This window comes from Candidatus Paceibacterota bacterium, assembly GCA_035452965.1.
In the GTDB taxonomy this organism is placed as follows: Bacteria; Verrucomicrobiota; Verrucomicrobiia; order Limisphaerales; family UBA8199; genus UBA8199.
The window spans coordinates 57,672-112,978 of the sequence record DAOTCE010000015.1 but is presented as its reverse complement, the minus strand read 5'-3'; the positions used below and the strand labels follow the sequence as shown (position 1 = coordinate 112,978).

Sequence of the window (55,307 nt, the reverse complement as noted above, 5' to 3'; positions counted from 1 at the left end):
GCAAGCACTTTTTCACCTATTTATGCATTTTTCTTCACGAGGCTAAGGATTGAGGTGGGTCTATGACCCCGCCAGCAAACCGCTGGCGGTTATCCGTGTCCTTCACGGCGCACGCGACGTCTCTGCCCAGTTGGATGAGTAACGCGGGTGCGGATGTTCCAGACGTCCGTCCGGCGGCTCTGCTCTCATTAACACCGGCGCTTCAGCCCGGTGTGGTGGCCCGCCCAGAGCCAGGAGCCGTTTCAACGGCTTGCCCGGCTGCGAGTATCCAAGCTATGGCACCCGCTTGACGCCGTAAAACCGGTGGGCTGAGTAAGGGGAACCCATGTCGAAGCAGGACCAGGTCCAATTGGTCATGGCTCGCCGTTCCAGCAGCATCCAGTTCCAGAAGTACGAGATGGGGCTAGGGCCCAGATCGTCGGTGTAGCGCAGTTCGTAGTACCACTACTGAAATCGCTTTTTGCGCGCCCGCCTGTACTAGGCGCTGCGCGGGTGAAACGAGATTTGGTTATGGCCAGCTCAGGCGATAGTAGCGTTGAGGCTCCTCGGCGGCAGCCGGGTCAGCGAATTGGTAAAACGGTACCGCAGGTCCCATGTAATCCCAATCCGACAGATTGGTGGAAACCAGCACGCTGAAGCTGCCAGCGGTGCTGTCGGTAAGGCTGAATACCACGTTAGTGGTTCCGAGCCCGGCGGTGTTGGTCATGAACACCCACGGGCTTGTCGGCCAGTAACCGGCTAAAACGGAATCCAGTTCGGCCTGATCTACCAGTCCATCTCCGTTGAGATCGCCGGGTTTGTAAAGCGCCGGGACCGCAACTGACTGATTCGCACAAACGCGCGTGCCTGCGGCATTCGAGGCAATCACCCGCCAGCAGCATGTGCGGCCTGGCTGGAAAGTAATGTTGGCGGAAACCTCAACGCCGACGCTGCCGGCCGGAACGACCTGCGCCGCGGTCACAGCTCCGTAACTCACTGTCAGTCCATATTCAAACGTAACGGTCGTGGCCAAATTCCCCGGATTCACCGCCGCCTTCAGGGCAACCAAGGGCAAGCCTGTGGGGGCATTGGTGCCGGAAACCCAACCGGTGGTTCCTGTGATGACGGGCGCGTTGGTTTCCAGAACTGTAAGCTTAAAGCCGATCGCTGAATTTTGTGAAACATCGGCCGCACCGACGTAAATGATGGCCACGCCGAATTGATCCACCCACGGTGTTGCCTCCAATGTGCGCTCCCCGCCGCTGCCGCCCAAAACTATTCCCTCATTCGGCAGCAAGCCCGTATTCGACGAGGAAGCGGTGACCGTGAGATCTCCCGAGGGCGTCACGTCATCCGCCACTCGGAAGGCAAGAGAAAGTGTGCTCCCCTGGGCAATTGTTTGATCGGCTATCCAGGAAATTCTGGGCGCCGTGGTTTGTTCCGTAAAATATACCGTGGCTCCGTTGGCAATCCACTGGTCAATCACGGCGCGGGACGCCGAACCGGGCGCCACATTCAAAAAATTCCACCGGACATCCGCGTAGGTCAGGGCCGAGAGCGTGGAAAGGACGGAGATGTTTGTGATCCAGTTTTCTTGCAGTTGGATTTCGCGCAAATTTGTTAGTCCAGCAAGTGGTTGGGGATCTTCGATCTCGTTGTTGTTGAGCGTCAGTCTAACGAGGGCAGGGCAATGGATGAGCACATCGACATTGCGTATGTGATTAAGATCGACTCCCAGCGTTTGCAGGCGGGACATCCCGGAAACGAAAGCTATGCTTGTTAATGAATTCTCGGGCAGGTACAGATCAATCAGGTTGGTAAGGCCGGACAACGCGGAAGCATCGGTTACGCCGTTGCGCCAGAGATCCAGATAAGCCAGGTTGGTTAACCCGGCAAACGGCGCCAGCTCATTCACTTTGTTGCCGCCAAGGCTCAGCGATTGCAGCATCTTCAGAGAGGCCAGCGGTTGCGCGTCGGTGATTCCGTTGCCATTTAAATTCAGGTAAGTCAGGTTGGTTAGGCCCGCAAGCGGCTGTGCGTTGGTGACTCCATTATATCCCAAATTCAGGTAGGTCAACTGGTTCAGATTTGAGAGGCTGGAGATGTCTGCCGCCCGGTTGTTCCACAGGTCGAGCGTGGTCAGGTTGGTAAGCCCAGCCAAAGGCGTTACGTCGGTAATCTTATCCTCGAATAAGTTCAATGAAGTCAGCCGCCAGCAGCCAGCCAGCCCGTCAACGTTGGTCAGCCCGTTGTATCCCAGGCTCAGGCTGGTCAACTGGTTCAAATTCGAGAGAGCCAGGACGCTTGTAACGCGGTTGTTCCACAGCTCGAGCGTGGTCAGGTTGGTAAGCCCAGCCAAAGGCGTTACGTCGGTAATCTTATCCTCGAATAAGTTCAATGAAGTCAGCCGCCAGCAGCCAGCCAGCCCGTCAACGTTGGTCAGCCCGTTGTATCCCAGGCTCAGGCTGGTCAACTGGTTCAAATTCGAGAGAGCCAGGACGCTTGTAACGCGGTTGTTCCACAGCTCGAGCGTGACCAGATTAGTAAGACCTGTCAGAGGCGTGACATCGGTCACCCTGTTCTCAAACAAACCAAGCAATGTTAACTTCCAGCAGTTGGAGAGAGGGTTGAGATTGGTAACGCTATTATATCCTATGTTCAACGATTGAAGATTCGTCGCATATTCCAACCCATCCAATTGTGATATTCCCGCGCTCCACGCATATAAGTTCGTCAGACCCGCCATGTTCTGTTGCGTAATTTCACCGGAAGGGATTCCAAGGGCCGACCGGACAGCCGCTTCAAGGTTGGCGTCGGGAAAAGTCACCGCCGGGGTGTTGAACGCAAAGATGCCGAGGCTGAAAAGGAGGACAAACGGAGCGAGCCAGGTCCGACGCTCTCTTGCGTCTGCCCTTTGTTCAAGGTTCTTGATTTGAATTGTATGATTATTGGCATTCATAGGTTGTTTTCCGTTGTAGTGGAGTGATGGGGCAAAATTACTGCTCTACTCTTACGCGGTAAAAGAAAGGCCCGGGACCGGGTGCCTTGGTGTCCTCAAAAATGGTTTCATCAGACAGTCCTGCCAGGTTGGTTTTGACAACGCTGAACGCAGGAGTGGCCCCAAGGTTTGCAGCTCGCTCAAGGGAGTAATTCCGGTCCGCCACGCTGGACCAGCGGACGGATTTTCCTGAAACGATGTTGCTCACCGACAACATCCTCAGAGCGGAGGCGGTGTTGGTCGGAATCGTGCCTGCAATCCACTCCTGCCATGTGGTAAGTAGATCCGAATCGGAGTCGGCCTGATCAATCAGGGCGTCTGGGACCAGACCATAATCCTGAAGCCATGCATAAGAAATTGTGGATATCGGCGTTTGGAACTCATACGCGCCGGCATCCACCGTGCCGCCGCGAATCCGCTCATTCCCATCGAGGTCGGGGCCGTCTGGAGCGTAAATGTTTTTGCCCGCGTTGATGCACGCTGAGTTGGGCGACAAGCGAAGGTTGTTCCAGTTATTGGTATCAACAAAGAGAGGCGCGTACGCGAAGTTGCCCTTTCCGCTGAACCCAAGCGGTGTGGTGCAGCAAAATTGGACAGAGGCGGCAATTTGCAAGTTTGCTCCTGTTGGAGCGGAGTTGTAGTAAACAATGCAATTCGTTAGCGAGCCTCCGTGAGCGCCACCACCACTTGAAGAGGCTGAGTTGCCTACCAGGGTGCAATTGACGAGGTTGCACTCCCTCGCCCCCCCGCCCAAGCCGTTTGGTTTCAAGGTCGTATTCCCAACTAGTAAGCAGTTTTCGAGATCGGAATGCCAAGCTCCCCCGCCTCCGGTGTCACCACGATTATTTGTTAGGACACAGTTGCTGAGAATGCAATCCTCAGCACCCCCTCCACCCCCATAACTGTACACGTAACTTCTGTTCCAATTGCTATCGAGTCTGCACCTGTTGAGCGTGGAATTATAGACCCCGCCACCATTGTCGGCGCCATTGCTGATCAGCACACAATCGTCGAGAACACAATAAGCCGCTCCACCGCCAAAGGTTGCGCCGTATCCTGAGTTTGCTGTGTTCTCTTCCAAGGTGCATTTACTAAGTCTGCTGCGGGCCGCTCCCCCTCCTAACGTGCGTCCCATATCCTGAACACTATTCTGGCTCAGGCTACAATTGTAGAGCGTCCCAGAAAACACGCCGCCTCCGTTAGTCGAAGCAAAGTTGTTTACTAAGACGCAGTTGCTGATTGTTGCGCTCACTGATTCACACCATGCTCCTCCGCCCGAAAGGGCTCTGACGGCGTGCGCGTCCGGCGGCCAGTTTGCAGCGCCGTTTGTGAGGGTAAATCCGATCAGCGTCGCGCCGTTGGTCAGATAAACGCACCGCACGCTCAGGGACGTGTCTCCGACAATTTGCGTCACTTCTGGGCCGTTCACGCTGCGCACCATGACGGCTTTGTTCACGGCCACCCGGTTGGTTGCGCTATATATCGGACGGATGCCGGTTTGATACACCCCGTTCGTAACTACGATTTCATCGCCGGCCACTGCTTCATCAATGGCATCCTGAATATTAGTGGCCGCATTGCTCCAGTCCGTGTAAGGCGCGGCGGGAGTGGAATTGTTCACGTTGACGTAGCGCGTCGCCGCAATCGCGCTCCAGTTGAAGAATGTGCCTTCGCTAACCAGCATGAGAGACAACAGGAAAATCCAAATTCGCCGTGGATTCAAAAGGCGGGCGAGACGAAACAAGGGTGAGCAAGATGCCGTCATATGTTGGAGCGGGGTAGGCGGAGTCAAGGGTTGTGCTTTCATGAGGTTGGTCAGGTTGATTAACTTAAATGGTTGGTTACTGGCTAAGGGGAAGGCGGGAAAAAACTGAAATCGCTTTTTGCGCGCCCGCCTGTACTAGGCGCTGCGCGGGTGAGGGAGAATTGGTTTTCGGACTCACCAAGCATGAGGCGAGCTTATCAAGAGCCGGCCTGGGCATCAAGACGGAATTAGGCTGCAGACCGGAGGCTGGAGGCTGGAGGTTGCGGGTTGGGTTTGGGCGCGGGAGGGTGGCGGGGGACGGGAATGGAGCCCAAAGGACCCGGTGCATGGGCGCACCCCCGCCCCGAGCCGGTTGGATAATGCGGCAGTTTCAGTCGGTCAGGACGTTTTCGTAATCAGGTGTCGGCTCCACGTCGTCACAGGGTTCGTAGGTGTAGGGGCCAGAAGAGCCTGCAGGCTGGAGGCTGGAGACTGGAGGATCGTGCCAGGCACCGAGGTGGCGGAGGATCTTCTCGACGACGCGCGGGTCGTCAATGACGGCGATAACGCGCATCGGGTTCTGGCAGACGGGGCAGCGGAGGGGGTCCACGTCGATAGGCAGGCTGGAGACGGGAGGCTGGAGGATGGAGTGCCTACAGCTTGCGCAGTGAGCGCAGCAGGCCGTTGAGGACCTTCGACGTCTCGACGGTCAAAGCCTGCAATTCCCGACGCGATTGCTCGGGAAGAAGCCCCAGTCGGAAGACCAGACTCACCTGGTATTCGATCTCTCGTGCCGAGCCGTAGGCTGTGTCAAGGAAATGAAGGTACTCGGCTTCGGACGAACGAGCCGCCCCTTCGACGATGTTTGAAGCGGTCGAGACGGCCGCACGCCGAAGCTGTGACGTCAGGCCGAATATTTCCTCCCGTGGAAAAGCACGGGTTGCCCTGTAGATGGCCAGAGCCAGTTGATCAGCCAATTGGAAGGCACGGAGTTTTGTACGATCTCGCATAGGCCGCGATACTACAGCCTCCCGTCTCCAGTCTCCAGCCTGCCAAAGGCGCGATAGACTTGCATGAATCCATCCGCCAGCATAGAGGAGACGTGTGCCATCTAACGGCACAGGTCCAGAAGGGGATTTTGCCGCGAGAAGGCGCAAAAGACGCAAAAAGGAACTGGAAAAGTATGAGAGAAATCATGGAACTCTGCGACCTGGTTCGTGAAGCCGCGTTTGCCATCCACCGCTACCACCGGCATGGGCATTTGGAGAAGGTGTATGAGAATGGACTGGCGCACCGGCTCAGGAAGCTGGGGTTGGATGTGAAGCAGCAGCATCCGCTTAAAGTCTATGACGAGGACGGGACGCTCATTGGCGATTACAATGCCGATCTGTTTGTGGACAACCGGCTGATCATCGAACTCAAGGCCGCCAAGGCGCTGGCGGATGAACATGTGGCCCAGCTTCTTGGGTATTTGCGCGCCTCGCGGATCGAGCACGGGCTGCTGATCAACTTCGGCGCCCCGAAGTTTGAGATTAAGAAATACGCGCTCAGCCAGCCTGGGCAAGGTGCTGGCACCGGCGGGTTTGCTTCAGCGTTGCTCTCCGCTTTTGCGTTTCTTGTGCCTTTTCGCGGCTGATTACCAGGGGTCACAGTGCACTCATCAAGCCGTCCTCAATACCACCGGCTGCAACGAATCGTGGAGTTGATCCGGGAGGGGACGCGGAGCGGGTCTCTGCCCAACTGCCGCCACTTCATCCGCGAGCTGGAAGTCTCCCGTCGCACCCTCATGCGCGACCTGGACTTCCTCCGCGACGACTGCCGCGCCCCCATCGCCTACGACGAATCACGCAAAGGCTTTGGGCTCACCGACGCAACGTTCCAACTGGCTCCCGTGGAACTGACCCGGCGGGAGGTGTTTAGTTTTTCGGTCGCGCGGAAGCTGCTGGAGGGATTTGAGGGGACGCCGCTGGAGTTGGATATGCGGTCGGTAATGGACAAGATCGCCGAGAGTTTGCAGGGTGACGGTGTCGGTGGAATTGGAGTCCCTGACGGACCAGTTCACCGTTCTCTCCGAGGACCGGGCGCGGGTGGACCCTGAGATCTGGCAGCGGGCTGGATTGGCCGGACAACGACCCCGATGCCCGAACAGGGCGACCAGGCCCCCGCCTGGGAAAAGACTGGTGGCCGTTCCCCCACGCGTGAGCTAACTTTCCCCCGTCAATCAGCGCGGCGGTGTCGCGCCCGATTGGCCGGCGAAAAACATCCCGGCGGGGTGCGAAGTAGCCCCCGGTCTTTCCGGGCCTTTCTCGGTGAGGAGGGGAGGACGGCGAACGCGCCCGTGCGCGTCGTTAAGACTTGTTGTGAACTCCCTCGGGCCGCTGGCCCGGGCAGAAAGGCCGATTGTGAAAGATCAGGAAACCGTCGCGCGGTTCATCCAGCTCCGGGCTCAGGGCTGGACCTATGACCGCATCTCCACTGAGCTCAACGTATCCAAGCCGACTCTCATCCAATGGAGCCGGCAACACCAGTTCTCCATCCAAAACCTGCGGGCGATCGAGACCGAGGCCCTGGCCGAAAAGTGCTTCGCCGGCCGCCAGCAACGTTGGGAGCAAATTGGCCGCGACCTGCGCCGCGTCGAAACCGAGTTGGCCAAACGCGACCTGGGCGACATCCCCACCGCCCGGCTGCTGGGCCTCGCCGCGCGGTTGCGCGCCGAAGCGGCCCGGGAGGTCGGCGATCTGCGCTTCTCCACCGCCGCGCGCCAAATCCCCAGCGACGAATACTTCGAGGAGGTCCTGGACTGGCAGGTGTGAAAAAATGAAATCCGGTTAAATCCGGTAAAGTTTTGGTAAACTTTTGGTAAGTGCCGGATTCTGCCCCCGCGGGACAATCGAAGATAGCCCGGCGTTTCAACGCTGGGGGCGCATCATCCACGCGATAACTCCCGACAGGGACGGCTGACTCAAACCCTCAACCCTCAACACGCAACTCTCAACCAGACAAACCCGCCCGGCTTCTCGCCGCGTGCTGCGACGCGCCCTGCGTTCGCGCCACTCGCCGTGCGACCCGCCCCGTGCTGCCCGACCGTGGCCCGTCCTTGAACTCGCTCTTTGCCCTGTGCAACCGCTCCCTCCATCAAATCGAACGGCTCCACAAACGGCTGAACCCGCCCTCGCGCTTCAAGACCCTGGGCACTCCCGAGCAGCGCCGCCGCCAGTTCGAGGAGGACCTCCAGCGTGCTTACGGAGACCACTCGCCCGCCGCACAGCAGAAAGGTGTAAGCCCCGCGGCCTGCGCTCCGTCCCCGCCGCCCGCCTCGCCCGTCGCGCCGGCAGCTCCCTCGCTCCCGGCCGCCGTGGCTCCGCCGACCCCGTCGCTCGGCCCCGATTCTCCATGCTCAACCCTCAACTCTAAACCGCTTCCCAAGCGCGACGTCCTGGCCGTCCCCCTCGCACGCTCACCCAACGGCCTGTTGACGCTCGACTGGAGCGCTGCGCGGCTGGTTTGAAACTGGAAACCCCGAGCAAGTTCTCACCAATGACACCCCCTGCGCCCCGTAACAAGCGCGGCTTACTCGTGGTCCTCCCCAGCCTGTCCGCCAGCCGAGCCAGCCTTGCGCTTGCCGCTTCTGGGGGGCGACATGGGAGCCGTGGTCCGCCATTTCAGCCGGTCTCCCAGGCCAGGCCGGGGCGCTTATCCCTCAAACTGGCTCTTGAGGGCCCAGAGGCCCAAGGCGGGGTTGCTGATGTAGAAGAATGCCTCGCCGTTGGGCAGGTGGTTGAACCCGTCTTTTAGCCGTTCGGGCCGGTAACGCTTGAGCGCGGCGTCGAGATCCCCGGGCTGGAAACCAACTGACCGAATCTCGTCCTGTCTCATCCCGGGCCCCGGGCAGTAGGTGATGCGGAAGCGACCTTCGCTGGAGCCGTGGATGAGATGGGCGGCGGCGCTGCGGTTGGCGCGCAGCTCGGCATGGGCCTTGACTGCTGCCAGAGTCTTCGGGGTGCCGCGGTACCCATACTTGCGGATGAGCCGGTCAATCTCGGGGTCTTCGCCGAACTCCTTCAAGCCAGGGGCGAGGACGATCAGCTCTCCGCCGTCGGCCATCGCCATGCGGGTGCGATAGACCGCCTTGTTGCCCAGCCACGTGCTTTTGAACTCCTGCGGGTCGAGATAGACCAGCACCTTCTTGAGCGGCTCGTCCAGCAGATCGAGGTTGACCTTCTGCGAGAGCCGCGCGCCAAGTGTGAACGTTTCCATGTCGTCACCCACATACAATCCGCGCATAATCATGCCGCCGCCCGCCTTTGCCTTCTCCATCACGGTGAGGACGTACGCAATGGGGAGGTCACGCAAGAAGGTCTCGACGCCGTGGTTGAACAGCCGGCGCACGGGCGTCTCAATCCGCCCCATCATGCGTTCCATTCCGTAGGCCGCGCCAAGGAAGTGGGACTTGTTGATGATGTCCGCACCCCCGGCGCCCACGACGATGTTCTTTGTGTAGTTGGCCATGCCCACCACTTCGTGGGGCACTATTTGGCCTACAGAGAGGATGAGATCGTAACCGGCAAACAGGAGCTTGTTCACCTCGATGCGCACGCTGTAATCAACCAGCCCGCCGGACCATTCCCGAATCAGCTTGCCCGGCACTTCGCCGACCTTCCGGACGTCATTACGCCAGTCGTGCACTCTAAAGCGGTTCAGCGGGATCCGCTTGCCAAACATCATTCGCAGTTGCCCTTCGGTCATCGGGGAGTGCGTGCCGAGCGCGGGCATAACGTCCACCTTCACCTTCGGCGAGAGTAGTTCGTAGAGCAGGTGGGTCAACTCCCCGGCATTGGAATTGAGACGGGTATGATCGGGGGGCAGGACGAGGACCTTGCGCAATCGTCGGCCCATTACTTTCAGTGCCTGGGCCAGCGCCTTCCGCTTCTCAGCCGTACTAATCGCGTCCCCTATGCCCCCACGTGCAAAATATGTCGCCATGGTTCTCTATTTGGAGTATCGCGCAGGGACGGTCCACATTCCAGCAGGTAGGAAAATTCCGCCGAAGCATTTGTGTTTGGGCCGCAACGGACGCCTCAGCCGGAGGCGGTCATACACCGCTGAAGGCGCTGAAGCCGCCATCCACCGCAATGACCTGCCCGGTCACAAAGCCCGCGCCTTCCCCGCTCAGCAGCCACAGCAAGGTACCGACCAGGTCCTCGGGTTTGCCAAAGTGCCCTTGTGGTGTGTGGGTCATGATGGTATTGCCGCGCGGAGTCAAAGAGCCATCGGGTTGCGTCAGCAAGCCGCGGTTCTGGTCCGTGAGGAAGAAGCCCGGAGCAATGGCGTTAACGCGCACGCCGGTCTTGGAGAAATGGACCGCGAGCCACTGGGTAAAGTTGCTCACCCCCGCCTTGGCCGCACTGTAAGCCGGAATCCTGGTCAACGGCTTGAAGGCGTTCATGGAGGAAATATTGACGATGTTGCCGCGGCCTTTCTCTACCATGTCCTTGCTGAAGACCTGGGTCGGCAAGAACGTGCCCAGGAAGTTCAGGTTAAAGACAAACTGAATGCCCTCGACCGTCAGGTCATAGAAGGTTGTCACGCCTTCCTTCCTCGTTGCAAGGTCTTCGCGGGCGAGAAAGTCCTTTGAGGTCGTGCCCTTGGGATGGTTGCCGCCCGCGCCGTTGATCAGAATATCCACCGGCCCGAAGGCGGCTTTAACCTGCTGATGCGCCTGTTCGACGCTCGGCTTTTCCAGAACATTGCAGGCGAATCCTCTGGCCACGCCGCCCTCGTTGACAATCCTATCCGCAGCCTTCTGTGCCATATCCGGTTTCAGGTCGAGGATGGCGACCTTGGCGCCGCACTGCGCCAGCGCATCCGCCATCACGCTGCACAGAATGCCGCCGCCGCCGGTCACAACCGCCACCTGGTCCTTCAAATTCACACGAAATGGTATGGTCATAGTGTTTCTTGTTCTATGATGAATGGCGGCGGCAGGCTCACACGTTGCGAGTCCAATCGACCGCATGGCTGGCACCTTAGCGGAAAATCGTCTGTGCACCAGACTTTTCCGGTTCCAGTGGGAATTGAAATCCTTGCTGGTCAGTCTGTTGCCTCTCGGCTAGGCTACTTCCAATGACGAGTTCCTTGCCTAAACCGGAAGTGATTATCACTCACGAGAGCGACCTCGACGGGCTGGTGTCCGGCGTGCTTTTGCAGCGGTTGGCGCGGAAACTCTTCAACATTGACGTCCGCCTGGAGGCCTATAACTACCACAACTGGCGCCAGCGCGATCTGCGCGAGAAGTCCGCCTGGATCGCCGACATTACCTTTGAGCCGCGCATGGACAGGCCAAACTGGGCTATCATTGACCACCATGTCACCGAAATCCCCCCTAAGAACGCGGTGTTCATCCACAACCTGAAAAAGTCGGCCGGCCTCATCTGCTACGAACTCTGCCGGCAGGAGGGCCTCGGTTCCCCGGCGTTGGACCGGCTCGTGCACCTGAATAACGTCGGCGACTTGTTCCTCGAAGACGACCCCGACTTTATCCTGGCCAGCGACTACGCGAACCTGGTCAAAATTTACCAATTCTGGAACCTCCACGCCCTGATCGGCGGTCAGATCGAACAGCTCCTCAATAATCCCCTCCTCCGGGTTATGGAGGTCAAGCGCAACATCGAGGACCCGCTGGGCTTCGCGTGGGCGAGGGAGAACACAACGGAAATCTCCCCGCAGGTGGGTTTTGTGGACACAGTCATCGGCAACAACAACCTCATCGTCCACCAACTACTTGAGCAACAGGCGACACGCTACCCCGTCCTGCTGACCCTTTTCCGTCGGGCAAACGGAGTGGTGATCGCCAGCTTGCGCAGCCGCAATGGTGAGGCGCTGAAGATCGCCGAGAAGCTCCAGGGCGGTGGCCACGCCAACGCCAGCGGCGCAACCCTGCCCCGCTCGGTGAAGACGATTCCCGATGCAGTCAACTACCTCCGCCAGGTTCTCAATCCGAAAAGAGAAGAGCCCTTGAACAGTCTGGAGGACATCTTCGCCTCAATCGAACGCCCGCAGCCGTAGCGGGACAAAGGCGATTTCCCCTTCCCAGACACCTGCTCAAGCCACGCGGTGTACGGCGTCTTGTGCTGCCTGGATTAGTACTGCAAGAAATCCTGCAAATCACCCAGTGGTCGCTTAAAAGTGTCTCTGGCCGGAGCTGCGACCAGTGTTTGCGCCGTCTTGTCCACGCTGCCGGAGGTAAGAGCGACTGGCAAGCTGACTACGAAGAGCGCCGAGCCAACTATGGTCATGGCCAACGTGACCGGGCGTGCGACAGCTACATCAACAACCACCGACGTCGCGTCGGAGTCGTTCGAAGCGAAGCTGGGGGTAGTCGTACTAGCCAGCAAGGCCAGCACACAAAATGCGGTCGTGAATGGTCTCGTTTTCATATTGCTTGCACATTCGACGCGAACCAAGTGCTCCTTCGGTGAGAATTCCGCGCTTCAGGCCACGCACGGCATTGAGTCACAGAATTCTTAGTCCTGCTCACATTAAAGAGGTTATCCCACTGCCTGTTAGGGTCAAGCCTGGAACTGAAAGGCGTGAAGTCAAAGAACTGCATGCTCGACCTGCTATTTGAGCCCGCAGCCATCGTACAGAGGACTGAAACAGTGGTTTATCACAGACATTGCTCCCCAGCAAGAACCGGATGGGCTTCCCCAGTTTCCAAGCCGTGCACTGTCCATATTTTGGACAGTGATGCAGCCTTGTGCCTTCTCCAAGACCCACTGAATCCGCCACTCTTGGCTTGGCGATACGGTGGCGGCACGGTGGAGCTACGGTGTGTATCCCATGGGGAGCGCTCCCCATGGGATACACACCGTAGCCGGACCGCGTTAGCATGCCATCCGCAAGCCATCGCCAGCGTTTCTTCGTTGCCGCCGCTGGCACCCTTCCCTAACATCGCGCCCACCTATGACGCAGCCTCAAGCAACACGTGCCCTTTCAGGGAGCCGCAACGAAGGCCGATTGCCGAACCAACTGCGCCCAGTGCGTTTTCAGAACAACATCGCCCCCTATGCCGCGGGCTCGACGCTCATCGAATGGGGTAACACACGCGTTATATGCGGTGTGACGGTCGAGGAAACCGTACCGCGCTGGATGAAGGAGCAGGGCGTCACCGGCGGTTGGATCACGGCCGAGTACTCGATGCTCCCCTACTCCACACTGCAACGCAAACAGCGCGACATCACCAAGGGCAAGATTGACGGTCGTTCCCAGGAAATCCAGCGGCTGATTGGGCGGGCGATGCGCACGGCTATTGACTTGGAGAAAGTAGGCACACGCACGCTTTGGGTGGACTGCGATGTCTTGCAGGCCGACGGCGGTACCCGAACCGCGGCCATTACGGGCAGTTTTGTCGCGCTGGCGCTGGCGATGCGCAAGCTGGTGGCGGAGGGAAAGCTGGCGGAGGATCCGTTGCGGCGCGGAGTCGCGGCTGTAAGTGTCGGCATCGTCGAGCAGCAAGCCATGCTGGACCTTTGCTACACGGAAGATGTGGCGGCGTCGGTGGATCTGAACCTCGTGATGGATTCCGCGGGTGAGTTCATCGAGCTGCAAGGCACCGGCGAGGAGGCCACCTTCAGCGAGGCCCAGCTCGCGCAGATGCTTTCTCTAGGCAAGCTAGGCGTGCAGGAGTTGCTCGCGCTTCAGCAGGCCGCTTTGGCGCCCGAGTCCGGCTCGTGAAGTATTGGCACCTCATCTGGAGCAACCTGAAGCGCAAGAAGCTCCGCACGCTTCTGACGCTGCTTTCCATCGTGGTTGCGTTTATCCTGTTTGGATTTCTGTCGGCTATCAAGCAGGCGCTGGCCGGCGGCGTGACGCTTGCCGGGCAGAACCGGCTGGTAGTGCGGCACAAAGTTTCCATCATCCAGTCGCTCCCTGAGTCTTACAAGGCACGCATGGAACGTATCCCCGGCGTCGCTTTGGCAACGCATGAGTCCTGGTTTGGCGGGATTTACCAGGACCCCAAGAACTTCTTCCCGCAAATGCCCGTGGTGCCGCAGGAATTTCTGGAGATGTGCCCCGAGTTCATCCTCCCGCCGGAACAGAAGCAGGCTTGGGTGGAAACCCGCACCGGCGCCATTGTCGGCCGCAAAACCGCCGAGCGTTTCAATTGGAAGATCGGCGATAAGGTCCCCATCCAGTCCTCGATCTGGAGCAAGGCCGATGGCAGCCGGCTGTGGGAGTTTGATGTCGTCGGCATCTTCGATGGGAAAGACAAAACCACCGACACCACGCCGCTCTTCTTCCGATACGATTATTTTGATGAGTCGCGCGTGTGGAACAAGGGGCAAGTCGGATGGTACCTCGTCCAGGTGAAAAACCCGGACCAGGCGCCGGAGGTCGCCCGGCTGGTGGACCAGGAGTTCGAGAACTCGGCGTCGGAGACCAAGACCGAGCCAGAGGGTGCATTTCTGCAGGGATGGGCCAAACAGATCGGCGACATCACTCTTATTACCGCGAGCATTCTCAGCGCCGTGTTCTTCACCATTTTGCTGGTCTCCGCCAATACCATGAGCCAATCGGTGCGCGAGCGGACCGGCGAATTGGGAGCACTCAAGGCAATGGGCTTTACCAGCATGCGGGTGCTCTCGCTGGTGCTGGCGGAGTCCTGCGTGCTGGCGGCACTGGGCGGCGGTCTCGGGCTCGGGCTGGCCTGGCTGCTGATAGCGCGGGGCGATCCGACGGGCGGCATGCTCCCGTTGTTCTACTTTCCGACGGCTGATTTGCTGACCGGTGCGGGTGTAAGCATCGCCCTTGGTGTGGTTGCGGGTATCTTCCCCGCCTTGCAAGCGATGCGACTTCGCGTGGCGGACGCGCTAAGAAGGATGTGAGTCATCATGGCCGGACCTATCAACTGGCTCTCGCAGGTTGCCTCCGTCAGCAAGTTCGGCTTGTTGAGCATTCCTCAGCGGAGCGGGTCGGTGGCGGCGGCGGTATTCGGCATCGCCGGCGTCGTCGCGGTGTTGGCGGGTGTGCTTTCAATGGGCGTCGGCTTTCAGCGGGCAATGCTGGCCTCCGGTGCGGACGATGCGGCCATCGTGCTGCGCAGCGGAGCCGATAGCGAGATGGTCAGCGGGTTTCTGCGCGAAAGCACGCGCATAATCGCTGACGCGCCAGGCGTCGCCCGGACGCAGGAAGGCCCGCTGGCGTCCGCCGAACTATTCGTCATCATTGATCTTCCCAAACGCTCGACCGGCACAGACGCGAATGTCCCGATGCGTGGCGTCGAGCACGCAGCGCTTAAGGTGCGCGACAAGCTGACGATGGTGGAGGGGCGAACATTCGAGTGGGGCAAGAACGAGGTCATCGTCGGCGTGGGCGCCGCTAGCGAGTTTGCAGGGCTGGACTTGGGCAGCCAACTGCGTGTCGGGCAGCGCGATTGGCCGATTGTGGGCATCTTTTCCGCTGGTGGCGGCACGGCCGAATCCGAAATCTGGACGGATGCGAGCGTGCTGCAAGCTGCCTATAAGCGCGGGGATACCTTTCAGTCGGTGTATGTCAAGCTGGACTCTCCTGAGGCATTCCCGGAATTCAAGGACGCGCTGACCACTGACCCCCGCCTGAATGTGAAGGTGCTCCGCCAGGCGGAATATTACGCCGAGCAGTCCACCGCTGTGACACGGCTGATCAGATCGTTGGGCTACCTGATAGCGTTCCTGATGGCCATCGGGGCTGTATTTGGGGCACTTAACACAATGTACAGCTCGGTTTCAGCGCGAACGCGGGAAATCGCGACCTTGCGCGCGCTGGGTTTTGGCAGCGGGGCGGTGGTCGTGTCAGTCATGATTGAATCGCTGGCGCTGGCATTGATCGGCGGGGCCACAGGAGCGCTGCTGGCGTATGTGGTTTTTAATGGCCTGCACACATCCACGATGAACTGGAACAGTTTCAGCCAGGTGACCTTTGCCTTCGCGGTAACGTTCGATCTGGTGGTGCAAGGAATTGTGTGGGCGGCGGTCATCGGTCTGGTGGGTGGTCTGTTTCCAGCGATCCGTGGCGCCCGCCTGCCTATCGCCGCCGCGCTGCGCGAGTTGTAGTCAATCGCCTATTGCCTGGCCGGCGCCGGCGAATTCGTCGAACGGGCGGCTTCGACGCCAGCAGCCTGCTGCGTCTGGCTGGCATTCAATTCCTCAAAGTGCTTGAGCCCAATCACCAGGGCAACCGCAGCCAGGACCAGAATCGCAATGGTTACGGCGGTCCAGACGATCACTCGGCGCGGCACCACTGGCTCTTCTGGCGGGGCGGACAGACGCAACTCGGTTTGCTTCCGACAGCGCGGACATTGGGCTGTCGCGCCGATCATCTCGGCGGGGAACTCGATGGGGCCGCCGCATTCGGTGCAGGTGCCTTTCAAGCGCTTGGTCCGATTCATTGTGTTGCGCGAGAATACCTTAACGCGCTGCTAACGTCACGCCATCCCAATCACTTTTCGCTTGGCGCAGGCCGGGAATACCGGAATGATTGCCCGCCAATGAACTACCTTCGCCGCAAATTCGAAGGCTCGCCGGAATACGCGCGCGTCGCTCCGTTCGTGATCTTCGTAGTGCTGACAGCCTTGCAAGGTCAGTTCGGCGAGGGTTCACGCTACTGGCTTTACTTAGTCAAGACGCTGGTCGGCGTCTGGCTCATCTGGGAGATGCGGCCTTTTGTGGTGGAAATGCGCTGGAAGTTCAGTTGGGAGGCAGTGGTGGTAGGCGTGGCGGTTTTCGCCGTGTGGGTGGGGCTGGATGGTCTATACCCGCGGATGAGCGAATTGGGGGACGGTTGGAACCCGCATCAGCAGTATGGACAAGCCTCCGCCGCAGCATGGCTCTACGTGGTGGTACGCATTGTGGGCTCCTCCATCGTCGTGCCACCGCTCGAGGAGGTCTTCTACCGCTCCTTCTTGTATCGGATGTTGGTGAAGACGGATTTTCGGGCTATGCCCTTCAACCGGTTTCACGGCCTGTCGTTCGTGGTAACGTCGGCCATCTTTGGGGTGATGCACCCGGACCGTTGGCTCGCAGGGGTATTGTGCGGCCTGGCGTATCAGTGGCTGGTCATCCGCAAGAATCGGCTGGGCGATGCGATGACCGCTCATGCGCTGACAAACTTCCTCCTCGGACTTTGGGTAGTCTGGAAGGGGGCGTGGAACTTCTGGTGACTGTATTCACCCGAATCAGCCAGTGCTGCCGTGCCTGATCTTCGAAGATGAGCACTTGCTGGTGGTAAACAAACCCGCCGGCCTCAATACCCACGCGCCAAGTCCCTACGCGGGAGAAGGTCTCTACGACTGGCTGCGAAACCGAGAAGTGCGCTGGGGGACCCTGGCCATCATCCATCGGCTAGACAAGGAAACCTCCGGCGTTATCGTCTTTTCGAAAACACCCTTGGCCAACCGATCGCTAACTGCGCAGTTCAGCACGCGCAGGGTGCGCAAGAGATACCTGTTGCTGACGGATCGGCCGGTTGGCTGGAAGGAGCTCGTCGTCCGGAGCGCCCTGGCTCGTTCTGGCGAAAGGTATGTAGGACGGCCCTTGGCTGGAGCCGGCGCGCCGGCGGAAACCCAATTTAGGAAAGCCACCGCGCCGAAGGCCGAAGACGCGATTGCGCCTGCTTGCCAGATGATTGAGGCTGTGCCGTTGACAGGCCGGACACACCAGATCCGGGTGCATGCAGCGGAAAACGGGTTCCCGGTACTGGGAGATACTTTGTACAACGGCACAGCGGCTCCCCGGGTCTATCTGCATGCAGTAGAATTGAGGCTGCGGCATTCTTCCACTGGGGAGGAGATGACTTTTCGCGCGCAGATTGCGCTTGCTGGTCAATATCATCCGCAAGTAGTTGCCGGGAGCGGGTTGTGGAGAACGGATCCCCTGCCCTGTCTGGCGCTGCGCCACGCGCTCATTGATCCAGGGGAGACTAATGCGTATCGCGTCATTCATGGCGCAAGCGACGGTCAGCCGGGCTTTTACGTGGAGCGGCTGGGGGATTTCCTGTTATCTCAAAGTGAGCAGCCACTAACCGAGAAACAGAGTGAGCAACTGCAGCTGCTGGCAAAGGCATTCCCGGCGCGCGGTGCTTACCACAAACTTCTTACGCGCCAGGTGGGCCGCGCAATTCGCGGCAAAGTTTCTCCTCAACACGTGCTGGGAGACGTGGCTCCAGCACTATTCACAATTCGCGAGAACGGCCTGCAATTCGAGGTTAGCTTTGACGAAGGCTATTCCGCGGGCCTGTTCCTCGACCAACGCGACAACCGTCGGCGCATCCTCACGCGCCTTATCACTCCGGGCTTCGCTATGCCTCCCTTGTCACTCGGCGACGGGCAGCGGGAAGTCCTCAACACCTTCGCCTACACTTGCGGCTTTTCTGTGTGCGCAGCGAAGGCTGGGGCACGGACCACCAGCATTGACCTCTCCAATCATTACCTGGAGTGGGGCAAGCGCAACTTTGAACTAAACCAGCTCGTTCCCGGACAGCACGAGTTTTTGCATGGCGATGTCCTGGATTGGCTGCGGCGGCTGGCAAAGAAGAACCGGCGCTTCGACCTGGTCCTGCTTGATCCGCCCACGTTTTCGCAGTCCAAGGCGTCCGGGGTCTTCCGAGCAGAGAAAGATTATGGGCGACTGCTATCAGCGGCGCTGCCACTGGTCAGAGCCGGAGGGATTCTGTTTGCCTCCACGAACGCCGCGAATTGGCCGCCCGAAGAGTTCCTGGCGACTGTGGAGCACGCCATCGGCGCCGCAGGCCGGACAATCCTACAGCGCCACTTCTTTCCGCAGCCGCCGGACTTCCCCATCTCGAAAGCCGAACCGGCTTACCTTAAGACGGTCTGGCTGCGGTTGGAGTAGTGCAAGGCCGAACGCCGGTTCCAAACGGAACCCTACTCGCTTCGCAGCAACTCCAGCGTCCAGGGGGCGAGTTGGCGCCTGTGAACTATGTGCCAGAATTGCCGACGGGTCATGGCTTCCTGGCACGCTCGTAAGAGCGAGTGATCAGACTGCCCTGAGGTGCCACCCTCGATCTGCGCAGCCGCAGCAGCGCGAATCCTCCGACTGCAATGACGACAGCCAGCGTTGCGAACCAAAGCAAGTTGCGGGAGATGAAGCCTATTACTGGCGTGGCGGTCGCAGTTTGGGCCGGAGAAGTCGAATGCCGCACGGTGGGAGCCACGACGGACGCGGACCGCGCTGGCATTGAGGTGGCTACGGTGGCGGAGGCGCCGGTCGCAGACCGCTCTGTCAAAGCCACGGAAGGAGGTAAAGCCGGTGTGGTCTTGGCAACAGCAGAGGGTTGGGGCGCGTCAGCCCCTGCAGGCTTTGTTTCCGCAGCGGGAGATGTGGTCGCAGGAGCCACCTCTGGCGGCATCGGCTTGGCTTGATTCTGCGTGGGGGCCTTTACGATCTCCACGTTGGGATCAACGAGCGGCGCGGGAATCGGCGCGGGCTTTGACGACGACTGTGTCGAAACCAGGCTTGGCACAGCCTGCGCCGTGGCTTGTCCTACCGCTTGGGTCGCCGGCGCTGATTGCGTAGGCGGCTCAATCGTCGGGAGCTGATTGGTTGGGCCCGCGGCTGTGGCGGCCGCAGGTGTGTTGGTCTTGATGCTTGGCGGGTCTTGCCTGCTCGCCGGAGGGCTTACGGGTGGAGACTCTTTCTTAATGACGAGCGGCGGTGGAACGTTGCTGTCGCGAGCCGTCCGCTGCAGCGCTTCTTGAAGTTGGCCCTGAGTGACTTGGGCCGTCTGCATCTCCGGCGGTGCGGCGGGGATCTGGAGCGGCCAGGGCGGCGTGTTGACGACGCAGTCCACAAACCGGCCGTCCTGCGCTCGCAGTACGGTGACAAATGGCATCCGCGCCTTCCGCTGCTGATCATACCACTCGCGGTAACGCTGAGCGATTTGCTGGTCGTACGGCGTCCCGCGAACCGTCTCATCGCCGCTCGAGATCAGAATTACTGTCAGGCGTGGAGAGTTCTCCACGACGTGAGTCAGGGCGGTGCGGACTTTGTCGAAGCTCGGTTGTTTCTCATATTTCTGTGCCTTCAGGAACGCTACGATCCGCTCCGCGATGGCCCGGCGGTCGTCCGGTGACCACGTTTGCAGCGGGAATCTCCCAGCATGGAGAGCCTCATTGAACGTCCAAAGCCCCAGCGAATCGCCATGCCGGAGTTGCCCGTTGAGACCGGAAGTCACCAGTTCCTCTACGACCTTAACCATAGCCTTGCTGCGCCGTTGCATGGGGTTGGAGGTGTCCACAATCAACAAGCATCGGTTGGGGGCTGCGCCTTTGGCGGTGTTGGTTTGGGCTGCAAGGCAGATGGGGGCCAGTCCCGCGATAAGCAGCAGCCCGCCCAGCAGCCAGTAACTCAGCCGAAGACCACTACCACTCCAAGGGCAGCGCCCCTTGGTCCTGTCGCTATTCTGATCTTGGTTGCGCGCTCGATCCATATGCTTCGCTGAAATTTATGCGCAAGCATACATGCAGGGCCGCCGCTTGGCGATGAGAAAACCAACTTTGGCTTGCCCGTTGCGCCGATCATCTCTAAGATTATGCTCTACGGTCCCGCAAACTACATCTGTAGCGCTTGAGGAAATGCCGGGCAGCACTTCGTGTCGGTTGGTCATGAAGCTGCGGCCGGCAGCACGCCTTCAACGCAGTTGCATGGGCGTTGACCTCAGCCGCCAGGCTCCCACCCAGTCCGAACCGCTATGAACTATTGGGGCATAGCCACCTGCGGTTTGCTCGGATTGGCGATCGTGCTCGTGGTAATCCCGTTGATCCTGCGCGCGGCGCACACCAGAAACCTGTTCCGCCGGCGGTATGACCTGCATCATACCCATCAGAAGCCCATCCCGCGTGTGGGTGGTCTGGCGTTGGCGGCGGCGTTAATCGGCGTCACAACGGTCGTCGTTGTGTTTTGGCCGGAACACAAGGGGCACGCTGACTGGCTAACAGTGCTGGCGACTTCCCTGGCCATGTTTGGAATTGGATTCTGGGATGATCTCAAGCCCTTAGGGGCCCGACGAAAACTGGCGGGCCAGATCTTGATCGCCTTGAGCGTTTGTGCCCTGGGGATCGGGATAACTCACCTGAAGATCCCGTTTACGGAGAGGGTCATCCCGTTGGGCGGGTGGGGGGTGTTCATCACGGTGGCATGGCTGGTGGGAATGACCAACCTGATCAACCTGATTGATGGTGTGGACGGCCTGGCGGGAGGAATATGCCTGATGTTGATGGGCTTGCTGGCGTACGTCGCTCACGCGAGCGGAGGTTTTGATCTTATGGCGGCGGGCATGGCCGGGGCTTTGGTCGGTTTCCTCTACTTCAACTTCCCCCCCGCGCGGATTTACCTGGGTGATGGCGGCGCTTACCTTCTGGGCTTCCAGATCGGTTTGTTCGCCATCCTCAGTTCGCATAAAGGAACGGTTTTCGCCGCGCTGGCGGCGCCATTGTTCGTCCTGGCCCTGCCCATTGTGGACACCGCCCTGGCCATTATGCGGCGCGGGTTGCGCGGGCTGCCGATCTTCCGTCCTGACCGCAAGCATCTGCACCATCATCTGCTCGGCATGGGAATGTCGCGGCGGAGAGTGGTGCTGTCATTGTACGGGATCAGCCTGATTTTCCTGGTGATGGGTTTTACCGCCTACTGGTCTCGCGGAAACCTGGTCCCCGTGCTGCTGGGTGCGGGAGTCCTGATCCTGCTCCTGCTCGCTGGCAAACTGCGTTTTAGCCGCAACTGGTTTGCCGTAGGTCATGTGGTGGGCACTTCGCTGGAGATGCGGCAGGAGATTCAATACGCCCTGACCTTGATGCGCTGGCTGGCCATGGAAGGAAGCCGGCGCAACTCCGTGGAAGATCTCTGGGCGGACCTGGTCTTTGCTGTCCAAAGGCTTGGCTATAGCTCGGTCAGGCTGACCTTGGCCGATGGACAGCGTGTCTGGCAGCAGGCGGATGACTGCCCCTCCACCCTTGCAGTTGTTCACAAACTGCAAGGCGGACGCCTCGGAATTCTTGAACTCAAAGCCCCTTATTGCGATGTCAGACCAGACCCCAGCAAGCGGCAGCAAGAGTGCGGAAGAGCATGCTGCCCCTGTGTTGCTGACAGGAAAGTGTTTGAAATAGTCACCGACTTGTTGGCGGAAGGGTGGGTCAGAGGAATCGGCCACCCCAAGGAAGCGGATCACGCTCCCCTCAGATTCGACACCAAATTGGCCGCACCAATCAACCGCACGCAAAGTGAGGCTTCAAGTCTTTCGGCTCCCGTTACCCTGCCCGGGATTGCCCGCAAGCACCCACCCTCTCACCGGGAGACAATCTGACAAACTTGCATCCAGTAGCCCCCCCCCCAATCATTGCCCACTCAAGGTGAGCCTTTCGCCAACACTTCGTGGTTAGACGCCATCTCTCTTAAACCCAAAGCCCGGTAAGCCTGGGCCAGGGCCGCATGCGTGGCGCGCTTTGACGACAGTGAAGGCAGGGCATACTCCAGGTCGGCGATGGCCTCCTGGGGCCGTCCCGACCGCGCAAGAATCTGTCCGCGTGTGTCGCGAAAGCTGGGATTATCAGGATACTTTTCCAGGACAGATTCGATAATTGCCAACGCTTGCGGCAGGTCTGGTTTATCTCCGACCAGGAGAATCATCGCCAGGTTGTTGGCCACGTAAGGAAGATGCGGAGCGGCATCGTACGCAAGCGCAAGCTGCTGCCGGGCTTCCGCCAGCCGGCCGTGCTGCCATGCATCAACCCCCAAAGCAAAATGGAGAATTGCCGTGGCCTTGCCCTGCGCCAACATGCTCGTGAGCATGTCCCGTGCGGTCGCGGCCTCCGGTCCCTGCAAATGCGTGAGGCTAATGAGATGGCGGAGCAGGGTTTCGTTCTGCGGGGCGCACTCCAGACCGCGCTGGATGAGGGTTATGCGCGAGGTCAAATCCTGCGGGTTGCGCCTGGCCATGACATCCACCCAAATGGCACACACTTCTCCCATCGGTGACAGATACGCCTTGTTCTGAAACTGCCGCCAGCCCTCCTCCAGCACCAAGAGAGCCGCCGAATAGTCTTCGGCCATCGCCAAGGCATCCGCCCACGCAAGGCGGCTTGCCGGCAAGTCTAGTTTCGACGCCTCAACCTTCTCCCGGTGGTACCTCGCCGCCCGTTCGGCCCAACTGCGCGCGGCCAGGTTGTCCCCCTGGGCCTTGAACACCGCGGCCAGCAGTAATGCCGTATCCGGCTTTGTGGACACAACCTCGCTCAAGTGTTTCTCCGCCAGTTCCCACCGTCCGCGCCGGACATACACCCGCCCCAATAGATCGTTCGCGGCGATTGACTGAGGATCGAGCTGCACGACGTGCTTGAGGTGGCGCTCGGCCGCGCCAATTTCCTGCATCGTCACATTGGTCTTTGCCAACAACGTCTGCGCCACGAAGAGGTGCGCCGGCAGGTAGCCTGGTTTATCTATGGGGGCGATGTTGCTCAGCAGCGACACGGCGTCTTTATCCTTGCCCAGGCCGCCCAGGGCCAAAGCCAGGTCAAAGAGGTGCTTTTGCCGGGGCTCAACGCCCAGCGCCAGGAGCCTCTGGGTAGCGACTCGGGCGGTCTCGAAGTCCTTGTGAGCCAGCGCCGCGGCAGCGATGTTGGCGTAACGCGTTCGTGTCTCCCAAGGTTTCCAGGCGAGCAGGCAGATCCCGACGACCAGCCAGGTTACGCAACCAAGCAAGGCTGGCATGCCCCAGCCCAGCAGTCTGGAATCCCGGGTCCGGCGCCAGCGTGCAAAAGAACGAGCAAATGTCATGTGTCGCGCCGCATTTGCCGACTCAGCTGCTGCCAGAGCAGGACACGCGCCTCCTCAAAAAGCTGCCGCACTTGTTCCCGCTCGGGCGGGAGCAGTGGATTGAAGCCCGTGGACAGCACCTGTACTTGGTAGGTGACCGTGCTGTTAAGCTCTCCCAGTCTTATCCGTCGCAGGAGACTATCCTTGAAACTCGGCTTGAACCCCGGCCCGGGCAGCCACCGGCCACGCTCATCCACGACACTGTACCAGAGGGCGGCGTGCAGACCTACGTTGTTCCGCATCCGGACCTCCGCCAGCGCGGGGCAAGCGTTCGTCCCCCGCCTGTCAAGGGCACGCCGCTCCAGCAAGTCCCAGCCGCGAAGAGTGTAGCACAGCGTCACGTCGTGGTACCCTTGGAACGGATAGTCGAGTGCCAGCGATGCCAGCGTATCCCCCTTGCGGTAATGCCAGACCTGCGAATACACCCCCAGCGTCTCGACCTTCTGGAGTGGCGGCACTTCCGTGGTCAGCCGCCTCCAGGCGCCAATCTGGTCGGGCATCGCGAACCTTGCGCCGGCCATCAGGGCCGGCTTGGACCGGGCCAGTTGTGCACCCGGGTGCTGGTGATGCACCCAGATCAATGCCAGGTCCACCACGCCCACCAATGCAAACGCGCACCCCGCCACGCGCGCCCAGGCGGGAGCAAGTCCCGCCACGAACGCTTGTGGCGGAGGGCCTCCCACTGCCACCCCAGTGGTGGGCTGTTTCGATCGCGGCCTGGCTGGGCTGAACAAGTACCACAGCAACTGGTCCATGCTGAGGATCATCACAAGGTAGCTTGCGAACAGAACCAAGCCGATCGCCTCGTGGGCTGCCCCGGTAAGGATGTTGATGCCGTAACGATATTTCAGCCACGCTCCCAGCGTGATGCGGGCCAGGTTCCCCAGCAACACGAACGCAAGCGCATTGGCCAGGCCAACGAGAATATGGATCCAGGGCCGCCGCCGCCACATACCGTAGAACAGCGCACAGGCCAAGGTTATCAGCACAGAGTTAATGCCGCTGCAGGCCTCGTCCACCAGCAACTGCTGCCGAGGCAACTCGATCACGTTGCCGCTCAGAGCATGCGTGACCCCCAGCATGTCCAGCATGGTGCTGCTCCATTTGACCGCCAGCACGCGAATCTGCTGGATCAAGCGGGCATCTCCGGAGAGGGGCAGAGGGACGATGGTCAACAGCAGCACCAGCGCCGGCAGCATCGCCGTCAGAAGCCGCCTCCCGCCCTGCCACCAGATTACCCCGACGAGACCCGTCCAGGCCGCCGAGGTAACCAGCCACGGCGACCAATACCCCGAGGCAACCACCAGGAGGATGAACGACGCCCCCAGCAGCAACCCGGTTACCCGGCGAGTTCCTGCAACGAGTGGACGGGGCACCTCTTTCAGCCTATCCCAAGCCAAAAAAGCCGCTGCCATCAATGCTAGCGGGAAGAACCGATAATGCGGTCTGCCCCACAAGTTGATAAAGAACAGCGCCAGCAGCGGAGCATAGCCCAGTGCGAACCAGAGGCTGTAACCGCCCGCCAGCCTTGGCGCAACAACACTTGGGAGCTGGCGCTCTTGATTGGCGCTATCCACGGTGGATTGGTCAGCCGTCCGCATGGCATTACTTGTTCGCATACTAGCCAAACAAGCCCTTGCTTGCCAGCTCTGTATTGGCTGAGCTATTTCCTGTCCATGCCGCAGAATCCAGCTACGGCGATGCAACGGTGCCAATCCGGCGGGACTACGGTGTGGTTCCCATGGGGGTCGGCCCCCATGGGAACCACACCGGGTTCTAACGGGCTTCACAGCGTTGTCGCACCGGGAGGGAGGTTCGGTTCATGAATGGGGGATTCTGTTAATGTACTGTGGTAGCAGTGCGCGTATATGCAGTTTCACGTGCTTTTCCCCGTCAACAGCGGCCGAAATGGCGCTTGCCGTAGGGCGGGTAATGAACGACAGTCCTCCGCATGAGAATAAAGCTCTCGGTCCTCCTGGCCATTGCGTCCTTGCTGCTGCCTGCTCCGAGCAGTATGGCCGCAGAAAGTAGCGACGCTGCCGACGAACTCAAGGCGCTGGTGACGAAAATCCAAACCAAACTACGGGACGGCAAGGAAACCGAGGCCGCCCTGGCCCCGGAACTTCAGGAGTTCGACGCGCTGCTGACGAAGCACAAAGGCGAGAAGACCGACGATGTGGCGCAGATCCTGTTCATGAAAGCCATGCTGTATGAGCAGGTTCTTAAGAACCCCGCCAAGGCCAATGCGTTGATGGAGCAGCTGCAAAAGGACTTTCCCGATACGGGACCCGCCAAGCAGGCGAAGCAAGAGGCGGAGGCCGGCAAGGCGCGGGCGGCGCTCATCGAGGGGGCAAAGTTCCCCGACTTCAACGAAAAGGACCTGGAGGGCAAGCCGCTCTCAGTCGCGAATTACAAGGGCAAGGTGGTGCTCTTAGACTTCTGGGCCACTTGGTGCGGGCCGTGCGTTCGGGAGTTGCCGAATGTTATCAAGACCTACGAGGCGCACCACAAGGATGGCTTCGAGATCGTCGGCATCAGCCTGGACCGGGACCGGGATCGGGAGAAACTCGTCAGTTTCCTCAAAGACAAGAAGATGACTTGGCCGCAGTATTTCGACGGTAAAGGGTGGCAGAATAAGCTGGCTGCCAAGTATGGCGTGCAGAGCATTCCGGCAACCTACCTGCTTGACCGCCAGGGAATCATAATCGCCAAAGACCTGCGAGGCGAAGAGCTGGAGCAGGCTGTGTCCAAGGCCCTGGCAAAGAAATAGGCCGTGAGGTCCGGACTTCCGTGCCAACCCGGTACTGCTCCTGACCGCATTCCCAATCAGAATTTGCGCGCGAGCGGGCCCTCACACCGCAGTATGCCAACGGCAAGTCGGTGGCGTGAAGACGGCAGGGATTCGGGTGTCAGACTACCTTACCTTTTCGCCGCTTCGTAGTACTTGGCCACTTCGGTCCAGTTGACGACGTTCCAGAACGCTTTCAGGTAGTCTGCCCGTCGGTTCTGGTATTTAAGGTAATAAGCGTGTTCCCAGACGTCGCAGCCGAGGACCGGTCTGCCTTCCGAACCGGCAATGCCCTTGCCCATGAGGGGGTTATCCTGATTGGCGGTGGACACAACTTCCAATTTGCCGTGGTTGACGACCAGCCAAGCCCAACCGCTGCCGAAGCGCCCCATCCCGGCCGCCTCAAACTTCTCCTTAAAGGCGTCGAAGCTGCCGAAGGCGGCCTGGATGTCATCGGCGAGCTTGCCGCCGGGGGCGCCACCAGCTTTTGGGGCCAGCAGCTTCCAGAACATGGAATGGTTGGCGTGGCCGCCGCCATTATTCCGCACCGCCCCGCGGATGTCCGCGGGCACCGCTTCAAGGTTGCGAACGAGGTCCTCTACCGACAGGCGCTCAAGATCCGGTTTTCCGGCCAGGGCCTTGTTGACATTGGCCACATATGCGGCGTGATGTTTGCCGTGGTGAATTTCCATCGTTTGCGCATCAATGTAGGGTTCGAGCGCGTCTTTAGGATATGGAAGTGCAGGTAGTTCGTATGCCATAGTATATGCGATGTCGTTGTTGTTGCGTGTTTAACCTAAGCCCTTCAACTTCTTGGGTAACGTAACCATCACAACATAGCACGTCTGTGCCAGAGTCAAGCGGCGTCACGGCTAATTCGAGAATCGGGATGCGAAGCGCGGAGGCGGCCTATTTGGCGGCCAGGTCGGCGAAGTTCTGGAGCAGCCGAAGGCCCACTTTCTGGCTCTTCTCGGGGTGAAACTGCGTGGCGTACAGGTTGTCCCGCCAGACCGAGGAAGCGAAGGTCTCGCCGTAGGTAGTGCGGGTGGCGACGACGCCGCTGTCGGCGGGCTTTGGGAAGAAGCTATGCACGAAGTAGACGTAACTGCCGCTGCGGATTCCACGGTAGAGGGGGCAATCGGGTCTAACGACGTCCAGTTGGTTCCAGCCGATCTGAGGGACCTTGAGGCCATTCTTCCCCGCAAAGCGGACCACCTTGCCCTGAAAGATGCCCATCCCGGCGGCGCAACTGTTGAACTCCTCGCTCCGTTCGAACAGGGCCTGGTAGCCCACGCAGATGCCCAGAAAGGGGCGGCCCGACCGGATGAACTGCCGCGAGGCCTCCAGCAGTGCCTGCTTTTGGAGGGCCTGGATGCAATCGTCGAAGGCGCCGACGCCGGGCAAGACCACGGCGCGCGCGTCAGCCAGTTCCTCGGGCCGCCGGGCGATGCGGACGGCTGCGCCCACCTTGAGCAGAGCCTTGTGGACACTGCGCAGGTTGCCGGAGCCGTAGTCAATCAGAGCAATCACCGGCGGAGAATAGTGCGGGGCGATGGCTTAGGCAAGCGACGGGGATGGGCGGCGCTCGGAGGCGGAAGTGGTCCTTCTGGCTTCGTTTTTGGCTTAACGGGGGGCTGCGGAGTTGGTAGTCTGAGCGCCTATGAAGGTCCTGATTGGCAGCCTGACAGCCCGGGTCCAACGGCTGTCACCCCTCACTGTTGGCGGCATCGGGTTGGGCTATATGCTGGGTGTTTGTCTGGCCGATTATGCCACACCTGTTGGCACCACCTTTGCCTTGTTCTATCTGCTGGGGGTTAGTTTCATGGCTTGGGGAGCCGGCCGGGGGCCAGGGATACTAGCCGCAGTCGTGGCTAGCGGGCTGGGCTCGGCTGTGGAATGGGTGGTGGTCCGCCCAACCCTGGGTACCTCGATGCTGCTTTGGAATGGGTTTAGCCGGCTCGTGCTTTACCTGGCGATCGCGTGGCTGGTGGCGGAGGTAACGCAGCTCACGAGGCACCTGGAAAGGGTGGTGGAGGAACGGACGGCGCAGTGGAAGACGGAGGCGGAGAAGCATCGGGCCACATCGGCCCGGCTTACGGAGATAATCGAGCGTTTCGAACAGGTCATCAACAACATTGCGGAGGTCTTCTGGCTGACAGACATACCCAAGGACCGGATGATCTACATCAGCCCGGGCTACGAGCGGATCTGGGGCAGAAAGTGCGCAGATCTCTATCGCGAGCCCAGGGCCTGGCTGGCGGCGGTGCACCCCGCAGACCGCGCTGAAGTACTCCGCCGCGCTCAAACCGAACAGGCGAGCGGCACCTACGACGTCGAGTACCGCATTCTGCGACCGGATGGAAGTGTGCGCTGGATCCGGGACCGCGGCTTCCCGGTGCGCAACCAGCAAGGGGAGGTCTATCGCGTCGCCGGAATCGCCGACGACATCACCGAGCGGAAGAAGACCCGGGAAACGCTTCAAACGCAGGCAACCATCCTGGAGAACATGGCTGAGGGAGTGCTGGTCACTGACGAAATGGGCGTAATACAGCAGATGAACCCGGCGGCTGAACGAATCTGGGGTTACCAGCGCAACGAAATGGTTGGACGACCAGTCAGCATGCTCAGCACGTTCCCCGCGCCTGAGGCAACTGCGAACATGCGGAAGGTGTTGGTGGCTTTGCAGACCACCGGAACATGGCGGAGAACATTTAACAACCGGCGCAAAGACGGCAAGATCATCACTTGCGAGGCGCACATCAGCCGGGTGGAAATGCAGGGCCGAGTGAGCTACATCGCCGTCGAGCAGGATGTGACCGACCGGCAGAGGGCGGAAGCCGCCCTGCGGCAAAGTGAAGACAACCTGTGGGCGTTCATGGCTGCTCTGCCGACCCCCGCCTGTTTGCTGGACCAAACAGGCAAGATCATCGTCGCCAACCGCACCATGGGCAGCCGCTTGGGCGTTCCCGAGGATGAGCTCCCGGGCAAGGACATGTTCCGCCTGCTGCCGGGCAACGTCAATGCCGAGCGGAAAGCGGTGTTTGAGGAGAACCTTCACACCCGCAGACCGATCCAATTCGAGGATGAGCGTGCAGGCCATCACTACTTCAACCTCACCAGCCCTGTTTTCGACGGGGCCGGAAATGTCAGCCGCGTGGCGGTCATTGCTTTCGATATCACTGAGCGCAAGCGCACGGAGTTGATGAAGGAAGCGCTGCTGTCGTTGGGCGGCAAGCTAAGCGCTGCGCGAAGCTCCGTCGAGGTGGCCCGTGCTGTTTATGCCGCGGCCGACCAGCTCTGGCAATGGGATAGCGCCACGCTCAGCCTCTATTCCCCGGATTCGGACCGGGCGGAGCCCGTGCTGTTCTGCGACGTCGTGGAGGGAAAGCGTTGCGAAGTCGTTCCCTCGCTCCCGGCCGGCGCCCCCACTGCCAGAATGCGCCGCATCATGAGCCAGGGGGGGGAGTTGATGCTCCACCAGGCAGGCGACCCGCCACCTGTGGATGTATTCCGATTCGGAGACCTCTCACGTGTTTCCGCTTCGGTCATGTGCGTCCCCCTGCACCGTGACGATCAGCCTGTCGGAATGCTCTCCATCCAGAGCTACGCGGCCAATGCCTATACGCCGGACGACCTGCTCACGCTTCAGGCCCTGGCTGACTACTGCGGCGGCGCGCTGGAGCGCATCCGCGCCGAGAAGGCGCGCCAAAAGAGCGAGGAGCTGAACCGCACCATACTGGACACGACAATGGACGGCTTTCATGCCGTCGAGGTCTCTCCTGATCGCCTCGGGGTGATCTCCGACGTCAACGAAGCATATTCTCGCATGACCGGCTACAGTCGCGAGGAATTGCTCCAGCTGCGCATTTTCGACCTCGAAGCCAAGGAAAGCCCGGAGGAAACGGCGCGGCACCTGGCACGAATCGTCAGTATGCGCGGCGACAGCTTTGAGACTCGTCTCCGCCGCAAAGACGGCCGCGAAATACAGGTGGAGATCAGCGCTTCCTCCTTGGCTGTCGACGATCCGCGGGTATTCGGCTTTGTCCGGGACATCACCGAACGCAAGCGCGCCGATCGGGCCAAAGAGGCGCTGCTCTCGCTGGGGGCCAGGCTCAACGAGACGGAAGACCCTCGGGCGGCAGCCAGGGCTGTCCTTGCCGCCGCCGACCAACTCTGGAAGTGGGACGCCGCCGTGCTCCAAGTGTACTCCCCAGAGCGTGACTGCCTCGACTCCGTGCTGCTCGTTGATCTGGTGGACGGCGAGCGACGCGAGGTACCCCCGCCCTACCCCGACAGCCCGCCACCGCCCATCATGCGCCGGATCATGCAAAACGGTCCGGAGTTGATTCTGCGCACTGCCGCCGACATGCAAGGAAACGAGTTCGTGGCCTTCGGCGACATGGAGCGCCTGTCCGCTTCCCTGATGTACGTTCCCCTGCGCCGCGAGGGGCGAACCGTCGGTGTGCTCTCGATCCAGAGCTACGCGCACAATGCCTACACCCCGGATGACCTGCAGACACTCCAGGCGCTGACCGATTATTGCGGCGGCGCTTTGGAACGCCTTCGCGCCACGGCGCTGCTGCGCGACGCGAATGACACGCTGGAACGCCGCATCCAGGAACGCACCGCCGAATTGCAGACGGCCAACGCGGCGCTCCGGCAGGCGCACGACCAACTCGAACAACGCGTAAATGAGCGGACAGCAGAACTGCAGGCTGCCAACAAGGCGCTGGCCGAAAGCGAGGAACGTTACCGCTCGCTGGTCAACAACCTCAACGTGGGAGTGTACCGCAACACCCCAGGTTCCCGGGGCAAGTTTCTTCAAGTCAATCCGGCGCTGGCCAAAATGCAGGGTTATGACTCGGTGGAGGAGTTCCAGAAACTCAACGTGGCCGACACCTATCAGGACCCTGGAGAGCGACTAAAGCTCGTGGCGCGTCTGATGCGCGAGGGCGCGGTTGCGGATTATGAGGTTCGGCTCAAGAAAAAGGACGGCACGCATATGCATGCCTCGGTAAGTGCCACTGTCCACCGAGGTGCCGACGGGGCAGTAGACTGGATTGACGGGGTGCTGGAGGACATTACGGACCGCAAGCTTGCCCGGGAGGCGCTGCAGGCCAGCGAAGAGCGCTACCGGGCCCTGGCCGAATCATCCCCGGACGTCATCTTCATTTTGGACCGGGACCATAGGGTGAGGTATGCCAACGCTGCCGCGGCGGGTTTGTGGAATTGCCAACCGGCGAATCTGATCGGACAGCCGTTGCGCGAACTGCACCCCTCCAAGGTGGGGCTTGGCCACGCTCAGGCTGTGGAAGGCGTGTTTACAACGGGTCAGCCCGCTCACCGGGAAGTCCTCGATAGCTATCCGGCTGGGAAACGATGGATTGCCATACACTTGGTGCCGTTGTTTGGCGACGACCAGATAGTCGGTTCAGTCATGGGGGTCTGTCGCGACGTTACCGACAGGAAGAACGCAGAACAGCAACTGATTGATGCTCTGGACCTGAATGAGAGGATGCTCGCCGCGGCTACCATGGGGATCGGGGCTTACAAGGCCTCCGGCGAGTGCATTTTTGTCAATGAGGCTCTGGCCAAAGCCGTGGGAGGCACCGTCCGCGAATTGCTTCAGGACAATTTCCGAGGCATGGAAGGTTGGAAGAAGACAGGGCTATTATCCCTGGCCGAGGCCGCACTAAACCACCCACAACCCCAGTCACGCGAGGTCCACGGTCTCACTCACTACGGCAAGTGCGCCTGGCTGGATTGCCACCTGACGCGTTTTGTGAGCGGCGGCCAACCCCACCTCCTGGTTATGGTCCAGGACATCACTGAGCGCAGGCGGACCGAGGAGGCGCTGCGGTTGGCCGAAAGCCGGCAGGAGGCCATTCTCGACAACATTCCGGACCCAGCCTGGCTGAAGGACTCAAAGGGCCTTTATCTGGCATGTAATGAGGCCTTCGCCCGATTCTATGGGCAGCGGATCGAAACGGTGACAGGCAAAACGATCGGTGAGTTTGCCCCGCAGGAGGCCGACCGCGCGGCGCGTGAAGACGCAAAAGTAAGGCGCACGCGCAAGACCCTAAGGTCCGAGATGTCGTTCATTGGCGCCGAAGGCCAGGTTCAGTGGTTTGAGAGCATCAAGGCTCCAATCTTCAACCAACATGACAAGATCATCGGCACAGTGGGCATCGCGCGAGACATTACAGAACGCAAACGGACAGAGATTTTACTCCGGGCGCAACGCGATCTCGGTGTCAGCTTCAGCCTGACCACCGATCTAACCGTGGCTCTAGAAAAGCTGATCGAGCTTGCCATACAAATTGGCGGACTGGATTCCGGCGCCGTTTACCTGCTCAATTCTGCCACGGGCGGGATGGACGTAGCAGTCCATCGCGGCAGATCGCCGGACTTCGTCAAGGCCGTTTCGCATTGGGCGTCCGACAGCCCACAGATGCGGCTGATACGCCGCGGCAAGCCAATCTTCACCCTTTATCGTGACTTGCCCATTGACCACGACACTGCCCGCACCCGCGAGGGGCTGCAAGCCATAGCCCTCGTTCCACTTTGCCACGAGAAGACGGCTCTCGGCGCGCTCGCGGTATCCTCAAACGTGAACGACAATATCCCACTCCAGACCCGGATTGTCATCGAAGCTATAGCGGCACAGGCCGCCGGCGCCATCGCGCGCATTCAAGCTGAGAACGAGCGTTCCCGGCTGGAACGGCAGGTTCTCGATATCAGCGACCGCCAACAGGCGCACATCGGGCAGGACATTCACGACGGCCTATGCCAGCAGTTGGTGGGCGTGGCGTTTGACGCGACCTTGCTGCATCGTGAACTGTCCCGCTATCGCCACCCCCAGGCCAAAACGGCGCGGCGCATCATCAATTACCTGGACCAGGCAATTACTGAGTCCCGACAACTGTCCCGCGGCTTGTTCCCGGTGAGGTTGGAATCCGAGGGCTTGCCGCCGGCTTTGAGAGAGCTGGCCAAAGCTACCTGTCGCCGCTTCAAAGTGCGGTGCCGTTTTTCCTGCCAAGGCGACGGTGCCGTGGGTGATACCGTTATGGCCACGCACCTCTACCGGATTGCGCAGGAGGCCGTCGCCAACGCCATTAAGCACAGCCATGCTCGCAGCATATTCATTCGCCTCCGCACCTGTGCCGATAGGATAGAGTTGGCCATCGAGGATAACGGATCGGGCCTTGCTTCCGCCGCGCGGGCCAAGGCCATGGGCATGGGATTGCACATGATGGCCTACCGCGCCCGCAGCATCGGCGGCACTCTTCGGCTCAGCCGTGGCCGGCGGGGGGGGACGTTAGTTTCTTGTTGCGTGCCCCGCCACCGCAGCTAGACAATCGCCTTATGCGCAGCAAACCACCCCCCATGCCTCGCGCCAAAAAACGCACACAGATCTTGCTCGTGGATGATCACCCCATCGTGCGGGAGCGCCTGACCGAGCTCATTAATCACGAGGCTGATCTGGCTGTTTCCGGCGAAGCCGAAGATCGGAACGATGCGATCGCCGCGATCAGCGCCCGGAAGCCCGACCTGGCAATCATTGATCTTACCCTCAAGAACTCCGATGGCTTGGAGTTAATCAAGGATATCAAGAGCCGCTGGCCCAACGTGCGGATGTTGGTCGTCTCCATGCAAGACGAATCGTTATACGCCGAGCGGGTTATCCGCGCCGGTGCTTTGGGTTATATCACCAAGCAGGAGGCCACGCGCAATATACTCGTTGCCATCCGGCGCGTCCTGGCTGGTGAGATTTACCTCACTGACAAGGTGTCTTCCCGTATTATCCTCGGGCTGGGCAAACATCCCAGTCCCGGCCCTGCCACCCCCGCCGAAGTCCTGACAGACCGCGAATTCAAGGTGTTCGAGCACATCGGGCATGGGATAAGTACAAATGAGATCGCCGCCTGTCTGCACATCGCGCCGAAGACCGTCGAAACCTACCGCGCGCGCATCAAGGAAAAACTAAATCTCAAGGATGGCAACGAGCTGCTGCAGCGAGCGATAGAATGGGTCCACAGGAGGTGATCTGTTTTCAAGCCGTCCGGTCGCCGATCAGGCCTGTAGGGTTAAACCCTACAAAAAGTCGCGGCCCTGCCCTGACAGACAGGCCGCTCCGGATTTGTTATTTACCCACTCACCATTGGCGAATGGTCGCCAGGTGTCTTGTTCGTGCTAAGGCTGGTTGTGGGTCTATGGGTATTAGGAGCACGGAGAAGACGGGGGCTTGTTTCGCGTACGGCTGGCTGGCTCGCTGGGAGATGGCGGAAGTTTCTTCCGTCGGGGTGGGGACAATGGGGCACTAAACGTGGGCCGCCAGCCGTCGCGATTTGGCACGGACGACCCGGCCAAGAGAGGGGATAGGCGACAATACACATCGGGCTTTGACTTGCGTCCCGGCTTCGGATTGCCTAAAAGATAACCCGCCTCGCGCACCGCGCACTGAGTAAGCCCGGCAAGAGCGCGTGATGCTGAATACTTAAGTCTGTTCAATCACAACGACCATTTATGCCTGCTGCCGCCGACACCAAAGCGATCCCGACACTCCAAACCTTGCCCGGAGACGACCTGCGCCAGGTTATGTGGCGCTTTGCCGACCGCTATGACCTTGCCATGCTCGTCCAGTCGAGCCGGACGGTGGCGCGCGGCCCCGTGGCCCGGCTGGTCGCCCAAGGCGCGCGCAACTCCCATGAATGGACACCTGAGAAAGCCAGCCTGCTGGCGGCGTTTGACGAGAGCGGCATCACCGCCGCCTTTCTTGACCCCCAATACGGCGGGTTCATCGAAGGGCCGAAGAACCTGGCACTGGCCCTGATTGCGTTCGAGCTTTCCTGGGTTGATGCCGGCGCGGCCACGTCGAGCCTGGCGGGCAACCTCGGCCTGGCGCCGATCCATGAGCGCGGCACACCGGAGCAACGTGCGCGCTACCTGGCCTCCGCCGCGCCCCCCAAACCCGGCGAGAACCGGCAGCAAATCCGCGCCGCCTTCGCACTGACCGAGCCGATTCCGTTCGTGGGGGTGGAAACCGGCATGCTGGCGGGCAAAGTGCGCATCGCGGAATGGAAAGACGGCCAGGAGCCGCTTCTCCAGGTCGAGAAGCGTGGCCGCTTTATCACCAACATGGGTTTCGCCAACGTGGTTACCGCTGCCGTTGACTCGGATGACAAGCGTCTCAAGGGCTCCTGCATGATCATCCTCGAAGACACCGACCCCGGCTCCTGGGATCGTGGGACGCCTACCAAAAAGCTGGTGCACCAACTCTCCTCCACGCGCGATCCGGTGCTGAACGTCCGCGTGCCCGCCAACCGGATCATCGGTGGCTACACCGTCAAGGACGGCGTGATCATTCCGCGTTATTCCCACGGCGAAATCATCGAGGCCGTCTTCCGCCGCACGCGCGTCACGGTCGGGCTGATGACCTCCGCAAAGCTGCTTTCGGCCATTGAGCCAGTGGTGATGTATGCCCGCCGCCGATTCCGGGGCGGACAGGGTGCGCCGGGCACGCCGCGCTATGAACTGGGCCTGCAGCAAAAGGAAGACGTGCTGCACCGTTTGGTGGATGTTTGGGCCACGGGCGAGGCGAGCGCGTCGCTTGGCTTTGCCGCGGCCAGGCTGTTTGATGCGCTTGATCCACTGGAGCGGCACAAGGACGAGATGCTCGCGGCGAAACAGCTCACAGGGCGCGCTGCTTTTAAAGCTCTGGGGAAGTTTCAGCAGGATGCCCTGGAGATGTTGCAGCTGGCTGCGAAACCCGCGGGCGCGCGCGACGAGAAACGGCTTGAGGCATTGAAAGGCGAGCCGCTCGTGCAATTTGCGCTGCTCGATTCGCAAGCCAATGTGCTATGCCCCGCCTGCAAGCTCTGGAACACCGGCCACGGCGCCAACATGATGCGCGAAGCCGTCAGCCTCATGGGCGGCTACGGCGTCACTGAGGATTGCCCGGGCTTCCTGGGTCAGAAGTGGATGGACGCCCAGCTCGAAGCCACCTACGAGGGCCCGGAGGCCGTCCAGCGCCTCCAGCTGTCGCTCACCATGACCAATGAGCTGTTCCTCGCCCAGTTCCAGGATTGGGTCGCCGAGATGGCCCAAATCGCCTCTCTCCGCCCCGGCACCGGCGCCTGCACACTCGCCACCGCCATGAAGCTTTGGCTGTGGACGCTCAACCACCTGCAGGCCGCCGCCGACGCCGACGGCGCCAAGCTCTACCACAAGAGCCGCCAGAGTGTCACCTTCCCGCTGGCCGACGCGCTGTGCTGGCTGCTGGCCGCGCGGCAGTTTATTCTCGACCTCCGAGAGCTTGAGGAGAAGGGCGCGGCCAATCCCGCGCTGGCAGATGGCCTGCCGGGCTTCGTGAACTTCCTTTCCGACCTCTGTCACGTGCAGAGCGCCCGCGCCGCAGGCGAAGCCGGCCGCATCTGCGCTGAACTGGTGTACGGCTACAACCGGCACCCCGGCTGGGACGAGGCCAGTTGCGGGGCGTGTTACTCCGCGGAAGAACTCGAATCACTCGAAGGCCTCATCCCCGGGATTGACGGTTCCGCCCGCGCCTTCGCCGACGTGACCGAGGCGAATGAATCCCACCCGCCCAAGGCCGGCCCATGCGTCAAGCTCACCGGCCTCGAAGCCTTCGTCCGCCTCCGCGCCAAGCTCGACGGTTGCCTTACTGGCGCGCGCCTGGCCAAAGACCGCGCGGCCGACGCGCTGACCAAGGTCATGATCCCGGAGGCGCTGGACTATCCCGCGTGACCTCGGATACTCCTGAAGTTGGGGCTGAGGCGGTCCAACGCCAGCGCATGGAGGCGGATATCATCTGCGTTGGTTTCGGCCCGGCCACCGCCGGATTCCTCACCACGCTCTCGAAGCAACTCCTCAACCCGGATGGCACGCCCGCGGTTGAAAGCGCGGTTATGCCTGGCGCGCCGCCTCAGATCCTCTGCTACGAGCGCGCCGATGACATCGGCTTTGGCGTCTCCGGCATTGTGACGCGGGCACGCGGGCTGCGGGCCTCGTTTCCCAATCTCGACCCGAAGGACATTCCCATGGCCGCCCCGGTCGCGGAGGAGAAGGTGGTCTATCTGCTCGATCCCATCGGTGCCAGCCGGCGCTCTTGGGCGTTGCGCGGGGCCGATGCCTGCCTCCGGGCATTCAGCGGATTGCTGCCACTGAAGCACGAGGCCGTCGAGCTTCCGTGGTCGCCCGCCTTCCTGCACAAGACCGGCGGGCTGGTGCTCTCGATGGGCCAGTTCCTGCAATGGGTCGGCGCCCAGGTCCAGAGCACCGGCACGGTCCAAATCTGGCCCGGAACACCCATATCCGAGGCGCTGGTCGAGGATCACAAGGTCACCGGTGTCCGCCTGCTCGACCAGGGCGTGGATAAGCAAGGCAAACCGGGCGACGGCTTCATGCCAGGCATGGACATCCACGCCGCGCTCACCGTGATCGGCGACGGCCCCACCGGCTCTATCGGCCAGCAGCTCGACGCTCAATTGGGCCTGCCCGAAGACCACCACGCGCGCGATTGGGCGGTGGGCATGAAATTTGTCGTGGACCTGCCGGCGGATTGCGCCCTCAAACCCGGCACCGTCCTGCACACGTTCGGATTCCCGGAGCCGGAGATTTTCGGTTTCCTCTACGTCCATCCGGATCGCGTCGCTTCCCTGGGTATCTTCGTGCCATCCTGGTTCGACAGCCCCATGCGCACCGCCTACCGCTACCTGCAACACTGGATGCTCCATCCGTATCTGTGGCGACACCTCAAGGGCAGCAAGCTCCGTTCGTGGGGCGCCAAGACCCTGGGTGAATCCGGACGACGCGGTGAGCCGCAACTCGTCGGCGACGGCTACGCCCGCGTAGGGGAAGGCTCCGGCACAACCAATGTCCTGACCGGCTCCGGCGTGGACGAAGCCTGGACCACCGGCGTGCAACTGGCCGAAAGCGTCCTTGAGCTGCTTAAAGGCAAGAAGCCCTTTACCCGCCAAAACCTCGAAGAGACTTATGTCCGACGCCGCCGCGCAAGCTGGGTTGAGGCCGAGGCTCGCGTGGCCGAACATTCCCGCGATGGCTTCCAGAAAGGTGTCGTGCGCGGCATGATTGGCATGGCCCTGGCGGGCTTGACCAAAGGCCGTCTTAGCCTTCGCGGGGAGCCGCTCCCCCCTTACAAGCGCATCCCCACGCTGGAAGAGTATTTTCGCGGGCGGGTTTCAGCCGCCGAGATCCAGCAGCTCCGCAAAGAATGCGCTATCAAAGGAGTCTCTTTGCACGGCGTGCTCATGCAACGTTGCGGCTGGCCGGCGATTCCATATGACGGCCAGTTGCTCGTGTCGCACCAGGACGCCCTGCTGCTCGGGGGCAAGGTCCAAGCCCCGAGCGGTTACGCCGACCATGTTGTCTTCCTCTACCCCGAGCTCTGTGAGCGCTGCGGCACCAAGATCTGCATCGAGCTATGCTCCGGCCAGGCCATTTCCCCCGGCTCCGCCGGCGTCCCCGCCTTCGACCGCGAGAAGTGCGTCCACTGCGGCGCCTGCTACTGGAACTGTGCCCAACCCCTCCCTGCCAACCCGGAGCGCATGAATATCGCCTTCCGCGCCGGCACCGGCGGGCTGCACTCCGCCGAGAACTAATCCGCCTCTCGAATGGGCTTTTCGGGCCCCATGCGCCGGACTACACTCGGCGCCGAACTGACCGCGTATGCCCAAAGAGACCTGGATGATCGCAAGTGGACTCACAGTGGCCCTGCTGCTGGGTTTGCTCGCCATGGTCTCCTGGGAAAAGAAACACGAGGTAGAACGTGTTCGCGCCGAATTGGAGGCCCTCCGCACCTCGACCGCCAAGGCTGAGGCCGATGCGGCCGGCCTAAAGGGCCAACTCGCCGAGAGCCAGGCTCGCATCGAGGAGCTCCAGGCGGAAAAGCAAGCCGTCCTGCACACCCACGAGAGCCTCGAAAACGAAATGCGCGCCGCCCTCGAATCCAGGGATGTCACCATCTCCCAATTGCAGGGCAAGCTCACCGTGAACATCCTGGACCGCATCCTCTTCGACTCCGGCGAGGCCGATTTGAAACCCGACGGCGCCGTGGTCCTGCGCAAGGTCGCCGCCATCCTCGCCGCGCATCCCAACCTCAAGGTCCATGTCATCGGCCACACCGACAACGTCCCCATCAAAGCGACCGCCCGCAGCCGTTACCCGAGCAACTGGGAACTCTCCACCGCTCGCGCCACTGCCGCCGTCCGTGCTCTGACGGAAAACGCGGGCGTGGACCCTCGCCGCCTTGGCGCGGTCGGTTACGGCGAGTTCCGGCCCGTGGCTGACAACAGCACCCCCGAAGGCCGCGCCCGCAACCGCCGTATTGCCATCACCATTTTATCCGAAGAAATGGCAGGCGCCGACACCACCGCGCCGAACGCCACCGGAACCACTCCCCCGCCCTCCTCGCAACCCAAGCCGCCCGCACCCGAGGCCGAGGCGTCTGTGGACCGGCAGGCTAACTGACGTGCTTGCGCCCCGGGAGCTGTTTCCTGCGCACCTCGCAGCTCTGGGTCATTGCGAGCCTACAATTTACTTACCACTCTGGTATCCAACTGCGTGATTTCGGCAATCCACTACAGCATTCCCTGTCGGTAGCGCCGAATCCAACCTGGCCAGTTTCGATTAGAACGGTTCAACCAGGCAGGTGGGCTCAAAAAACGCGCCGCAAGCCGGGTCCATCCGGCCGCGCCCACCAACTGCCGCCCTAACCACAGGCACCACAAGTGCCCCAGGCCGGAGGCCCCGCAGGCCAAGTCCAACTATGGCGATGGAACGGCGGCAATCCGGTGGGACTACGGTGTGTATCCCATGGGGAGCGATCCCCATGGGATACACACCGGGGTATCACGGGGGTCACACCGTTGTCGCCCCGGCACTTCGATCTCCTGCGGCGGGGCTGACAATCGCAACTGTCTCAAAAATGGACACGGCACCACTTTCCGCATGGACGGCAATTTCGCCGAGGAACAGGGGGCTGGAGCACTGGAGCGCGGGAGGATGGGGCGGGGCCTTAATGGCTCAAAAACGCTGCATTCGCAGCCTCCAGGACGAAGCCTACGACCCTACAGAGGCGTGACATCCTCAATTGTGCTTAGCGCCCAGAATCCTGGCGTCGCGTCGCCAAGTGTGGCCAGTCGGCGGTTTCTCGGGCCAAATGCGCCTACCTGGCACTATTGGAATTGCCTGTCACTTGGGTGAAAGCATCACCCGCTCTGCTGGCCGCAACGTCACGGGCCCGAGCAGGCCAGACTCGACCAGCGGGGAATCTCGCTGCCACAGGCGCCAGCTTGTGAACGTGTGGCGCCCGGTCGGGCTCGGCTTGCCGTCGAGCAGCCATTGCGGCCATTGCTTGAGGGTGCCGTTTGGATTGCGCTCGCTGTCCTCGGGCAGTCGCTCGTCGCCGATTTGCCGGTTGGGCCAGAGATTGACGACCGCCAGCTCCAACTTGTTCTGCCCCGGCTTCACCGTGTCGGTCACGTCCACACAATACGGCTGCTTCCAGAGGATGCCGAGATTCTTGCCATTGAGCTTCACCTCCGCCATCACTTCAACTCGGCCAAGATCCAAGCATAACCGCCGGTGCCGTGCTGCGAACCCCGTTGGCAGGTCAAAAGTCCTATGGTAAGTCGCCGTGCCCGAAAAGTATCTCACGCCCGAATCCCCGTGTTGGCTCCAGGAGATCAGCCGGTCAAGCGTGACTTGCGCTGGCGCTCCGCCTCCGGGCGCGAACCGCACCTGCCAAGGGCCGGTGATCTCTAACGGCTCGGGTAAGGTGTCGGCTTCGAACTCCCGCCGGGATCCATCTGCGGAAACCAATGCATATTTGCCCGGCTTACGAACGTCCGCCTGCACGGTGCCCGCCTTGCCGCGAACCAACCCAATTACGGCCTCTTCCAACACAGGCGCCGACAGTTCTTGCTTACGTAAGTCAACCAGTGCTTCACCGTTTCGCTCCACGGCTATGATCCGGTCCCGCTCCAGGTCGCCGCCCGGGCGGAACATCACGAAGACCGAGCCGCTTGCGTCAAAATGAATCGGCATCCGCACGCAGCCGCCTGTCTCGTCATACACCGCCGACTGTTCGATCTTCCCGCTGTCCGGCCACCATAGCTCTGGCCGTTTGCCTTGAACGCGGAAGCTGCACACCGCTGCCTCGGGGTGCGGCTTCTCGTTGGCCACGAAATAGAGGTCTGTCTTGCCAAGCCGCTTGTGGATGTAGCGCAGGCTCCGCTCCGTGCTCTGGGTCGCGTAATCAAAGTCCGGCGGCACGCCCAGTTTGCGCAGCAGGACCGCAGTTGCCTCCGCGCTCGGGTACGGCGCCTGCGCCTGTGCCGTGACGTCTCCCCAAGGCGCCATCCCCAGCGCCCCGACTTCCAGCGCCGGTTCCCAGGCTCCGGGGGCCTGCACGTCGCCGCGCCAGTCGCCCTGGACCGTCCTGGCCGACTCCCATTTGCCGTCGGTGGGCACCTGGATGGTGCGGCCACTGCGATACTTGATAATCAGGTTGCCAATCAATGCCGCGGGATTGGGTGCATCCGCGCCGTTTACGGCCGCCACCGCCAGCAAGTTCGAACCCGGCACAAGTAGGCGCGCGCAGTCCATTGCAAAGGTATGATTGAAGTCTGCTCCTCCTCCGGCACGACGACCGTTGACCCAAAGCTCGAATTCATTGTCGGCGGTCATCACCATTGGTGCGGATTCAACCTCTGCCGCCGCTTCCAGGTTTAGCACTCGACGGAAGTAGCGTCGGCCGGCGGGCACCGCTGCGGCCGGATTGCCTTCCTTAAACCAGATCCACTTGGCCGACCCAAGTCGGGCTGGCATGTCCTGCGGCTCTTGTTCCCTTTGCTCAATGGGCCAAATCACTCGGCCCCGCCCGAACAAGCTGGTCCCCTCCCCTGCCCCGCCGCCCCAAAGCTCGCGCGTGAGCGTCGCGATTTCCTCGTCGCACTGCGGAAAGTTCGAGAGGCTGGGCGACCTCAACGGGGCTGGCCCAACGACTGTCGCGCCTGCTTCGACTAGATCCCTGACTTTGCGCAGCAGTTTGGGAGTCATCGTTTCCACCTCGGGCAGGACAAGCACGCGGTAGCTCATGCCACTGGGCAAAACGAGCCGTCCGCCCTTCACTTTCATACGTGTCAGCACTGCCTCAGGGGTGCAGCCGTCGAAGTTGTAGGCAGGCCGATGCGACGGGTTCCCGGGCGTCGGCGGAGCGCGGAAGCGATAGGGCGACGCTTCCGGCGACAGGTAGCAGACATCCGCAATGAATTGCCCCTGCTGGAGCAAGTACTGACAGCGGGACAAATACTCGTGCCAGGCTGTGGACTGTTCCCACCAGGTCGTCGTGCGCTCGTAATGCAGCCCCCACGGCCCCATAGACATGCCGGGCTTCACATCCCGCCACGGCTGTAACGCATAGCGGTGGAACACAAACCGGTTGATTCCTTCGCAGAATGCCCAGTCGCCCAGCGCCTTGATGCCGCCTGGATGCCCGAGCCACTTCTCTTTGTCCGTTGCCGTGAACGCTTCGGCGCCCAGAATGGGCTTTCCGTAAATGTGTGCTGCAGAGGCCATCTCGGTGCACCAATCCGCGCCGCTGCCAAAAGTCCATGACCAAAATTCGCCCATCGGTTCATCGGCCTGGCCGGCGTAGGTCATGTCGTCGCAGCAGCCATCGTATGCCTCGATGGAGAGCCGCAACCCGTGTTCGTGCGCCAGCTCGCGAAACCGCCCCGCGTAGTTCGCCACCACCAACTCTGAAATGGTCTGGCGCAGGTCCCACAGGAACCGCTCGGATACTTCCAGGCTCTCCACTACGCGCCCCGTCATCACCGGCAGGAAGGGCAATGGGTCGTAGCCGCGCAACCGCTTGAACTCCTCGCGGAAGGCCAGGGTCCAGTTCTGCGATCCCACCTCCCAGCTATCAATGTGCGTCGCCACCAGCGTCTTGCCCGCCAGCGCCTTGGAATCCGCGATAAGCTTGCCCATCAGTCCCTCGAACATGGCGTCCGCCGCTTTGCGGCTCAGCTTGTCACACTCCAGTCCCCGGCCATCAAGCGGCGCGGGATGATTATCTTTGCCGGTCGGGGTATGGCCTAAGCGTAGCACCGTCCACTTGCCAGGCGGCACATCCCACGCCAGCCGGCCATCTTTGCCCATCTGCGCCGTCAACTCGCGGCTGCCGCCGCGAGCAATGGTCTTCTCCACCGGGAGTGGCTCCGACAACTTCCTGAACGGCACTTCCTGACGGATGAACGCCGCCTTGGCCTGGATGTTCTCGATCTGATACTCCGCTGGAGTTGGGAAGGCCAGCACGGCGATGTCCTCATAGTAATTCGCCACTCTTTGCGGTTCCGGGAGCACCCCCTCGAACCGGCGCGGCCCATCCAGGTTGGTGGTCGTCCACACCACTTTCTGCATGGCCAGCGCGGGCGGAATCCACGGCCCGCCGCTCCCGCACCAGCCGGCGTCGTTGTTCATGTTGACTTCCAGGCCCAGTCGTTTGGCCTCGGTGAGCATGAACTTGAAGAGCTCGCGCCACTGTGGGCTGGCAAACCGCGCGGGCCCTGGGGGCGCTCCCTGGTCCACTTCCATGATCAGCACCCCGCCAATCCCCACCCGCCGCATGGCCTCCAGGTCGGCGGTGATTCCCTCGCGTGTGATATTTCCATCCAACCAGAACCAATAGACCCACGGCTTGGCGGACTGAGGCGGCGAAGCGAAGCCCCGGGCAAGGTCGCTTGCCGCAGCGTCAAGGTTCGCGGTCAAAAAAAGGCTGGCCATGGTGGATATGGTCAGCCACAGATTTACGGGGGTGATCCTGTTTCGCATAGTGCTCTCTTTCGACTCTCGCCTGGGTGGCACCTTCCGGTGCACGCCCCCACCAGCAAACCCGAAAACCCCCAGTACCACAACCCCTATTGCGCCCGAATCTGCGCAAGGAGTTTTTTCTATTTGGAGGCAGCTGCCGCTTCGGTTCGCTCGCCTCTTACAGGCGCCTATTGTCGAGTAATCTACGCCTTAACTGAGCACCATTCTGGTTTACCCACCTTTTTGAACTTAGGCAATGCCTCGGCGGTGTTGTATCCGGCTGGCTCGGCGCAAGTCAGAATCACAGTTAGATCACTCTTCGCACATCCCCGCACTACCAATTATAGTGAAGAAGAGGCAACCCAGACGCAGCAGCAGGACACCGCACCTCCGGCCAGTCTGTGGAGTCACTGCAATTTGAGGCGGTAAAACCTCTGTGTGCCAGTGGCGGGATTGGTCACGAGATTCTGCCCATTGACGACAGCCGTCACCCCACCATTGGTGCTCCAGCTTACTGGAGCCTCGAGACTTGTGGCGGTTTGGAGGTTGAACCCGCCGGGAGAGGCTGGCCATCTAAGCAGGGCATTGGCGCCATCCGCGACCATGTCGAGCATGGGCGGAGGGAACGCCAGGCGAAACACGGTGCCATAACCCCATATTCCGCCGCCTTCCACGGCCCCATAGAGCGCGTTCCCGAACAGGCTCAGCCCACGCGGAAACGCACCCTGACTATTGGTTGAGGACGGACCAGCCGTCGGCGGAAACTGATGCAGCAAGACAAAGCCGGCGCCATTGGTGCGAACGGAGTAAATCGCGCCTATACCCGCCATGCCACCATGGTAAGTGGACCCATAAATCCGGTCACCGGACAATACGATGGGACCGTCAGGAGAACCTCGGCTCGGTGCGGCAAAGCTCGCCAGGTTGCTAAAGCCAGTGCCGTTGGTATTCATCGCAAACAAGGTGTCAGTGGCGGTTCCATACAAAATGTCTCCCGCCAGGATCAAGGCCCGGGGAAACAGTCCATCCGTCCCGTCGAAATGGCGCAGCGTTCCAAAGCCCGTGCCGTTGGTCTTGAGCGCAAACACTGTTCCATAGCCCAGATTGCCGCCAGTGACGGCCGCCCCGTACAAAGTGTCTCCCCTGATCACGAGGCTGCCCACCGGATTCGCGCCCTCGCTGTTGGATTCGGACTCGCCAAGGACTTCAGGAAAGTGATGCAGCGTTGTGAAGGCTGTTCCATTGGTCTTCAGGGAGAAGACGGTTCCTGCGCCAGAGTTGCCGCCGTATCGCGCCACGCCGTAGAGAGTGTCTCCCGATAGAACCAGTTCGGCTTCCGGACGCGCCCCATCGGCATTGGTGGACAGCGGACCGGAAGTGGGTGGAAAGCTGTGCAGAAGGTCAAACCCTGTGCCATTCGTATTGATGGCAAACACCGCGCCCCGGAGACCAGCACCGCCGGCGGAGACCGTTCCGTACAACGTCTCTCCGGACGCAATCAATCCGGCGTGTGGCGCGCCTCCGTCCGCGCCGCTGGCAAATGCCTTCAGCACCGTGAATCCGGTGCCATCCGTGTTGAGCGCGAAAACAGTTCCGTCGCCCGTAACATCGGTGGGTGTCGTACCGTAAAGCCGGTCTCCGAATCCAATTAATGGGGCCTGCGGCCAAAAGCCGTCCGTGTCATTCGTGAAATGCCGCAGCGGCGAGAAACTAACCTTGAGCGCGGGCTCAGCGCCATTATCGTACGGCCCCCAATTCAACATCACCGTTCCCATCGCGCCCGGGAAGCCATCCACCGCGATGCGATACGTCGTTCCCGCCGAGGGAAGAAAGATGACGACGCTCGTGCCATCCTCCTCAAAGGCATCATTGCTTGCCACCTCCGCCAGCGCATCCACGCTTGTGCCTGTATATACGGCCAGCGTGGTGTCGAAATCGCTGCCCGCGGTGGTCATGGACATCTCATTCGTGGTGGTCGCCGTCCACTGAAACCACACGGATCGCCCCCCGGGGGCCCCCGCATGGTCGGGTTCGCCGGTTTCCATGCTCGCGCCAGCATTGGTCGCGGCCACACTGCCGGCGGTCCCGCTGATGAGCAGCGCGTCGGCGAAGTTGTCGTTGGCAGGGGGAACTTCTGGTCCCCAGTCCAGGACCAGCGCCCCGCTCTCCCCGTCATATCCGTCAATGGCCACCCGATAGGTAGTGCCGCTCGTTGCCAGGAAACTCACGATGCTGGTGAGGTCGAAGTTTGCATCACCATTGCTGGCAACCGGCGTCAGATTGTTCACCGTGTTGCCCGTATAAACGGCCAGCACGGTGTCGATCTCGCTCCCGAAGGTGCTGAAGAAGAACGAGCCGTCGCTCGGCGCGGTCCAGTTGTACCACACAGAACTGCCGCCACTGTTGTCAGCGTGATCCGGTTCGCCCGGTGCTTTGGTGGCTCCGATGTTGTCCCCGGTTGTCGTGCCGCTGGCGCCGGTGAGGTTCTGTGCATTTGAGAAGTCGTCGTTTGTGGCGCCGCGCATCTGAAAACACAGCGCCCCCAGGTACAGCAGGAGACAACCCGCGAGACTCGATTTCCGGACGAGGTTAAATTCACTCACAAATAATGCCTTTCAGTCATTCATGCGGATTTCGGGGGCGAATCCTCCTGGAACGTTAATGATCTACTCTTGCGCGCCGCGCACACTCAGCCCGCTGTGCGGGTGAGGTAATCGCAACGCAAGACTATCTCCACGTCGGCCAGACCCTCAATGAGGGCGAGCCGGGCGGCCGCCGAAACGCTCGGGAAATGCAGCGCCTGCCCAAGACCGCCGTAAGCCCTACCCGAGCCACGGTAATACACTCCTATCCTCTTTCTCCTTAGGAAGGCTCTCATAAGCGTGAATTCTAGACCAGACCGGAATTTCCGCTATGGGGTGTTCACCCCACAGGCAGCCCAATGCGGTTTCGCCGCCGCGTCGCTCAAAGAACTCCTAACACCGTGCACACCGATGGATGAGGAGTCTTTTCTATTTGGAGACGGCTGCCGCTTCGGACAGCATGCCCCGGACGAGTTTCTGCATGACCTTACCAAAGCCGCATCACCCTCCGCCATTTCTCTCCTTGTTGGACGCTTCGTTCCGCCTGGGGGACCGGCTGGTGTTCGAGCACAGTACCTGGATTTTCCGGCGGTCGGAGCACTGGGCCATCCTGGGCGCCAACGGGTCGGGCAAATCTCTCCTGGCGGAAGCCTTGCGCGGCCGCTTGCCACTGGTGGGCGGGGAACTGCTTTACCAATTCAGGCCGCTGCCGGGACTCGCGCCCGAGGAAGCCATCAGCCACGTCTCCTTCGAGCACCGCAAGGCCGAAAACCTCGACGCCGTTGTCCAGTCTCGCTGGAACAGCCTCGACGACGAGAACGCCTTGCGCGTGCGCGATTTCCTGTCTTACGAGCGAGTCATGGAGGTCAATCCGTTCGAGGTCTCCGCACAGCATCTACACGCACGCCCCCGCTTCGAAAGCCGGATGCGTCGCGCCGTCGCTCTGCTCCGGGTCGGACCCTTTCTGGACCGCCGCCTCATTTCTCTCTCCAACGGCGAACGGCAGCGAGTCCAATTGGCGCGAGGGTTGTCGCGTCCCATGCGGCTGCTCATTCTGGATGAGGCCTTCGCCAGATTGGACGCCGGTACCCGCGCCCGCTTCCACGTTGTTCTGGAAAGGCTCATGGAGACTCCTCTGCGGATACTGCTCATTGCGACGCGGCCCGAAGACCTCCCGCGCCAGGTGACCCACGTGCTTTGCGTGGCCGAATGCCGGATTGTCGCCGCCGGCTCGCGAGCGGACATCCTATCGCTGCCCCATTGCAGGCGGCCTGTTTGCCTGTCTAAAACAGCTGGGCTGCGCAAGGGAATGGATAGGCCCGCCAGATCTACCCCTGCCCGCGCAGGCGCCGAGGTGGTCCGGCTCCGCAATGCCACGGTGCGCTACGGAGACATCACTGTTTTACACGACGTCAACTGGATCGTCCGCGCCGGAGAAAGTTGGGCGCTGCTTGGCCCCAACGGATCGGGCAAGACCACTCTGCTCAGTCTCATTATCGGAGATAATCCGCAGGTCTATGCCAACGATATCACCGTCTTTGGCCAGCCGCGTGGCCGGGGAGAGTCTGTCTGGGAGATCAGGAGGCCGATAGGCTGGGTTTCGCCCGAGCTGCACCTTCACTTTACCGATTCGGTGACCTGCTTCGAGGTGGTGGCCTCCGGTCTCTACGACGCGATTGGCTTGTTCGAGCGCCCCTCCTCGCGTCAGCGCGCCGCTGTCCGGCGTTGGCTGGTGCGGTTTCACCTGCTCGAATGCGCTTCGGAGCCGCTCTTCGCTCTGTCGGCGGGCCTCCAGCGAATGGTGTTGCTCGCACGCGCCCTGGTGAAATGCCCCCGCCTGCTTATCCTGGATGAGCCCTGCCAGGGCCTTGATTCGGCGCACCGGCGCTTCTTCGTCAACACTGTGGACGGCCTTATTCGCAGCCGCGCCACCACGGTTATTTACGTCACGCACCGCCCGGACGAGATTCCGCCATCCATCAATCGCGTCTTCCGCCTTAACCCGAGGCAGTAGTCCCTTCCGCCGGACGCCTTACTCCGTCACAACCGAAATCTCCGCCCAATAGGCCGCCTCAAAAGACCATCCAGAGGGCTGATTGATCAGCTCGATCTTTGGCGCCTTCTGGCCGGCGAATCCGGAGATGTCCACCACCTGCTCCAACCAAGGGTCGCTGGTAGCAGTGGCCTTGGATACGGGTTTGCGCAGAAGTTCCCTGCCATCCGCCCGCACAATGAGGTCGAAGTCGCCCTGAGGGTCATGGCCGACAACCAGTCGCAGCGTGGCCTTCTTGCCCGCCGGCACTTTGGTCTTCTTGCTCAGGACACAGCCGGTATGGTCGTCGAGTGGATGTGTGACCAGCACATTCTTCTTGCCGCCCCAATCCGCGCGCAGACCGGGGTCCATGTCGGGGCCGCAGTTGGTGATTTGCCAGCCAGGCGCGAACTTCTCCAGCGCCGCGTGCATCTGCGCGGGCGAGTTGCCTACCTTGATCTTTGACATCTCGGCGGGTGTGTAGCGGCTGTTCGCAATCGGGCCGGGCGCCCAGCTCAGCTCCAGTCTGCTCGGCTGCGGCGCCCGCGCGGGGATATAGAAGACTTCCTCGCCTCTTTCGCGAGCGACCTTGCCGCCGGCGCTCTTGACGACCTGCCGGGCGAGGCTCTCGCAAACGGCAATGAGCTTCGGGAAACTGTAAACCGTGTGGCTGAAGATGTTGGTCTGGTTCAGCTCCTTCGTGAATCGTTCCGGCAGGTTCGCAAAGCCCATCGTGGTGAACAGCACCCCAGCCGAACTGGACGGATTGCAGTCGGAATCCTGGCCGCCCCGCATGGAGATGATGATCGTGCGGTCCGGGTCGCGCTGGCCCCAAAGCAGGCCGAGCAACACGTAGGCGCCGTTGATTTTGCAGTCAATACCCCCGTTTGACGCCTTCTGGTAGTCCGGGTTCTCGCGGTATTTCTTCTGGCAAAGCCGCCAGGCTTTCTCCCAATCGTTCGGGTCGGCACGATACCACGCAACGAGGTCCCGGACCATTTCGGCATACTGACTCTCCGCCGGAATGGCCTGCAGCGCCGTCTCGACGATCTTCACCGGGTCGCTCTCGAAGAAGGCCGCGGCATAGAGCGCGCCGACAAATTGCCCCGCATACATGCCATCCCCGTAATTCATCAGCCGCCCGAACTTCTCGCCCATCTCGATGGCAAACTGCGGCAAGCCCGGCGCGATCAGGCCCGAATAATCGGCCTCGATCTGGTAATCAATGTCGTTCGGGCACTTGTTGAACTTTGGGTGGCCGGAATCGGGCGGAGCAATGCCGGCGCGAAGATTGTCCCGTCCGGCCTTGTTTGCGCACCAGAGCGGATAGCCGCTATTGGCGAAATCGAGGCCAGCCTGGCGGATGGAGACCTTCAGGCCATACTGCTCGAGCGTGCGCAGGAAGGTCATCTCGACATACAGGTCGTCCTGTCCAAACGCGTTGTTGATGAGCGACGGCTTCCAAACCGGCACGTGGTCCAAAGGAATGATCTGGTCCTTGTATTTAAACTCCGTCGGCGCGCCCCAGCAAACCCCGGCGATCTGGCCTGCCCAGCCGCCCATCATCTTGTCGCGGAACTCCGCCAGCGACAGGCGGTGAAACTCGGTGGCTTTGGGCGGCGCTGCCGCCAGGCGCCAGGCGAAAGTTGGGGTGCAAACGAACGCAAGCAGGAGCAGAACGAGTCGTTTCATGCCGCCACCGTGCAGAAAACCGGCGGCGCTGTAAACGAGAAAGAGCCGCCGTATTACGTGCCACCAGTCACTCTGGCGCCTGGCAGCACCAGCAGGTCAAACCGTATGTGTTTAGCGTAGCGCAGGCGTCCCCGCCTGCGGTTTGGCGCGCCATGTCGGTGCGCGGATGCAAACCGAGGGCGAGATGCGGCCGGAGCCCGCAGGCGAGGACGCCTGCGCTACGCTAAACACACAGGTCAAACCGGTAGTGACACAAGCGCCACTCCCTGCGCCCGCCGGCTTACACCAATTTCGAGAGGTGATCGAGACTCTTGGCCGCCTGCGCGGGCGTGCCGCACTCAACCGAGAACACAATGTCGCGTGGACACTTCTCTTTAACGATCCGGATGATCCGTGCCCAGTCGAGCACTCCCTCCCCGCAGGCGCAGCCGACGGGCGTTCCCGTCACCTTGCCGCGCTCGGCGTCCGAGTGCGCCACGGAGATGTCTTTGGCGTGGAGATGAACGAGCCGGGAAGCGACGCGCTCCAGCCACGCATAGACATCGTGCCCGCACAGGTAGACATTCCCGGTGTCGAAGTTGATGCCGATGGCAGGCGACTTGACCAGGTTGTAGATGCGGTCGAGGCCATCGGGATGGCGCGAGTATTGCGCGTGCGGCTCGATGCCGATCTTGATGCCCCGCCGCTCGGCAATGAATGCCGCCTCTTGCAGCGTGTATTTGATCAGCACGAAGTCTTCTTCCTCGGTGGTCCACTTGGCCTTGATCCCTTCGTCGGTGTTGATGACCGGCACGCCGATTTCGGCCGCGACCCGAATGGCGAGCTTGATGTATTCGCCGTGCACGTCGGGCCGGCCCAGCGGGCCGTGCGATTGAAGGCCCGATATCTTCAGCCCCGCCTTGTCGCAAGCCTCCCTGATGCGCCAGGGATCGTCGAACATGGAAACGGTGTGAAAATAGCCCGCTTCGCTCATCAATTCCCGGCCCAGGTGTACCATCGGCTCAAAATACTTGTATCCCATCTCCGCCGCCTTCTGGACCGCCCACTCGAATGGCTTGTCCGAGCTGCGCGAGAATTCCGCATTCAGTCCAATGTAGATCTTGCTCATGCTGTTGATTCCTTTGTTTTGGTTTTCCGGTCACTCAGCCATAGCCCGCCGAGGCGCGCTGTGGTTTGTCTGGCTGGCGCCACTTCATTCTTTACAGTTTCCAACCGTTGTGCAGCGCCCGGCTTAGCCGCTGATTGGCCTCGCGATTGCCGATGAACTTTTCCTTTTTAGGGTCCCATTTCAACCGCGTCTGGAGCCGCGCCGCGATTTCCGCGATAAGGCCCAGATAGGATGCCACATGCGTCGCCTCAACATTCGAGATCGGGTCCTTGCGGCTGCGGACGCAATCCAGGAAGTTCTGGCCGTGGTTAAGCTCCTTGAAGGCGGCCCGATCGCCACCTTCCTTCCTGACGATCGTCACATCCTCTCCCGGCACCTCATAGAGGTGCGTCTCGCCGGCCTTCGGTCTGACCTGCAGCAATGATTCCGGTTCGGCCCGGATGCCGGCGCGACTCACATGCACCCAGCCCTTGTCGCCAATGAACCGCGTGCCGGTCTTCTCCTCCTGCTCGGTGGAAACGTCGGTGAAGACCATTTTCACCCCGCTGGCGAGGGTGAAGGTGGCATTCCAGCTCTCAATATTGTCGGTCAAGCCTTTCTTGCGATAGACGCCCTGGCATTCGAGTTCGCACGGCTCCGTCGCCAACGCCGGGCAGCCCCAGTAGGCGATGTCGAGGTAATGCACGCCCCAGTTGCAGATGAAACCGGCGCAATAGTCCCAGATGAGATACCAATCCGGCCACGCGACGCGGCCCGGATTGTAGGGATTGGCCGGCGCCGGCCCGCGCCACATTTCCCAGTTGAAACCCGCGGGCACCGGCTGCGGCTCAAGGGAGCCGGCATACTTGGGCTGGTATTGCGGGCCGGGCGCGCCAACCTGCATTTCGCGCAGACTGCCGATGTAGCCGTTGCGGACCAGGGCGCAGGCCTGGCGGAACTTGCCCTGCGACCGCTGCCACGTGCCGGCCTGGAACACGCGCTTATGCTTGCGAACGGCCCGGAGAATCTTCTGGCTCTGCTCGACTGATGTGCCCATCGGTTTCTCCAGATACATGTCCTTGCCCGCGGCGGCTGCGGCGGTGGCGATCAGGGCGTGCCAATGGTCCTGCGCGGCGATCATCACCGCGTCAATGTCCTTCCGCGCGATCACCTCGCGGTAGTCGTCGTGCATTGCGCAGCCTTTGTCCCCATACTGCGTGTCCGCCAGATTCTTGGCCTTCTGGCGGCGGTCCTCGTAGGTGTCGCAAACGGCCACGACCCGACAGTCCTCGAGCGCCAGGAAGCTCTTCATGTTCCCCGTGCCCATCCCGCCGACGCCGATGCAGCCCAGAGCGATCTTGTTGCCGGCGCCGAAGGCCGACGCGGGGATGATTGCTGGCAAGCTGATGGCCGCCAGGGCGGCGGTGGAGCTTCTCAGGAAATCACGACGATTCATTTGGGTCTTCATAGGTGCATTCATTGGTGAGGCTTCTTGTTTGGTTTGGAGACTGCAGTGGGGATTCATGCAGTAAATGACTTACGGGTTCAGCGCGACTGTGCCAGCGGGGGCGTTGGCCACTTGATAGTGACGTTGGATTTCCAGGGGCGACAGCGCTCGATTGTAGATGGCGACCTCATCAAGGCGGCCCTCGAATGTTGCCTCCTTGTCGCCGCGTCCGCCAAGGAAGATGTCCGGCGATTTCTCGGGCGCGGCCGCTCCGGTGATTTCCGGCGCAGGGTTCCCGTTCAGGTAAACCGCCACGCGTGAGCCATCCCGCACCAGCGCCACGTGATTCCACGTCTTGGATTTGATCACAGTTCGGCCCGACAGTGGGCCGAACACCAGCGTGCCGGGCGTGCTGTTCGTGCCGCCGAGCGCGAGGGATTGCCCGCCGCGCCCGAATAAGTGCCCAGTGACCGGGCGCAAGTCGTTAGGCAGGCCATTCCAAAACCATAATTCGCACGTGTAGCTTTCCCTAAGCTTCTTAAGGTTTGCCACCAGCCGGCCGCCGGCAAAATGCGGGCATCGGTTCATGGTGCCTGGTCCGGAAAATGCCGGTGACTGCGGTCCCTCCAACCATCGCGCCACGCCCGGCTCATACGTTGCGTGCCGACGCGTTCCCGCGGAGTTCAGCGCGATAGGGCCGCTCCATTCCTCGAATCGCCAATACGCCAGGGGTTTGTCTGCCAGCACCGCCTGGGCGTAAGCGCCATTCGAGGCGGCGACCTTGCGGCGCGGCTGACCGCTGACTTTCTCGAGCAGACTGAGCAACGCTTCGACCATCCTGGGTTCGGCGTTCGTTTCCAGCCCAGCGGTGCGGCAGGGCCAGGTGTTGTAGCCGCCCAAGGGATACAGTTCGGGCGGGGGCACATAACCCTCCTCAGCATTGGCCAACTCGATGTTCATCGTCGGCTGGAGCGGGCTTTGGGCCTTGATCTTCAGCCCGGTGATGGCGAAGACCTCACACGGCCAGATGGCAATGCCCAGTTCGCCAACCCGCAGGGCCTGGAGCCTCACAGGGCGGCTGGGGTTCTGTTTCAGCCAGAGTTGCTCTCCCGCATACACCTCCGGCAGCGAATGCGGCGGACGCCCATTCAGCTTCTCGACGAGGTCGCTCGCCCACGCCAGTCGCTTCGCATCCGGCTGTCGCGTTCCGAGCCGCAGCTTCTTCTCGCGCATAGCTAGCGGAACCCAATCGTGGAACGTAATCGTTCTGTATGCGTCGGCGGCAATCTGCGCCAATTCACCGCCGTAAGCGTCTATCTCAACCGCGCGCTTGGGCTGGCTGTAATCCATCCAATGCTGGTCGCCGCTGGTGCCCTGCGACATGATGCCGACGAAGGCGCGCTCCGCGTCCACCGCGCCGATATGCGGTCCAATCTTGCGCGCGAACACACCGTAGTAATCCGGCGAGATGGCGGGCGCGCCGAAGTAGTGCATCGAATAGTTCGCGAGAACGGCAATAGGCCGGCCCTCGGGTGATTGCACTGCCAGCAGGGTCAACGCCGGGTCCGAAGGCCCCGACACTCCAACAGTGTCCGGATTCTGGTAACCGGGATGCATGTTGGCGCGGACGGTCAGGTCGCCAAATGGGTCAGGCAGCATCTTGTCAGGCCGTCGAATCCAGATGCGCGTGTGCGTGTGGTCCGGCGCCGACGCGACCGCCCAACCGACGCGGGCTGGGCCGACATTGGCCGCCGCGTGTTGCAAGCCCGCCACAATCCGGGGCAGCAGGAACGCCGGGTAGTGTGGGTCAGCTTCGGTGCCCAGGCATCGCATCAGCGACGGAGCGCTGTGAGTGTGCGTAGCAGAGAGCATGATGCGGTCTGCCGGGATTCCGGTGAGCTTTTCCGCACGCTCCTTTACCGCGTCTGCGAATTCCGCGGGAATCAGGCACGTGTCCAACACACCCAATGCCACGCGCATTCGCCCATCATCCAGCACCAGCCAACGCACATGCAAGCGGTCGTGAATCGTGCCGGCGGTTTGGGTCAGGAAGCCGCCATTGACAATGACAGGCAAATTCGTCGGCGTGACGTCCGTGGCGCTGGCTCCGGCGCGAAAGACCTTCCCTGCCGCGAGTGAAGGGATCTTGCACCAACCCTGCGCGGCGCCAGCCTTCGGCGCCATGTTCGCCGCCAGCATGCCCCAGCTTGTCACCACGACAATCATCCGGGAAAGCCGCATT

38 protein-coding genes (1 of these 38 only partly in view) are annotated in these 55,307 nt (G+C 61.2%); 18 read left to right on the top strand and 20 right to left on the bottom strand.

Features of this window, described 5'->3' with window-relative positions:
* Positions 1–508 precede the first annotated feature (508 nt).
* The 4 genes from P5205_13030 to P5205_13015 form a co-directional block, all read right to left on the bottom strand.
* Positions 509–2,938 carry a leucine-rich repeat domain-containing protein gene (locus tag P5205_13030; GenBank protein ID HSA11285.1) on the bottom strand — a complete coding sequence of 810 codons (2,430 nt, stop codon included), beginning with the start codon at positions 2,936–2,938 and terminating at the stop codon, positions 509–511.
* 37 nt (positions 2,939–2,975) lie between these two features.
* Positions 2,976–4,742 (bottom strand): choice-of-anchor Q domain-containing protein, encoded by a 1,767-nt coding sequence (locus P5205_13025; GenBank protein HSA11284.1) that lies wholly within the window; start codon positions 4,740–4,742, stop codon positions 2,976–2,978.
* Between the two features lie 370 nt (positions 4,743–5,112).
* Entirely contained in the window at positions 5,113–5,331 is a 219-nt protein-coding gene (locus P5205_13020) for a hypothetical protein (protein ID HSA11283.1), read from the bottom strand.
* A gap of 43 nt (positions 5,332–5,374) precedes the next feature.
* Positions 5,375–5,731, bottom strand: coding sequence for a four helix bundle protein (locus P5205_13015; GenBank protein ID HSA11282.1), 357 nt, complete (start codon positions 5,729–5,731; stop codon positions 5,375–5,377).
* 173 nt (positions 5,732–5,904) lie between these two features.
* Here P5205_13015 and P5205_13010 point away from each other — a divergent pair, with 173 nt between their 5' ends.
* From P5205_13010 to P5205_12995, 4 genes are all read left to right on the top strand, one after another.
* The gene (locus tag P5205_13010) at positions 5,905–6,357 is read left to right on the top strand and encodes a GxxExxY protein (protein HSA11281.1); all 453 of its coding nucleotides are present in this window, start codon (positions 5,905–5,907) and stop codon (positions 6,355–6,357) included.
* Between the two features lie 15 nt (positions 6,358–6,372).
* Positions 6,373–6,819: a hypothetical protein gene (locus tag P5205_13005; GenBank protein ID HSA11280.1), complete on the top strand. Its 447-nt coding sequence runs from the start codon at positions 6,373–6,375 to the stop codon at positions 6,817–6,819.
* A 304-nt stretch (positions 6,820–7,123) separates the two neighbouring features.
* Positions 7,124–7,534, top strand: coding sequence for a helix-turn-helix domain-containing protein (locus P5205_13000; protein HSA11279.1), 411 nt, complete (start codon positions 7,124–7,126; stop codon positions 7,532–7,534).
* A gap of 284 nt (positions 7,535–7,818) precedes the next feature.
* The gene (locus P5205_12995; protein HSA11278.1) at positions 7,819–8,229 is read left to right on the top strand and encodes a hypothetical protein; all 411 of its coding nucleotides are present in this window, start codon (positions 7,819–7,821) and stop codon (positions 8,227–8,229) included.
* Between the two features lie 185 nt (positions 8,230–8,414).
* Here the strand turns inward: P5205_12995 and P5205_12990 are convergent, their stop codons facing one another.
* Together P5205_12990 and P5205_12985 are read right to left on the bottom strand one after the other, a co-directional pair.
* On the bottom strand, positions 8,415–9,704 hold the full coding sequence (locus tag P5205_12990; protein HSA11277.1) for a lactate racemase domain-containing protein: 1,290 nt from the start codon (positions 9,702–9,704) through the stop codon (positions 8,415–8,417).
* A gap of 109 nt (positions 9,705–9,813) precedes the next feature.
* Complete coding sequence (locus P5205_12985) at positions 9,814–10,671, bottom strand: SDR family oxidoreductase (GenBank protein HSA11276.1); 858 nt, start codon at positions 10,669–10,671, stop codon at positions 9,814–9,816.
* Between the two features lie 173 nt (positions 10,672–10,844).
* Here P5205_12985 and P5205_12980 point away from each other — a divergent pair, with 173 nt between their 5' ends.
* Complete coding sequence (locus P5205_12980; GenBank protein HSA11275.1) at positions 10,845–11,786, top strand: DHHA1 domain-containing protein; 942 nt, start codon at positions 10,845–10,847, stop codon at positions 11,784–11,786.
* 74 nt (positions 11,787–11,860) lie between these two features.
* On the opposite strand, the gene P5205_12975 is transcribed toward P5205_12980, so the two are convergent.
* A complete protein-coding gene (locus tag P5205_12975; GenBank protein HSA11274.1) occupies positions 11,861–12,157 on the bottom strand; it encodes a hypothetical protein in 297 nt (98 codons plus the stop codon).
* Positions 12,158–12,683: 526 nt separating this feature from the next.
* Here P5205_12975 and rph point away from each other — a divergent pair.
* From rph to P5205_12960, 3 genes are read left to right on the top strand one after another with little or no spacing between them, the layout of a single operon-like run.
* Positions 12,684–13,454 carry a ribonuclease PH gene (gene rph / locus P5205_12970; protein HSA11273.1) on the top strand — a complete coding sequence of 257 codons (771 nt, stop codon included), beginning with the start codon at positions 12,684–12,686 and terminating at the stop codon, positions 13,452–13,454.
* Positions 13,451–14,605, top strand: coding sequence for an FtsX-like permease family protein (locus tag P5205_12965; GenBank protein ID HSA11272.1), 1,155 nt, complete (start codon positions 13,451–13,453; stop codon positions 14,603–14,605). Before rph ends, P5205_12965 begins: the two co-directional genes overlap by 4 nt.
* Positions 14,606–14,611: 6 nt before the next feature.
* Positions 14,612–15,811 (top strand): ABC transporter permease, encoded by a 1,200-nt coding sequence (locus P5205_12960; protein ID HSA11271.1) that lies wholly within the window; start codon positions 14,612–14,614, stop codon positions 15,809–15,811.
* Between the two features lie 8 nt (positions 15,812–15,819).
* Here the strand turns inward: P5205_12960 and P5205_12955 are convergent, their stop codons facing one another.
* On the bottom strand, positions 15,820–16,146 hold the full coding sequence (locus P5205_12955) for a hypothetical protein (GenBank protein HSA11270.1): 327 nt from the start codon (positions 16,144–16,146) through the stop codon (positions 15,820–15,822).
* A gap of 99 nt (positions 16,147–16,245) precedes the next feature.
* Here P5205_12955 and P5205_12950 point away from each other — a divergent pair, with 99 nt between their 5' ends.
* Together P5205_12950 and P5205_12945 are read left to right on the top strand one after the other, a co-directional pair.
* Positions 16,246–16,917, top strand: coding sequence for a CAAX prenyl protease-related protein (locus P5205_12950; protein HSA11269.1), 672 nt, complete (start codon positions 16,246–16,248; stop codon positions 16,915–16,917).
* Positions 16,918–16,939: 22 nt separating this feature from the next.
* Entirely contained in the window at positions 16,940–18,607 is a 1,668-nt protein-coding gene (locus tag P5205_12945) for a pseudouridine synthase (protein HSA11268.1), read from the top strand.
* Positions 18,608–18,716: 109 nt separating this feature from the next.
* On the opposite strand, the gene P5205_12940 is transcribed toward P5205_12945, so the two are convergent.
* Complete coding sequence (locus tag P5205_12940) at positions 18,717–20,204, bottom strand: hypothetical protein (protein ID HSA11267.1); 1,488 nt, start codon at positions 20,202–20,204, stop codon at positions 18,717–18,719.
* 261 nt (positions 20,205–20,465) lie between these two features.
* Here P5205_12940 and P5205_12935 point away from each other — a divergent pair, with 261 nt between their 5' ends.
* A complete protein-coding gene (locus P5205_12935; protein ID HSA11266.1) occupies positions 20,466–22,076 on the top strand; it encodes an MraY family glycosyltransferase in 1,611 nt (536 codons plus the stop codon).
* A gap of 41 nt (positions 22,077–22,117) precedes the next feature.
* Here the strand turns inward: P5205_12935 and P5205_12930 are convergent, their stop codons facing one another.
* On the bottom strand, positions 22,118–23,479 hold the full coding sequence (locus P5205_12930; protein ID HSA11265.1) for a tetratricopeptide repeat protein: 1,362 nt from the start codon (positions 23,477–23,479) through the stop codon (positions 22,118–22,120).
* A gap of 62 nt (positions 23,480–23,541) precedes the next feature.
* The gene (gene xrtU / locus P5205_12925) at positions 23,542–25,203 is read right to left on the bottom strand and encodes an exosortase U (GenBank protein ID HSA11264.1); all 1,662 of its coding nucleotides are present in this window, start codon (positions 25,201–25,203) and stop codon (positions 23,542–23,544) included.
* A gap of 332 nt (positions 25,204–25,535) precedes the next feature.
* Here xrtU and P5205_12920 point away from each other — a divergent pair, with 332 nt between their 5' ends.
* Entirely contained in the window at positions 25,536–26,354 is an 819-nt protein-coding gene (locus tag P5205_12920) for a TlpA disulfide reductase family protein (protein ID HSA11263.1), read from the top strand.
* Positions 26,355–26,503: 149 nt separating this feature from the next.
* Here the strand turns inward: P5205_12920 and P5205_12915 are convergent, their stop codons facing one another.
* Together P5205_12915 and hisH are read right to left on the bottom strand one after the other, a co-directional pair.
* Entirely contained in the window at positions 26,504–27,133 is a 630-nt protein-coding gene (locus P5205_12915; protein HSA11262.1) for a superoxide dismutase, read from the bottom strand.
* Positions 27,134–27,281: 148 nt separating this feature from the next.
* Positions 27,282–27,902 (bottom strand): imidazole glycerol phosphate synthase subunit HisH, encoded by a 621-nt coding sequence (gene hisH / locus P5205_12910; protein HSA11261.1) that lies wholly within the window; start codon positions 27,900–27,902, stop codon positions 27,282–27,284.
* Between the two features lie 130 nt (positions 27,903–28,032).
* Here hisH and P5205_12905 point away from each other — a divergent pair, with 130 nt between their 5' ends.
* From P5205_12905 to P5205_12885, 5 genes are all read left to right on the top strand, one after another.
* Positions 28,033–33,726, top strand: a complete 5,694-nt coding sequence (locus tag P5205_12905) for a PAS domain S-box protein (protein HSA11260.1) — start codon at positions 28,033–28,035, stop codon at positions 33,724–33,726.
* Between the two features lie 32 nt (positions 33,727–33,758).
* Complete coding sequence (locus P5205_12900) at positions 33,759–34,418, top strand: response regulator transcription factor (protein ID HSA11259.1); 660 nt, start codon at positions 33,759–33,761, stop codon at positions 34,416–34,418.
* A 480-nt stretch (positions 34,419–34,898) separates the two neighbouring features.
* Positions 34,899–37,136, top strand: a complete 2,238-nt coding sequence (locus P5205_12895; GenBank protein ID HSA11258.1) for an acyl-CoA dehydrogenase family protein — start codon at positions 34,899–34,901, stop codon at positions 37,134–37,136.
* Positions 37,137–37,183: 47 nt separating this feature from the next.
* Positions 37,184–39,010 carry a 4Fe-4S ferredoxin gene (locus tag P5205_12890; protein ID HSA11257.1) on the top strand — a complete coding sequence of 609 codons (1,827 nt, stop codon included), beginning with the start codon at positions 37,184–37,186 and terminating at the stop codon, positions 39,008–39,010.
* A 67-nt stretch (positions 39,011–39,077) separates the two neighbouring features.
* Entirely contained in the window at positions 39,078–39,878 is an 801-nt protein-coding gene (locus P5205_12885) for an OmpA family protein (protein ID HSA11256.1), read from the top strand.
* 723 nt (positions 39,879–40,601) lie between these two features.
* On the opposite strand, the gene P5205_12880 is transcribed toward P5205_12885, so the two are convergent.
* From P5205_12880 to P5205_12870, 3 genes are all read right to left on the bottom strand, one after another.
* Complete coding sequence (locus P5205_12880; protein HSA11255.1) at positions 40,602–44,246, bottom strand: glycosyl hydrolase; 3,645 nt, start codon at positions 44,244–44,246, stop codon at positions 40,602–40,604.
* A 386-nt stretch (positions 44,247–44,632) separates the two neighbouring features.
* Positions 44,633–46,828 carry a hypothetical protein gene (locus P5205_12875; GenBank protein HSA11254.1) on the bottom strand — a complete coding sequence of 732 codons (2,196 nt, stop codon included), beginning with the start codon at positions 46,826–46,828 and terminating at the stop codon, positions 44,633–44,635.
* Between the two features lie 86 nt (positions 46,829–46,914).
* Positions 46,915–47,103 carry a hypothetical protein gene (locus tag P5205_12870; GenBank protein ID HSA11253.1) on the bottom strand — a complete coding sequence of 63 codons (189 nt, stop codon included), beginning with the start codon at positions 47,101–47,103 and terminating at the stop codon, positions 46,915–46,917.
* Between the two features lie 185 nt (positions 47,104–47,288).
* Between P5205_12870 and P5205_12865 the strand changes: the two genes are divergently transcribed.
* Entirely contained in the window at positions 47,289–48,821 is a 1,533-nt protein-coding gene (locus P5205_12865; protein HSA11252.1) for an ATP-binding cassette domain-containing protein, read from the top strand.
* Positions 48,822–48,839: 18 nt separating this feature from the next.
* Here the strand turns inward: P5205_12865 and P5205_12860 are convergent, their stop codons facing one another.
* From P5205_12860 to P5205_12845, 4 genes are all read right to left on the bottom strand, one after another.
* Entirely contained in the window at positions 48,840–50,531 is a 1,692-nt protein-coding gene (locus tag P5205_12860) for an ADP-ribosylglycohydrolase family protein (protein ID HSA11251.1), read from the bottom strand.
* 280 nt (positions 50,532–50,811) lie between these two features.
* The gene (locus tag P5205_12855; GenBank protein HSA11250.1) at positions 50,812–51,639 is read right to left on the bottom strand and encodes a sugar phosphate isomerase/epimerase family protein; all 828 of its coding nucleotides are present in this window, start codon (positions 51,637–51,639) and stop codon (positions 50,812–50,814) included.
* Positions 51,640–51,730: 91 nt separating this feature from the next.
* Positions 51,731–53,086 (bottom strand): Gfo/Idh/MocA family oxidoreductase, encoded by a 1,356-nt coding sequence (locus P5205_12850; protein HSA11249.1) that lies wholly within the window; start codon positions 53,084–53,086, stop codon positions 51,731–51,733.
* A gap of 69 nt (positions 53,087–53,155) precedes the next feature.
* Positions 53,156–55,307, bottom strand: partial view of a hypothetical protein gene (locus P5205_12845; GenBank protein ID HSA11248.1) — the 3' portion only. 47 nt of this gene lie beyond the right edge of the window; the window shows 2,152 of its 2,199 coding nt (coding positions 48–2,199); its start codon lies beyond the right edge, outside the window — the gene reads right to left on this strand; it ends in the stop codon at positions 53,156–53,158.

What these genes read in the sequence shown, in the direction of transcription:
- P5205_13030 (HSA11285.1), bottom strand. Translation starts at nt 2,938, where the DNA reads ATGAATGCCAATAATCATACAATTCAAATCAAGAACCTTGAACAAAGG.
- P5205_13025 (HSA11284.1), bottom strand. Translation starts at nt 4,742, where the DNA reads ATGACGGCATCTTGCTCACCCTTGTTTCGTCTCGCCCGCCTTTTGAAT.
- P5205_13015 (HSA11282.1), bottom strand. Translation starts at nt 5,731, where the DNA reads ATGCGAGATCGTACAAAACTCCGTGCCTTCCAATTGGCTGATCAACTG.
- P5205_13010 (HSA11281.1), top strand. Translation starts at nt 5,905, where the DNA reads ATGAGAGAAATCATGGAACTCTGCGACCTGGTTCGTGAAGCCGCGTTT.
- P5205_12990 (HSA11277.1), bottom strand. Translation starts at nt 9,704, where the DNA reads ATGGCGACATATTTTGCACGTGGGGGCATAGGGGACGCGATTAGTACG.
- P5205_12985 (HSA11276.1), bottom strand. Translation starts at nt 10,671, where the DNA reads ATGACCATACCATTTCGTGTGAATTTGAAGGACCAGGTGGCGGTTGTG.
- P5205_12980 (HSA11275.1), top strand. Translation starts at nt 10,845, where the DNA reads ATGACGAGTTCCTTGCCTAAACCGGAAGTGATTATCACTCACGAGAGC.
- P5205_12975 (HSA11274.1), bottom strand. Translation starts at nt 12,157, where the DNA reads ATGAAAACGAGACCATTCACGACCGCATTTTGTGTGCTGGCCTTGCTG.
- rph (HSA11273.1), top strand. Translation starts at nt 12,684, where the DNA reads ATGACGCAGCCTCAAGCAACACGTGCCCTTTCAGGGAGCCGCAACGAA.
- P5205_12960 (HSA11271.1), top strand. Translation starts at nt 14,612, where the DNA reads ATGGCCGGACCTATCAACTGGCTCTCGCAGGTTGCCTCCGTCAGCAAG.
- P5205_12955 (HSA11270.1), bottom strand. Translation starts at nt 16,146, where the DNA reads ATGAATCGGACCAAGCGCTTGAAAGGCACCTGCACCGAATGCGGCGGC.
- P5205_12950 (HSA11269.1), top strand. Translation starts at nt 16,246, where the DNA reads ATGAACTACCTTCGCCGCAAATTCGAAGGCTCGCCGGAATACGCGCGC.
- P5205_12940 (HSA11267.1), bottom strand. Translation starts at nt 20,204, where the DNA reads ATGGATCGAGCGCGCAACCAAGATCAGAATAGCGACAGGACCAAGGGG.
- P5205_12935 (HSA11266.1), top strand. Translation starts at nt 20,466, where the DNA reads ATGAACTATTGGGGCATAGCCACCTGCGGTTTGCTCGGATTGGCGATC.
- P5205_12930 (HSA11265.1), bottom strand. Translation starts at nt 23,479, where the DNA reads ATGCCAGCCTTGCTTGGTTGCGTAACCTGGCTGGTCGTCGGGATCTGC.
- xrtU (HSA11264.1), bottom strand. Translation starts at nt 25,203, where the DNA reads ATGCGAACAAGTAATGCCATGCGGACGGCTGACCAATCCACCGTGGAT.
- P5205_12920 (HSA11263.1), top strand. Translation starts at nt 25,536, where the DNA reads ATGAGAATAAAGCTCTCGGTCCTCCTGGCCATTGCGTCCTTGCTGCTG.
- P5205_12915 (HSA11262.1), bottom strand. Translation starts at nt 27,133, where the DNA reads ATGGCATACGAACTACCTGCACTTCCATATCCTAAAGACGCGCTCGAA.
- P5205_12905 (HSA11260.1), top strand. Translation starts at nt 28,033, where the DNA reads ATGAAGGTCCTGATTGGCAGCCTGACAGCCCGGGTCCAACGGCTGTCA.
- P5205_12900 (HSA11259.1), top strand. Translation starts at nt 33,759, where the DNA reads ATGCCTCGCGCCAAAAAACGCACACAGATCTTGCTCGTGGATGATCAC.
- P5205_12895 (HSA11258.1), top strand. Translation starts at nt 34,899, where the DNA reads ATGCCTGCTGCCGCCGACACCAAAGCGATCCCGACACTCCAAACCTTG.
- P5205_12890 (HSA11257.1), top strand. Translation starts at nt 37,184, where the DNA reads ATGGAGGCGGATATCATCTGCGTTGGTTTCGGCCCGGCCACCGCCGGA.
- P5205_12885 (HSA11256.1), top strand. Translation starts at nt 39,078, where the DNA reads ATGCCCAAAGAGACCTGGATGATCGCAAGTGGACTCACAGTGGCCCTG.
- P5205_12880 (HSA11255.1), bottom strand. Translation starts at nt 44,246, where the DNA reads ATGCGAAACAGGATCACCCCCGTAAATCTGTGGCTGACCATATCCACC.
- P5205_12870 (HSA11253.1), bottom strand. Translation starts at nt 47,103, where the DNA reads ATGAGAGCCTTCCTAAGGAGAAAGAGGATAGGAGTGTATTACCGTGGC.
- P5205_12865 (HSA11252.1), top strand. Translation starts at nt 47,289, where the DNA reads ATGACCTTACCAAAGCCGCATCACCCTCCGCCATTTCTCTCCTTGTTG.
- P5205_12860 (HSA11251.1), bottom strand. Translation starts at nt 50,531, where the DNA reads ATGAAACGACTCGTTCTGCTCCTGCTTGCGTTCGTTTGCACCCCAACT.
- P5205_12855 (HSA11250.1), bottom strand. Translation starts at nt 51,639, where the DNA reads ATGAGCAAGATCTACATTGGACTGAATGCGGAATTCTCGCGCAGCTCG.
- P5205_12850 (HSA11249.1), bottom strand. Translation starts at nt 53,086, where the DNA reads ATGAAGACCCAAATGAATCGTCGTGATTTCCTGAGAAGCTCCACCGCC.